Here is a 56,640-nt window from a genome sequence, read left to right on the forward strand (position 1 = left end):
TCGCCTACCCCACCCTGATGGCCGCGGACATTCTGCTGTACCAGACCGACCTGGTGCCCGTGGGAGAAGACCAGCGCCAGCACCTGGAGCTCACCCGCAACCTGGCCCAGCGCTTCAACACCCGGTTTGGCCACACGTTCACTGTCCCCGAGGCGACCATCGTCAAGGAAAGCGCCAAGATCTACGACCTTCAGAACCCCAGCGCCAAGATGTCCAAGACGGGGGAGTCCCCCAACGGAGCCATCCAGCTTCTGGAGGACCCGAAGGTTGCGGCCAAGCGCATCAAGTCGGCAGTGACCGATGCCGGAACCGAGATCCGCTTCGACGCTGACGAAAAGCCGGGCATCTCCAACCTGCTGACCATCTACTCGTCCCTGACGGGCAAAACCATCCCTGAGCTCGAAGCCGAATACCAGGGCAAAATGTACGGCCACCTCAAAGTGGACCTCGCCGAGGTGATGGTTGAGTTCGTTACGCCGCTGCGGAACCGCACCAACGAGCTGATGTCCGATCCTGCGGAACTGGACAGGCTGCTCGCACACGGCGCCGAACGCGCCCGCGAGATCGCCTCGGTCACCCTCGCGCAGGTGTATGAGCGCATGGGCTTCCTCCCGTCCCTCAGCCTCGCCGGAGTCCGTTAGCGCCATGTCGTCCAGCAAAGTCGCGGCAAGGGAAGCTGCCCGTGCCACCCACCGGGTGGCGGGGACTCCCGGCGGTTCCCACGCGGGCCCTGCGGATCACCGTGCTGCGGCAGCCAGCCCCGTGTCCCGTCCGGAAGACATCAGCGTTGGCGTCATCCTGGGGTTCCCGGCCGACATTGCCGAAGAGCTGCAGCGCTGGCGGGCGTCCTTCGGCGATCCCCTGGCGGACGTAGTGCCGGCCCACATCACGCTGGTCACCACCACCACCACGCGGGACTGGGAGGGCACACTGGAGCATGTCCGCGAGGTGGCCCGCCAACAGAGCCCTTTCGAGGTCACCATCGCAGGCACGGGGACGTTCCGGCCCGTTTCCCCGGTGGTCTTCATCAACGTGGAGGACGGGTTCGAGGACTGCGTTGACCTCCACGAAAAACTCCAGCAGGGCCCCCTCCACCGTGAGCTGCCGTTTGCGTACCACCCGCACGTCACCATCGCACACGATGTGGCGCCGGAAAACCTCGATGAGGCCGAAACGGTGCTGAGGAACTACAGGGCCACCTTCCCCGTGGTTAGCATGGGACTTTACGAGCACGATGCCAACGGCATCTGGCAGCTACGGGAAGAGCTGGACTTTGGGACCCAAACTGACAACGACGGCACCAGACCCGCGGATTCCGCCCCGGGCACAGCCGAAGCAGGCGGGACAGCAACCGCTTCCCACTGACCATGCCCACCTGAAGCTGGCCGTCATCCAGAAACGGATGGAATGGAACAGGGCCCGCAGGGCCGGCGGCGGACCCGTGGCCGGCTTAATGGCCATGTCCCAGTGGCTTCTTGCCCGCCTGAACGCGCTCCGCCCCATGCGTGCCTTCCGGCACTACAGCCTCCAGCACGGCCCGCTGATGAGTGCCGGCATCGGGTTCAATATGTTCTTCTCGATCACCGGCCTCCTCGCAACCGGCTTTTCCATCGCCGGGCTGGCCCTGAGGGGACAGCCCGTGCTGCTGGAGACCATTATCGGCAGCGTGGCGCAGAGCGCTCCGGGACTCCTGAAAGTCAACGGCAATGAGGGATTGGTTGATCCCCAGGACCTGCTGAATCCGGACGGACTGGGCTGGACGGCGGCCATCGCGGCAGCCGTAACCGTCTATACGTCGCTGCGGTGGATTGCCAGCCTGAGGGACGGTCTCCGCGGCGTGATGGAACTGCCCCCGTCACTGGTCAACCCCATCCTCCTCAAACTGCGCGACGCCGGAACCCTGCTGCTGCTGGGCGTGGCACTGGTCATCAGTGCCGGCGCGTCCCTCGTCTTCGGCACGGCCGCGGGATGGGTCGCGGACTTCCTCCGGCTCGACGACGCACTGGCCGGCCCGCTGAGCACCTCCATCAAAATCGGCGTACCGCTTGTTTTGAACTGGGTTACCGCGCTCATCATGTTCCGGCTCGCAGCGAATTTGAAGATCTCGCGCCGCGCACTGCTGGAGGGCACCATCCTGGCTGCGCTGGGCACCACGGTCCTGCAGATCTTCAGTACCGAGCTTCTTGCCGGCGCCGGTCGCAACCCCCTCCTGGCACCCTTCGCCATCATCATCGGCCTGTTGATCTGGTTCAACCTGGTGAGCCAGGTGTACCTCGTTTCCGCGGGCTGGTCTGCGGTCCGCGAGGCTGACCACGGAACCTCATCCACCGGCCACGAGAAGGGAACCTGGGGCGCCCGGCAGGTGCAGCCGGGCAAAGTGCCGGTGCAGCCGGGCAAAGTGCCGGCACAGGCGGAGGCCGGCATGCAGAGCCCGGCCCGTGCCGCAGCTGCCCGGCGCAGGGGCAACGGGCGCACGCGGCAGCGCTGATTCCTGCCGCCCCGGTTGCCGCCCTGGCGCCCGGAATTGGTGCCGGAACGCTGGGGCTGCTAGGGCGCAGCCACCAGTCCTTCCCATGCCACAGTCCAGCCTGCGGGAAATCCGGGGGCATTCCGCTCCGGTCCGCCGTCCCAGCCGGCTGCCATCAGGGCGGCAGCGGCCAGCAGCCCGCCGTTGCCGGGGAGGTACACCGGCAGGGAATCTGTCTGGCGGTTGTGTCCGTTGGCCAGCACCGTGTTCTTCCCGGCGCCCAGCAGGAGGGCGTTAACGGCGGCCTCCGGGTCCTCAAGGCGCGCGGCGGTCATGGCCATCACCGGATAGTCCCAACCCCAGGTGCTGTCCCAATCCCAGTCGGCAAGGACGCTGGCGAGCGTTGCCCGCATGGTCTCCTTGTCGATCAGGTCTGTTTCGGGCAGGACGCCCAGTGCGCACAGCATGGAGGGATGGTCCGTCCGGATGGTGAAGGGCTCCACGTCAATGGCCGCGTAGGAGCCGTCCAGTACCCGCGGCTTCACCAGGTGGCCGGCAACCTCCTGCCACGCCTGAACGGGCTCGAGCCCCAACCGGTCCCGCCAGGCCGCGGCAACCCGCAGGGCCCAATGCCAATACGCCAGTTCGAAGGTGGGATTGGTGACGGACGCCCGGATGGAGCCGTAACTCTCCTGCGCGGGAATCAGGGGCGGACCCAGCTCAAAGCCCCGCGGCGTCCGGTGCGCGAAACTTGCCATGAATGCGGCGGACTCGAACACGATCTCCGCAAACTCCTCGAGCACCTCCCGGCTGGGGTTGGCACGGTAGGCAAGTTCCGCCAGGTGGATGGGATGCGGCTGCTGCCAGATCAGGAAGGTGCCGATGGGGCTGGGGCTTTCCCTCCCGTCCGGGCCTACCTGCTTGGGCCAGCGGACGCCGTCGAAACCCTGCGCCCTGGCGGTCTGCCGCGACGGCTCCAGCACGGTGGAGTACCAGCGAAGCGACGGGAGCAGGTGTTCCACCCGGTTCCAGTGGGCGAAGTGGGCGGCGTGCCACCAGTGCATTTCCAGGTGGAAGCGCCCGCGCCAGGAATTGCACACCAGCCCGGTTTCCTGGGGAGGCAGGGACCCGGAGCAGTTGATGGCCGTCAGGTACTGCGACAGGACGATCCTGCGTTCCAGCTCCTTTGCCCGGGGGTCGTCCGTCGCGGCAAGCTCGATGGCACCGCCGGACAGCCAAAAGCCGGGCCAGTACGCCTCCGAGGCAGCTGCCACGCTGCTGCCCGCTGCCGGGCGGGCCGTGCCGGAAAGCACGACGGCGGTCCCGGCTGCCGTGCCGGCGCCCGGCCTGGCGGCCGCCAAGGCAGCACCGGTTGCACCGCGGGGCACGCAGTCCCCCTCCCCGGCGGAGACGAAGGCAACAGCCAGGTCCATCACGCCCTGGCTCCCACTGCTGCCCGGGTTGGGGCTTATCCGGAGACGGTGCTGTCCGGTCTGCAGCACGGTGAGGCCAGGTCCGGTGATCACAACCTGGTAGCGGGAAGCATCCAGCTCACGGTGGGCGGTCCAGGCGGTGGATCCGGCATGCAGGCCGGAGGCGGCCGGGTCCCCGAGCGTGGTGGTATGGGAGTCCGGGCTGGTCCAGTCCGCGGCGTCGTGCCATGCCTCCGAGCCGTAGGGGAAGTCGATGGTGATGGCCAGGCGGCCCTGGAGGCCCGGGGACTCTACACGGATGCCGAGTTCGTCGCGTTCGGGGTGGCACGCCGTCATGACCGTCACCGGGTGGCCGGCCAGGGTGAAGCGGCTCGTGACTGTCCCCGTCCAGAGGTCGAGCGTCTGCTCGGCGTCGTCGACGTCCCCTTCGGAAAGGGCACGGTCTCCTCCCGCATCCACCAGCCTGAAGCCGATCCGTCCCAGATCCAGGCGGTGCGGGTTGGCCCGCAGCCACGTTTCGGCGGGGGACGTGCCGGTTTCGCGGTCATTGACGATGCCGCCCGCCATGTCCACGTAGGGCACCGGTCCACGCGGCGAGTCGTAGAGGACCGTGGAGCCCGAGAGTTCATAGGCCTGGGCGGGCGGTGTGGCGTGCCATCCCCACTGGGCCTGCGTGCCAAGGAGCGTTCCCGGCGGCAGTTCATCCCTGGCTCCCACCGGATAGGAATCCGGAAGCGACTGGAGGCCGGTGAGGTCCATCGTGAAGGCGAACTCACCGTTGCCTACGGACACAGGGCTCCGCGGGTCGAGTGCCTGCTGGCGGACGTTGTGGCTCCGGACGAGTTCCTTCCTGTCAATGGGCCCGCGTGCGGACACCCCGGAGGTCGGGGACGCCGGCTGGTAGGTGCTGTTGGAAATACTCACGGTGCCTGTCTTCCTGGCGTTGACGCTTCGGCAGCATCTTGATACGTTTCACGAAACCGTTTTCTGATGCCAGAAGGAAGCATACCCAATGGAGCGTAGCCTTTTCCGGAAATTCCGTACATCAGTTGCAGCCATTGCCGCGGTAAGCCTGGTGAGCCTCACCGCGGCCTGTTCCAGCACGCCGGCCAACGAGGCGCAGGACGGGCCCGTTGAGATACGTTTCTCCTGGTGGGGCAATGAGGGGCGGGCGCAGCTGACCACCAAGGCCATCGCCGAATTCGAGGCCGCCAACCCGGACATCAAGGTGAAACCCGAGTACGGCGACATCAGCGGCTACTTTGACAAGCTGGCCACCCAGGTGGCCGCCAACGACGCCCCCGACGTCATCACGATGGGCGGCGCCTATCCCGCCGAGTACGCCAACCGCGGCGCACTCCTGGATCTGTCCAAGGTCAGTGGGGCATTGGACCTGTCCGCGATGGATCCGGGAGCGCTGGAAAACGGCCAGGTCCAGGGCACGCAATACGGGGTCTCCACCGGTGCCAACGCCCTCGCCATTGTGGTCAATCCTGCTGTTTTCGCCGCAGCCGGGGTCCCGCTTCCGGATGACAGCACGTGGGACTGGGACGACTTCGCGCAGACCGCCGCGGATATTACGGCCAAGAGCCCCAAGGGGACCTACGGAACAGCCACCGTCCTGACCCACGATTCGCTGGATGCCTTTGCCCGCCAGCGCGGCGAATCGCTCTACACCCAGGACGGCAAGCTGGGCCTGGGGGTGGACACCGTCCAGGACTTCTTCGACTACTCCCTGAAACTGAGCGAATCCGGGGCGGCGCCAAATGCGTCCGAGGCGGTGGAGAAGTTGAACGTCAGCACCGAACAGACCCTCATGGGCATGGGCCAGGCCGGCATGATGCTCACCTGGAGCAACTCGCTCTCCGCGCTCAGCAAGGCCTCCGGCGCCGACCTGAAGCTGCTCAAACTCCCCGGCGAAACACCCACCGCGGGCATCTGGCTCCAGTCATCGCAGTTCTACACCATCTCGGCCCGCAGCAAGCACACCGACGCCGCGGCCAAGCTGGTGGACTTCCTGGTCAACAACGAGTCCGCCGCCAAGATCATCCAGAGCGACCGTGGCGTTCCCAGCAATTCCGGAATGCGCACCGCCATCCAGGACCTGTTGACGCCGCAGGGGAAGGTGGAGGCTGAGTACATCGACCAGATCGGCAAGATGGACTTCGCCCCCACCTACATCGGGCCCACCGGTTCAACCGCAGTCTCCGAGATCACTGCCCGCATGAACACCGACGTCCTCTTCAAGCGGCTCTCGCCTGGTAAGGCTGCAGAGCAGTGGATCAGCGAAAGCAACGCCGCAATCGGCAAGTAGGCACCGGAACCGGGCAGGAGGCGGCAGCAACCAGCCGGGACAGGACAGCTACTGTCCTGCGTCGAGGTACTGGTCCGCCCAGGCGGCGATGATCCGGGCAGCCCGCGCCGCCTGGCCCTTACCTGTGAGGAGATGGTCGCTTCCCTCGAGGGAAACGAAGTTCCTGGGGTGGCGGGCTGTCTGGAAAATGGTGCTGGCATTCTCGATCCCAACGGTGTTGTCCGTGGGGGAGTGGAGCACCATCAGCGGCTTGTGCAGCTGCTTGATGCAATCCGTCAGGTCCGCGTTCTCCAGGTCTTCCACGAAGTGCTTGCGGATCTCCACCCGTTTCCCGCCAAGGTCCACTTCGGCGCTGCCCTCGCTCAGGATCTTGTCCAGGGCTGCGTCGAAGACGTGCGCCACGTGCTTGGGCGAGAAGGGGGCGCCGACGGTAGCGACGGCGTCGAGCTCCGGGATCTCCCGTGCCGCGGCCAGGACGGCCGCGCCGCCGAAGGAATGGCCCACGAGCAGGGAAATCCGCTTCCCCTCCGCGCGCATGAACTCAGCAGCCTTGACGGTGTCCGCCACCTTGTGGCTGAACGATCCCGCGGACCATTCACCGGCGGAGCCGCCCAGGCCCAGGTTGTCGAACCTCAGCATGCCCACGCCGCTGTCCGCCAGCGCCTTGCACATCCGCGAGGCGGACGGGCTGTCCTTGCCGAGCGTGAAGCCGTGCGAAAACACGCCCCAGCCCTTGACCGGCCCTTCCGGGACATCGATGATTCCGGACAGCGTTTCGCCGGTGGAGCCTTCGAAAGTGACTTTTTCGGAGCGGGACACGGCGTCCCCTTTCGTTTGGTACGAATGGCTGTGGGCCCACGCCCGCCGGGTTCCCTGGCCGAGCTTGCGAGGTCAGGGGGCGGGTGGGAAGAAACAACGACGGCGCCGCATCCCCGGAGTGGGGAGGGGCGCCGTCGTCCGCTGGATCCGTGTGGTCAGATCTTGCGGGAGAGGATTGCCTGCTTGACCTCGGCGATGGCCTGGGTCACCTGGATGCCGCGCGGGCATGCTTCGGAGCAGTTGAAGGTGGTGCGGCAGCGCCACACGCCTTCCTTGTCGTTGAGGATCTCAAGGCGCATGTCGCCGGCGTCATCGCGTGAATCGAAGATGAACCGGTGGGCGTTGACGATCGCGGCAGGACCGAAGTACTGACCGTCGGTCCAGAACACCGGGCAGGACGACGTGCACGCGGCGCAGAGGATGCACTTGGTGGTGTCGTCGAAACGCTCACGGTCCTCGGCGGACTGCAGGCGCTCCCGGGTGGGCTCGTGGCCCTTGTTGACCAGGAAGGGCATGACCTCGCGGAACGACTGGAAGAACGGCTCCATGTCCACAATGAGGTCCTTCTCCACCGGCAGGCCCTTGATGGGCTCAACGGTGATGGGCTTGGACGTGTCCAGGTCCTTCAGCAGCGTCTTGCAGGCAAGGCGGTTACGGCCGTTGATGCGCATGGCGTCCGAGCCGCACACGCCGTGGGCGCAGGAGCGGCGGAAGGAGAGGGTGCCGTCCGTTTCCCACTTGACCTTGTGCAGGGCATCCAGGACGCGGTCCGTGCCGTACATGGTCAGGTGGAAGTCGTCCCAGGTGGCTTCCTCGGAAACCTCCGGGTTGTACCGGCGGACGCGCAGGTGCACATCGAACGTGGGGATCTCGCCGCCACCGCCGACGCCGGCAGGCAGTTCGATCTTCGAGGCTGGCTCAGCAAGTTCAGCTGACATCTTAGTACTTCCTCACCATCGGCTCGTAGCGGGTAAAGACGACCGGTTTGGTGGCCAGGCGGATGCCGGCGATTGACTCGGCCGATCCGTCTGCCGGCGCGTGGTCATCCTTGTACGCCATGGAGTGCTTCATGAATTTTTCGTCGTTGCGGTCCGGGAAGTCCTCGCGGAAGTGTCCGCCGCGGGATTCCTCACGGTAGAGGGCTGCAACGGTCATCACCTTGGCCAGTTCCAGCAGGAAGCCGAGCTCAACGGCCTCGAGCAGGTCGAGGTTGAAGCGCTTGCCCTTGTCCTGGACGTTGATCCGCCTGTACCGCTCCTCGAAGGAGGCGATGTCGCGCAGGACCTGGTTCAGGGTTTCCGCCGTGCGGAACACCTGCATGTTGGCGTCCATGGTGTCCTGGAGTTCCTTGCGGATCACGGCCACCTTTTCGTCGCCGGTGCCGTTGCGGGCAATGTCCAGCAGCTCGGTGGTGTAGGCCAGCGGGTTCTCCGGCAGTTCCACGAAGTCGGCGGTCTTGGCGTACTCGGCCGCCGCGATGCCGGCGCGCTTGCCGAACACATTGATGTCCAGCAGTGAGTTGGTGCCCAGGCGGTTGGAGCCGTGCACCGAAACGCAGGCCACCTCGCCGGCGGCATACAGTCCGGGGACCACGGTGTCGTTGTCCTGCAGGACCTCGGTGGTGATGTTGGTGGGGATGCCGCCCATGGCGTAGTGGGCGGTCGGGAACACCGGAACCGGCTCGGTGTAGGGCTCGACGCCGAGATAGGTCCGGGCGAACTCGGTGATGTCCGGCAGCTTGGCGTCGATGTGCGCCGGCTCCAGGTGCGTCAGGTCCAGGAGCACGTAGTCCTTGTTCGGGCCGCAGCCGCGGCCTTCACGGACCTCGTTGGCCATGGACCGGGCAACGATGTCGCGGGGCGCAAGGTCCTTGATGGTGGGGGCATAGCGCTCCATGAAGCGCTCACCCTCCGAGTTGCGGAGGATGGCACCCTCGCCACGGGCGGCTTCGGACAGCAGGATACCCAGGCCGGCGAGGCCTGTCGGGTGGAACTGGAAGAATTCCATGTCCTCCAGGGGGATGCCGCGGCGGAAGGCGATGCCCATGCCGTCACCGGTGAGGGTGTGGGCGTTGGAGGTGGTCTTGAAGACCTTGCCGGCGCCGCCGGAGGCGAAGACCACGGACTTGGCCTGGAAGACGTGCAGTTCACCGGAGGCGAGGTCGTAGGACACGACGCCGGCAACACGCTTCTGCTTGTAGGGCGTGCCGTCCTCGCGGACAGCATCCTCTTCAACCGTGAGCAGGTCCAGGACGTAGTACTCGTTGTAAAACTCGACGTTGTGCTTGACGCAGTTCTGGTACAGGGTCTGCAGGATCATGTGGCCGGTGCGGTCCGCTGCGTAGCAGGCACGGCGCACGGGGGCCTTGCCGTGGTCGCGGGTGTGCCCGCCGAAGCGGCGCTGGTCAATCCGGCCTTCGGGCGTGCGGTTGAACGGCAGGCCCATCTTTTCCAGGTCCAGGACGGCGTCGATGGCTTCCTTCGCCATGACCTCCGCGGCGTCCTGGTCAACCAGGTAGTCACCGCCCTTGACGGTGTCGAACGTGTGCCACTCCCAGTTGTCTTCCTCGACGTTGGCGAGTGCTGCACACATGCCACCCTGCGCGGCACCTGTGTGCGAGCGGGTGGGGTAGAGCTTGGTCAGTACTGCTGTGCGCGCGCGCTGACCGGATTCGATCGCTGCGCGCATGCCAGCGCCACCGGCACCGACGATGACGACGTCGTACTTATGGACCTGCATACCAGACGCTCTTTCTCTCAAAATTCGCTATAAAACAACGGGCGGGCGTTGCCTGCTCCGCAAAACAGGGCCCGCGGAGATTCCCGCGGGCCCGGGGTGGTGCCGGTGCTAGGCAGGGCAGAAGCCGCCAGGCAGGGGCACGCCGTCGACTACGGGGCAGGGATCGAAGGTGAAGATCACCAGGGTGCCCAGGACGATGATGACGACGGTGGCCGAGTAAAGGACCGTCTTCAGCCAGCGGCGGGTTGAGTCCTTTTCGGCGTAGTCGTTGATGATGGTGCGCACGCCGTTGGTTCCATGGAGCATGGCCAGCCACAGCATTGCAAGGTCCCAGAACTGCCAGAACGGGTCGGCCCACTTGCCGGCCACGAAGCCGAAGTCGATGGCGTGGATGCCTTCACCCACCATGAGGTTCACGAAGAGGTGCCCGAAGATGAGCACCACCAGGACCACGCCGGAGAGCCGCATGAAGAGCCATGCGATCATCTCGAAGTTGCCCTTGCTGCCACCGTGGCGGCGGTACTGGGGTGCGATCCGCCCACTGCGTGGGCTTTCGATGGTTGCACTCATGGCTTAGTGACCTCCCAGGGCGAGCGACAGGTGGCGGATGGAGAAGGCGACCATGGTGACCAGCCAGAGGCCCAGGACTGCCCAGAGCATCTGCCGCTGGTACTTGGCACCCTTCTTCCAGAAGTCAACCGCGATGATGCGCAGGCCGTTGAACGCGTGGAAAACAATGGCGGCAACAAGGCCGGTCTCGCCCAGGGCCATAAGGGGGTTCTTGTACGCACCGATCACGGCGGTGTAGGCCTCGGGAGACACACGCACCAAGGAGGTGTCCAAAACGTGGACCAACAAGAAGAAAAAGATCACTACACCGGTAATGCGGTGTCCTACCCAAGACCACATGCCTTCACGGCCGCGGTACAAGGTGCCAGCTGGTTTTGTCGGCACTGATAAACCTCCCTGCAACACAGCGGCGCTGGCATGAGATCCACGCGGGGGGAACGCCTGCTGCGAGAGCACTCGTAGCTCAGGCCTAAATCTAGGCTCCGCTAACAGCTTATTCAATTTAGGAGCTCCTTGGTGACCAGCAGTGGCGCGGATCTTCCAAAATTATGAGACAAAGGACACACTGCCCGCAGGCCGGTCCTCCGTGCGGGACTGCCGGCTGCCGGCATTCGCGCGATTGTGGCGGCGGAAACCGGCTCCGAAGGCGGCGCGCCGGGGTTCCGCTAAAGTAGGCGGTGATGAGTACAGACAAAGTGACAAGCCCGGCATCACCCCTTGACCGCTTCATTGCGGTGATCCCGGCCGGCGGCGTGGGGACCCGCCTCTGGCCCCTGTCACGCGCCGCAGCTCCCAAATTCCTTCACGACCTCACCGGCTCGGGCAGTACACTCCTGCGCGCCACCTATGACCGGTTGCAGCCGCTGGCCGGACGCAGGGTGCTGGTGGTAACCGGAAAGGCCCACAGGGACGCAGTGTGCCGGCAGCTTCCCGAAGTCCAGGATTCGGACCTGGTCCTCGAATCCGAGCCGAAGGACTCCGCGGCCGCGATCGGCCTTGCCGCGGCCATCCTGCACGAACGCGACCCGGACACGATCATGGGTTCGTTCGCTGCCGACCAGGTGATCAGCCCGGACAACCTCTTCCAGCAGGCCGTCCGCGAGGCCATCCACACGGCCGCCGCCGGCAAGATCGTGACCATCGGCATCAAGCCCACCCACCCCTCCACCGGGTTCGGCTACATCCGTTCCGGCCAGGAACTGCACATCGAGGGCGCGCCCAGCGCCCTTGACGTGGTGGAGTTCGTGGAAAAGCCGGACGAGGAAGTCGCCCAACAGTACGTGGACAGCGGCAACTACGTGTGGAACGCCGGGATGTTCGTGGCGCCGGTGGCGCTGCTGCTCAAGCACCTTGAAGCCAATCAGCCCGAACTGTTCCGGGGCCTGCAGGAAATCGCCCAGGCCTGGGACACCCCCGCCCGTGACGAGGTCACCGCCCGGGTGTGGCCCACCCTGCCCAAGATCGCCATCGACTACGCGGTTGCCGAGCCTGCCGCCGAAGCCGGGGACGTCGCCGTCGTGCCCGGATCCTTCCGCTGGGACGACGTCGGGGACTTCGCCTCCGTGGGCCGGCTCAACAGTGCCAAGGAAGTGGATGACGTCACGGTGCTGGGTGAAGGCGCACGCGTCTTCACGGAGAACTCCAGCGGTGTGGTGGTTACGGACACCAAGCGCGTCATTGCCCTGATCGGCATCCAGGACGTCGTCATCGTTGACACGCCGGACGCGCTCCTGGTGACCACCATGGCAAACTCCCAGCGGGTGAAGGCCGCCGTGGACGCCCTCAAGGCCAGCGGAGACACCGACGTCCTTTGATGTAATCCTGCGACCGTGATGGCCGGTAATCAGCTGACCCTCGCTAGAGTGAAACAGTGCGCAACTACACTACCGAAGCCGAGCCCACCGACCTGGTGGCTCCGTGGCTCGAGCCCCTCCTCCCGGAACTGATCGACTTCCGGCGGGACCTGCACGCGCATCCGGAACTGTCCTTCAAGGAGTTCCGCACCACGGACAAACTGGCCGAGCGGCTCGAAGCCGCGGGACTCACGCCCCGCCGCCTGGAGGGAACCGGCCTCACGGTCGACGTGGGGGAGGGGCCCATCGCCACGGCTCTTCGCGGTGACATTGACGCCCTGCCCATCATCGAGGAAACAGGCCTGCCGTTCGCCTCGAAGAACCATGGCGTCACGCACGCCTGCGGCCATGACGTCCACACCACCACCATGCTGGGCATCGCCCTGGTGCTGCACCGGATGCACCAGGAAGAGCCGTTGGGTGCCACCGTCCGCATCATCTTCCAGCCCGCCGAGGAAACCATGCCCGGCGGCGCGCACGCCTGCATCGAGCAGGGGGTGCTGGAGGGCGTTCCGCGGATCCTGGCACTGCACTGCGACCCGCGGATCGAAGTGGGCAAGATCGGTACCCGCATCGGCGCCATCACCTCAGCCTCCGACACCATCCGCATCGAACTGTCGGGGCGCGGCGGACACACCTCCCGCCCGCACCTGACCGAAGAACTGGTGTTCGCGCTGGCGCAGATTGCGGTCAACGTGCCCGCCGTTCTCTCGCGCCGGGTGGATGTCCGCAGCGGGGTCTCCGTGGTGTGGGGCCAGATCTCAGCGGGATCCGCACCCAACGCAATTCCCGGCACCGGCTACATGGCGGGAACCATGCGCTGCCTGGACCGCGACGCCTGGCACGAGGCCGGCGAACTCCTGGACGAGGTGGTCCACCAGGTTGCGGCACCCTACGGCGTGGACGTCCGGCTCGAGCACACCAGGGGAGTCCCCCCGGTGGTCAACTCCGAGCATGAAACAGCCATCATCGAAGCGGCCGCCCGTGCCGAAATCGGTGAAAGCGCCGTGGTCCTGACGCCGCAGTCCATGGGCGGGGAGGACTTCGCGTGGTTCCTCGCCGAACTTCCCGGCGCCATGATGCGGCTGGGCACAAAGACGCCCGGCGGCGAGGAGTACGACCTGCACCGCGGTGACTACATCGTGGACGAGCAGGCTCTAGGCCTGGGGATCCGGGTCCTGACCGCCGCGGCGCTGCGCACCATCCGCCACGGGTAGGCCCGCGCCGCCCGCCGTCGTCGGGCTTTCACCTCACACCAGACTGTTCGCGTCCTTCACCTAAGTTGTGCACAACTTACTTGTGTACTATCGTTTTCTTCATGACCGATGCACCCAGGCTGGACCACCAGGTCTGCTTTGCGCTCTACTCCGCTTCCCGGGCCGCCACCGCGGTGTACCGCCCGGTCCTCGAGGAGCTGGGCCTCACCTATCCCCAATACCTCGTCATGCTGGTGCTGTGGGAAAACGAACCCCGCGGCGTAAAGGAGATCGGCGAAGAGCTCGGCCTGGACTCCGGCACCCTGTCGCCGCTGCTGAAGCGGCTGGAGGCCCTGGGGCTCTGTGAACGCCGCCGGTCGGGCGAGGACGAGCGCCGCGTCGCCATCCACCTCACCCCCGCGGGGCGGGAGCTGAGCGGCAAGGCCGGCGCCATACCGCAGCGGCTCGCCCAGGCCGCGGGGCTTACCGCGGAGGAGCTCGACCAGCTGCGCCACACGCTTGGGCGCCTGACCGCCGCGCTGCACGACGCGCACTGACGGCACCGGCTTCGGAACTTTTCATTCCATCAACAGGACGGATACAACCCGTGAAAACCCTCTACACTGCCGAGGCACTCGCCTCGGGCGAAGGACGCGACGGCACTGCGCGGACCAACGACGGCAAGCTGGATGTCACCCTGTCCAGCCCCGTCGAACTGGGCGGAAGCGGCCAGGGGACCAACCCTGAGCAGCTCTTCGCAGCCGGATACGCCGCCTGCTTCCACTCCGCCCTCCGGCTGGTGGGCCGCAAGGAACAGGCCGACCTGACCGACTCCGCCGTTGCCGCGAAGGTCCACCTGGGCCAGCTGGACGGCGCCGGCTTCGGGCTTGCCGCGGAGCTGGAGATTGCGCTGCCGGCCCTGGACCTGGCCACCGCGGAAGCGCTGGTCGCCAAAGCCCACCAGGTCTGCCCGTACTCCAACGCCACCCGGGGCAACATTTCCGTAGACATCAAAATCCTGGAGTTCGCCGCATGAGCCTCCCATCCGTAACCCGCGAAATCCAGCTGGCCTCCCGGCCCGTGGGCCGTCCCGTTCCGGAGAACTTCCGGCTGGCCGAGTCTCCGCTGCCGGAACTCGGGGACGGCCAGATCCTGGTCCGCAACCTGTTCATCTCGGTGGATCCCTACATGCGCGGCCGCATGAATGACGTGAAGTCCTATTCCGCCCCGTTCGCCCTGGACAAAGCGCTCGACGGCGGCGCGGTGGGCGAGGTGCTGGCGTCCCGTTCCGGACAGCACAAGGAGGGGGACGTCGTCGTGCATTCCCTCGGCTGGCGGGAGTACGCGGTGGTTGAGGGGAACGCGGCCACCAAGGCCGACACCGGGCTGGCACCGGCGCCCGCGTTCCTCGGGGCCCTGGGGATGACCGGACTCACGGCTTATACAGGGCTGCTGAAAGTTGCGGAGTTCGCTCCGGGAGATGCGGTATTCGTCTCCGGTGCGGCAGGAGCCGTGGGCTCGCTGGTGGGCCAGATTGCCAAGGCAATGGGTGCTTCACGCGTTATTGGCTCGGCGGGCTCGCCCGCCAAGGTGGCCCGACTGCTGGAGCTCGGCTTTGATGCCGCCTTCGATTACCACGACGGGCCGGTGCGGGAGCAGCTGGAAAAGGCTGCGGGCCCCGGCGGTATCGACGTGTACTTCGACAACGTGGGAGGGGAGCACCTTGAAGCCGCCCTGGCCGTCCTCAACGTGGGCGGACGCGTGGCCATGTGCGGCGCCATCGCCCAGTACAACTCCACCGAGCCGACCCCGGCGCCCCGCAACCTGATGCTCGCCATCGGCAAGCAGCTGACCCTCAGGGGTTTTCTGGTGGGCGGCCAGCGGCAGCACGCCGCGGAGTTCGCCGGGAAAATGGCGGGCTGGCTGGCCGACGGCACTGTCCGCTACGACGAGACCATCGTTGAGGGCTTGGACAACGCTCCGCAGGCCTTCATGGACCTCCTCGACGGCGCCAACACCGGAAAAATGCTGGTCCGGCTCTAAGGCGGACCGCCCCCGCCCAACCAGGAGGGGTGCCGCATCCCCGCGGCGCCCCTACTCGTTGGTAACAACTTGTAAACAATCTTCGGGATACCCTGCCGCCGTGCTACGGGCACGTGGCGCAGGCCACTAATGTTGGTGCCATCAGTGCGCTCCGGCGCAGTGCTGCGTGCCCTCAGTGAAAACAGAATTTCAGTGCAGAAACGGACACTCATTGAATTCGAGCCGTAGCGCCTCTCTCTTCATCCTGGAGGAAAATTGAAGAACTCACTGCGTGCAAGTTTCAAGCGGGGTTCAATGGCCGGCGTGGCTACCCTCGGTGCTTCGGCGCTTCTGTTGACCGCCTGCGGCGCAGCACCCGAAGCCGGAAGCTCCTCGACGGCCGAAGCCAGCGACTACACCGGCTGCATCGTCTCCGACTCCGGCGGGTTCGATGACCAGTCCTTTAACCAGTCCTCCTATGAGGGGCTGAAGAAGGCCGAGACCGACCTGGGGATCAAGGTCAACCAGGTCGAGTCCAAAACCAACAACGACTTCGAGCCGAACCTGCGCGCCATGGTCAGCGCCGGCTGCGACCTCACCGTCACGGTGGGGTTCCTGCTGGGCGACGCCACCAAAGCCCAGGCCGAGGCCAACCCGGACAGCCACTTCGCGATTGTGGACTTCGGTTACGAAACGCCTATCGCCAACGTCAAGCCGATCATCTACGACACCGCCCAGGCCGCGTTCCTCGCCGGGTACCTTGCAGCCGGCACCACCAAGACCGGCACGGTTGCCACCTTCGGCGGCATCAAGCTTCCCACCGTCACGATCTTCATGGACGGCTACGCGGACGGCGTCAAGTACTACAACGAGCAGAAGGGCAAGGACGTCAAGCTCCTTGGCTGGAACAAGGAAGCCCAGGACGGCAGCTTCACCGGCGACTTCGAGAAGCAGGACGTGGGCAAGCAGCTCACCCAGAACTTCCTGGACCAGGGCGCAGACATTGTCATGCCCGTAGCAGGTCCGGTAGGCAAGGGCGCAGGCTCCGCACTCAAGGAAGCCAAAGCTGCCGGCAAGGACGTCAAGCTGATCTGGGTTGACTCCGACGGCTACCTGACGGCCCCCGACTACAAGGACATCATGCTGTCCTCCGTCATGAAGACGATGGGCGACGCCGTGGAGGCCGTGGTCAAGGATGACAAGGAAGGCAACTTCGACAACACCCCGTACGTTGGCACGCTGGCCAACGACGGCGTCCAGCTGGCACCGTTCCACGACCTCGACTCCCAGGTCCCCGCGGAACTGAAGTCCGAGCTTGAGCAGATCAAGAAGGACATCATCGACGGGAAACTGAAGGTCGAATCCGAGGCAAGCCCGAAGGCCTGATCCCTGCCTGAGCGCCACCCCCGGCCGGTCACCGACTGGCCGGGCGGTGGCGCTTTTTGCTGGCTGCCCCGCACCGGACCGCAGCCCGCGTATACCAGGACTGCACCCACTAGGCTGGTGCTGCAGCCACATATCCCGTCCGGTCGATCACCGGACGCTTCGAGATTGGTCAGAGTTTTGAAACTTGAACTCAGAGGGATCACTAAACGCTTCGGCACCCTGCTTGCCAACGACCACATCGACGTGGTGGTTGAGCCCGGACAGATCCACTGTCTCCTGGGTGAAAACGGGGCTGGCAAATCCACGCTCATGAATGTGCTGTACGGCCTTTACGAACCGTCCGAGGGCGAAATCCTCGTTGACGGCAAGCCCGTCTCCTTCCGCGGCCCCGGTGACGCCATGGAGGCAGGCATCGGCATGGTCCACCAGCACTTCATGCTGGTCCCCGTCTTCACCGTCGCGGAGAACGTGGCGCTCGGCGCGGAGCCCACCAAGGCCGCCGGGTTCCTCAACCTCGACGAGACGCGCCGCCGGATCAAGGAGATCTCCGATCAATACGGCTTCGACGTCGACCCCGATGCCCTGGTGGAGGACCTGCCCGTGGGCGTCCAGCAGCGGGTGGAAATCATCAAGGCGCTGGTCCGCGACGCCCAGGTCCTCATCCTGGACGAACCCACCGCGGTCCTGACACCCCAGGAAACCGACGAACTGCTGGACATCATGCGGCAGCTCAAGTCCGGCGGGACGTCCATCGTGTTCATTTCGCACAAGCTGCGGGAAGTCAAGGCAGTCTCGGACACCATCACCGTGATCCGGCGCGGCAAGGTGGTAGGGACGGCTGACCCGGCTGCTTCCACCACCGAACTGGCGTCCATGATGGTTGGCCGCGCCGTCAGCCTCACCCTGGACAAGGCCCCGGCGCAGCCCAAGGAAAAGACGTTCGAGGTCCGGAACCTTACCGTCATCGCCCCCAATGGCCAGCACGTCGTGGACGGACTCAGCTTTGACATTGCCCGCGGAGAAATCCTTGCGGTAGCCGGCGTCCAGGGCAACGGCCAGACCGAACTGACCGAGGCGATCCTCGGCCTCCAGGAACGCGTCCACGGGTCCATCCTGCTGGACGGGCAGGAACTCCTGGGCCGCAGCGTCAAGGAGGTGCTGAACGCCGGCGTCGGCTTTGTCCCCGAAGACCGCTCCGTTGACGGCCTGATCGGCACCTTCTCCATCGCCGAGAACCTGATCCTGGACCGGTACGATCAGGCGCCCTTCGCCAGGGGCATCAGCATGAGCCCGGCCAGGGTGCTGGAGAATGCCAAGAGCCGGATCGAAGAGTTCGACGTCCGAACCCCGTCGGGTGCACTTGCCGCCGGAACACTGTCCGGCGGCAACCAGCAGAAAGTGGTGATGGCCCGCGAGCTGTCCCGCCCGCTGCGCCTCTTCATTGCCTCCCAGCCCACCCGCGGCGTGGACGTGGGGTCCATCGAATTCCTGCACAAGCGGATTGTTGCCGAACGGGACCAGGGCACGCCGGTGATGATCATCTCCACCGAACTGGACGAGGTCATGGAACTGGCTGACCGGATCGCCGTGCTCTACAAGGGCAAACTCGTGGGCGTGGTCCCGGCAGGCACCAGCCGCGACGTCCTGGGCCTCATGATGGCCGGCATCCCGCCGGAGGAACATGTCCACACCACCCAGGCGGCAGAGGCCGCGGACACCACCACCAGCACCTCCGACGCCGAAGGAGGCGACCATGTCTGAAAAGCAGCCACCCCAACACGCTGAAGGCGAGCCCGCCGGGCGGGCGCAGCAGCCAACCCCCGCGGCGGAGGAAACCGCCGCAATCGTATCCGTTGATACCGCCGGCGGCGCCATGGAACCGTCGGCCGTCCCTGCTACCGCCCAGAGCGGCCAGCTCCCGGGCGGTCCCGACACCCTGCTCCGGAAAATCTTCACCGGCAGCGGCATGGTCTCGGTTCTTGCGGTCCTGCTGGCCCTGATCATCGGCGGGCTGCTCATCGCCAGCACGGACAAGCAGGTGGCCACCACGGCCACGTACTTCTTTGCCCGGCCCACCGATTTCCTGGCGGCCGTCTGGAACGCGGCAACACGGTCCTACATTGCCCTGTTCCAGGGCTCGGTCTTCAACCCCCGGGGGAACGGGCTGGCAGCCCAGTTCGCGCCCTTCATGGAAACCCTCACCATCGCCACGCCACTCATCACGGCCGGCCTGGGCGTTGCCCTGGCATTCCGGGCAGGCCTTTTCAATATCGGCGCGCAGGGCCAGATCATCGTGGCCGGCATCCTGGCCGCCTGGGTTGGGTTCGCGCTCGACCTGCCGATGGGCCTGCACCTGCTCCTGGTCCTGGTGGCGGGGATCATCGGCGGTGCCTTCTGGGGCGGACTGGTGGGTGTTCTCAAGGCCCGGACCGGTGCCCATGAGGTCATCCTGACCATCATGTTCAATTACATCGCACTGTATTTCCTGCGGTACCTCCTGAACACTCCGGCCTTCCAGCGGCCGGGGGAGTCGAACCCCATCTCGCCCATCCTGGATCCCACTGCCGTTTATCCGCAGATCTTCGGCAGCCAGTACCGGCTCCACCTTGGCTTCCTCCTTGCCATAGCTGCCACCGTCCTGGTGTGGTGGCTCCTGAACCGCTCCACGGTGGGCTTCGAGTTCCGTGCCGTGGGGGCAAACCCCAAGGCAGCGCAGACTGCAGGTATCAACGTGTCCCGCTCCACCATCCTGGTCATGGCCCTTGCGGGGGGCCTGGCCGGCATGTCCGGCGTGGCGCAGGTGGCGGGTACGGAGAAGGTCCTTACCGACGGTGTGGCCGCCACCTACGGCTTTGACGCCATCACGGTTGCCCTGCTGGGGCGCTCGTCGCCGTGGGGCACTTTCGCGGCCGGCCTGCTGTTCGGCGCCTTCCGCGCCGGAGCTGTCCAGATGCAGATCCAGACCGGAACCCCCATCGACATTGTCCTGGTGGTCCAGTCCCTGATTGTCCTGTTTATTGCGGCGCCGCCGCTGGTCCGGGCCATCTTTGGCCTGAACCCCCGCCGCCGGAAGCCCGCCCGCCCGGCCAAGTCCCGCGAGGCAGCAACCACCGGAGGTGCAGCATGAGCACGACAGTATCCTCATCCAGGCCCGGCAACCCGCAGCCCGGAAACGCCGGCAAGGATGCTGCCGCCGCCACTGTCTCCGCCAAGCCCGTGGGCTGGAAGACGCCGGTATTCTTGGCCGCCTTCGCGCTGATCTCACTTGTGTTCTTCGGGCTGCTCGCACCCAACCAGACTGCAAGCTTCGGGATCTCCACGGGCAGCGACTTCTTCCAGCTGCCGGCCATCCAGGTGAACGCCTTCGCCGGCGGCCTGGTGCTGTCCATCCTCCTGCTGGGACTGGCGGCCTACGCCATCTACCTCAAGACCAGGGACAAGCCCGTCCCGGGCTGGCTCACCGTGGCGTTCATCGTCCTGTTCGTGGCCGCGTTCCTCATCTGGGTGGTGGGCGGCGCCCGGACGCCCAGCATCTCCCTGGCCGGGCTCATCGCCGGCTCCGTTACCCTGGCCGTTCCGCTGGTGTTCGGATCACTGTCCGGCGTCCTGTGCGAACGGGTGGGCGTTGTGAACATCGCCATCGAGGGCCAGCTGCTGGGCGGAGCGTTCACCGCCGCGATCATAGCCAGCATGACGCAGAACCCCTTTATCGGGCTGCTGGCCGCAGCCGTGGCCGGTGCCGCGGTCTCCATGGTGCTGGCACTGTTCAGCATCAAGTACCTGGTCAACCAGATCATCGTCGGCGTGGTCCTGAACGTGTTGGTCTCCGGTGTGACAGGCTTCCTGTTCAGCACCGTGATGCAGGCCAACAAGGCCCAGTTCAACTCCCCGCCAGGGCTGGACATCATCGAGATTCCCGTCCTGTCCAGCATCCCGGTCATCGGTCCCATCCTGTTCCGCCAGTCCCTGGTTGGCTACCTGATGTACATCGCCGTCCTGGTGGTCTGGGTAGGCCTCTTCAAGACCCGGTGGGGACTCCGCGTGCGGGCTGTCGGCGAGCACCCGCAGGCCGCGGACACCCTGGGCATCAACGTGAACGCCACCCGGTTCTGGAACGTCACCCTGGGCGGGGCAGTGGCCGGCATCGGCGGGTCCTTCTTCACCCTGGTGGCCATCGACAGCTTCACCAAGGAGATCTCCGGCGGCCGCGGCTTTATTGCCCTGGCGGCCCTGATCTTCGGCCGGTGGAACCCGATCGGGGCCTTCTTCGCCGCGCTGCTGTTCGGATTCGCGGACAACCTGCAGAGCATCGTCACCATCATCGGCACACCGGTTCCCAGCCAGTTCATGGCCATGCTCCCATACCTGGTAACGGTCCTGGCGGTGGCGGGGCTGGTGGGCAAGTCCAGGGGACCCGCGGCCAGCGGCATTCCGTATGTCAAGGGCTGACGGCGTGGACGTGCCCGCAGGCGTGGGCGGTGCCGCAGATGTCGGCGCGGCCCGGCCGGTTGACTGGGAGGCCCTGAAGGCGGCCGCCGTCGCGGCGATGCGCCACGCCTACGTCCCCTATTCGAAGTTCCCGGTGGGCGCCGCGGCCCTTACCGGCGACGGCCGCCTGGTCAGCGGCTGCAACGTGGAGAACGCCAGCTACGGCCTCACCCTGTGCGCCGAGTGCGCGCTGGTGGGCAACCTGCACATGACCGGCGGCGGACTGCTCCGGGCGTTCTACTGCGTGGACGGGGACGGCAACATCCTGATGCCCTGCGGACGCTGCCGCCAGTTGCTGTACGAGTTCCGCGCTCCGGACATGGAGCTCATGACCACCCAAGGCATCAAGACGATGGACCAGGTGTTGCCCGACGCCTTTGGTCCCCAACACCTGGAGGAAACACCGTGACTGACAAGGGGGCACAGACCCACGCAGTGGACAACCTTGCCGAACCGTTCGACGCCGTCGACATCATCCGCGTAAAGCGGGACAAAGGTGTCCTCAGTCCGGAGCAGATCGACTGGACCATCGACGCCTATACCCGCGGTGCGATCGCCGACGAGCAGATGGCCGCCCTGAACATGGCCATCCTGCTCAACGGCATGAACCGCACGGAGATTGCCCGCTGGACGGCGGCGATGATCGCCTCCGGCGAGCGGATGGACTTCTCCAGCCTGCGCAGGCCCGACGGCGGCCTGAAGTACACGTCGGACAAGCACTCAACGGGCGGTGTGGGGGACAAGATCACCCTGCCGCTCGCGCCCCTGGTGGCGGTCTTCGGGGTGGCTGTTCCGCAGCTCTCTGGCCGGGGGCTTGGCCACACCGGGGGCACGCTGGACAAGCTCGAGTCCATCCCGGGGTGGCGTGCGTCCCTCAGCAATGACGAGATCCTGGCGCAGCTCCAGGACGTGGGCGCCGTCATCTGCGCCGCCGGGGCCGGCCTGGCGCCCGCTGACAAGAAGCTCTACGCGCTGCGGGATGTCACCGGCACGGTGGAGGCCATCCCCCTGATCGCCTCGTCCATCATGAGCAAGAAAATCGCCGAAGGGACCGGCTCGCTGGTCCTCGACGTCAAGGTGGGCAGCGGCGCGTTCATGAAGGATGAAGCCAGGGCGCGCGAGCTTGCCGAGACCATGGTGGCCCTTGGCAAGGACGCGGGCGTGAACACCGTGGCGTTGCTCACCAACATGGACACCCCGCTGGGACTGACGGCGGGCAACGCCATCGAGGTTGAGGAATCCCTGGAGGTGCTGGCCGGCGGCGGTCCTGGCGACGTCGTGGAGCTGACCGTGCGACTGGCTGAGGAGATGCTCGCCTGTGCGGGAGTTACCGACGCCGATCCCGCCGCCGCGCTCAAGGACGGCCGTGCCATGGACGTCTGGAACCGGATGATCGAAGCGCAGGGCGGGAACCCGAAGGCCAAGCTGCCCGCCGCCCGCGAGTCCGAAGTGGTGTACGCCCCGGCGGACGGGGTGCTCGTGGAACTGGACGCCCTCGCCGTCGGTGTCGCAGCCTGGCGCCTCGGAGCCGGGCGTGCCCGGAAGGAGGACGCAGTCCAGGCAGGCGCGGGAGTCCGGATGCACGCCAAGCCCGGGGCCCTGGTCCGGGCGGGGGAGCCGCTGATGACCCTGCTGACGGACACCCCGGACCGGTTTGCGCGGGCCAAGGAAGCGCTGGAACATGCAGTCGTCATTGCACCGGAGGGATCCAGGCCGGCACAGCGGTTGATCATCGACCGAATAGCATAGGGATCCATGCAGGCCATCAATGACTTCATCCTTGCCGCCGCCGGACAGCCGTGGGTGCTGTTCGTCGTCCTTGCGTGCTGCATCATTGACGGCTTCTTTCCACCCATTCCCAGCGAATCGGTGGTGGTGGGCCTGTCCGCAGTCGCCGCCACCGCCGACGTTCCAAACCCCTGGCTGCTGATGCTGGTGGCCGCCCTTGGTGCCTTCTCGGGTGACAACATCGCGTACCTGATTGGCCGCCGGGTGGGTACCCGGCGCTGGGCGTGGATGCGCGGGCCAAGGATGCAGAGCGCCTTCCGGTGGGCCGGCAGGGAACTGCGCAAGCGGCCGGCGTCGCTGATCCTGGTGGCGCGGTTTGTCCCGATCGGCAGGGTGGCGGTCAACCTCACCGCCGGCGTAACGCACTACCCGCACCTGCGCTTCGTGGGGCTGACCATCCTTTCGGCAACCCTCTGGGCCGGGTACTCGGTGGGAATCGGGCTGTTCTTCGGCCAATGGTTCGAGGACAACCACCTGCTGGGGGCGGTCATCGCCATTGTGTGCGCGGTGGCGCTGGGGATCGTCGTTGACCTGGTCATCAACCGCGTCCGGCGGCGGCCGCCAATGGTGGAGCGGATGAAGGAACCCGAAGCGTAGGTGAAGCGTTGTTCCAGCAGGCAGGGGCGTAGCGAAGGCGCCCTGGCCATGGGACACTAGAAACGATTTCCGCCTGGCTGGGCCACTGACGGCCACGCCAAATTGCATAGGAGCAAGACCCGCGTGGAGTTTATTAATGAGGCCGTGCTCCATGCAGCGGGTCAGTGGTGGATCTACCCGCTCCTGCTCATGTTCTTCTTCGTTGACGGCTTCGCCATGGTGGTTCCCAGCGAAACCCTGATCGTGGCCCTGGCGGCCTTTTCCCGGCACAGCGGTGAACCGAACCTCTGGATCCTGGGCTTCACCGCCCTGGTTGGAGCCATCGCCGGGGACAACATGGCCTTCATGCTCGGCAGGCGCATCGGCCTGAAACGGTGGAAATGGATGCGGCGCCCCAAAGTGCAGAAGGCCTTCAGCTGGGCCCGCTACGAGCTGGACAAGCGCGGCGCCGTGCTGATCTTCACCGCCCGTTACATTCCCTGGGGCCGGGTTGCCGTCAACTACGTGGCAGGCAGCACGGGATTCCCGCACCGCCGCTTCTTCCTGCTCGACGCTTTCGCCTGCGTCACCTGGGTGGGCTACTCCATCGGCATCGGGCTCCTGGCCAGTTCATTTCCATGGCTGCACCACAATCCGCTCCTCAGCGCCGGCATCGCGGTGGTCTTCGCCATCGTGCTGGGCGTCCTCCTGGACCATGTGCTCCGGCTCTGGCACAAGCACCTCGCCCGGAACGACGCGCAGGAGGTCGACGGGTGGCTCGACGGCGGCCCCGCCGGCGCCCGCAGCCCAGGGAACGGCGGCGCGGCGCACTTTGCTTCCGCGGCCGGGGACGGCGAACCGGCAGCCAAGTAGCGGCTGGCTTTGGGCTCCTGCCCACCCTAATGTGGGAACGTGACTGAGCCCATTGTTGACGCTGCCCCTGCCATCGATTTCGACCTGAAGAACCTGCCCAAGGTCTCCCTCCACGACCACCTGGACGGAGGACTGCGCCCGGCCACCATCATCGAGCTGGCGGAAGCCGTGGGGCACACGCTGCCTTCCACCGATCCCGTTGCGCTGGGCGAGTGGTTCCGGGAATCCGCCAACTCCGGTTCACTGGTCCGCTACCTCGAAACCTTTGACCACACCGTCGCCGTCATGCAGACCCACGAGGGCCTGTACCGCGTGGCGAAGGAGTTCGTTGAGGACCTCGCTGACGACGGCGTGGTGTACGGCGAGGTGAGGTGGGCGCCCGAGCAGCACCTCCAGAAGGGCCTCTCACTGGATGAGGCCGTCGAGGCCGTGCAGGAAGGCCTGGAAGCCGGCGTCGAGGCCGTGGGGGAGAGCGGACGCGAAATCCAGGTGGGCCAGCTCATCACCGCCATGCGCCACGCGGACCGTGGCCAGGAGATCGCCGAACTTGCCGTCCGCCACCGCAACAAGGGTGCCGTAGGGTTCGACATCGCCGGAGCCGAGGACGGCTTCCTTCCCTCCCGCTTCCGCGACGCCTTCACCTACCTTGCACAGCACAACTTCCCCGCCACGGTCCACGCCGGCGAGGCCGCCGGGCTGGAGAGCATCCAGTCCGCGCTGGTAGACGGCCGCGCCCTCCGCCTGGGCCACGGCGTCCGGATCGCCGAGGACATCATGGTGGAGTTCGAGGACGACGCCGAGGACACCGTTGGCCTGGTCACCCTGGGCGACCTCTCCAGCTGGATCCGGGACCGCGGCATCGCCCTGGAAATCTGCCCGTCCTCCAACCTGCAGACCGGGGCGATTGCCGGCTTCGGCGAGGGCATCGAGAGCCACCCCCTGGACATGCTCTACCAGCTCGGCTTCAACGTCACCATCAACACCGACAACCGGCTGATGAGCGGGGTTACGTTGACGGACGAGTTCGACCTTCTGGTGGAAACCTTCGACTATGACCTCGACGACCTGCTGGAGCTGACCCTCAACGCCGCCGAGGCCTCCTTCCTTCCGCTTGAGGAAAAGGAAGCCCTGGTGGAGTACATCAACGACGCCTACGCCAACCTTGGCTAGCCAGCCGGACGCGGGCAGCATCCCGGCAGGGGAGGTGCAGGAGCTTCTCTATGTGATTGCTGCCCTGCGGGAGCACTGCCCCTGGATGGGGGCGCTCACCCACGCATCCCTCGTGGAGTACCTCCTCGAAGAGGCCTTTGAAGTGGCCGAAACGATCGAGGCCGCCGCGCCCGCCGGAGTGCGGGAAGCGGCCGGGCCGGTGGATGTACAGGGAATCGACGACGACGAGCTGCTGGGTGAGCTGGGCGACGTCCTGCTGCAGGTGGTGCTGCACGCACGGCTCGCCGAGGAACGTGGAGCTTTCACGTTCGACGACGTCGCACGCGGCCTGAGTGCCAAAATGGTCCGCCGGAACCCCCATGTCTTCCGCCGGGACGGCTCACTGCAGGACACCTTTCCCGCAACGGTCCAGGAGATCGTGCAGAAGTGGGACGCCGTGAAGCGGGCCGAACGGCCTGGACGGCGGGACCCTTTCGCGGGGATTCCCCAGGCGCTCCCGGCGCTCGCCCGGGCACAGAAATCCATCGACCGGGCAGCACGGGCCGGAGAAGCCCTGCCGCCTGAGGCTCCCATCCCCGGCACGGAAGAAGAACTCGGGGAGCTGCTGCTCGCCGTCGTGCATTCCGCCCGGACCAGCGGATTCGATGCGGAGCGTGCCCTGCGCGGCGCCGTCCGGCGCTACCAGCAGCGCGTCCCCCAGCAGCACCACCAGGGATAGCCGCGCCATCATGACGTCCGGGCGCTGGATAGGTTTCCGTAACCCGGACCACTCTCGACTACGCTGGTCTGTGACGAGTACGTCGAGTCTTTCTGTTAGATCCCCCCGTTAATCGCCCATAAGGAGCAAATTCATGGCGCTTATCGATGCCATCCACGCCCGCGAGATCCTCGATTCCCGTGGCAACCCGACCGTAGAAGTTGAGGTCCTGCTCTCCGACGGCCAGATCGGCCGCGCAGCAGTTCCCTCCGGTGCTTCCACCGGCGAGCACGAGGCCGTTGAACTGCGCGACGGCGACAAGGGCCGTTACCTCGGCAAGGGTGTCCAGAAGGCCGTTGACGCGATCATCGACCAGATCGCTCCGGCCCTGACCGGGTTCGACGCCACCGACCAGCGCAGCATCGACCAGGCCATGCTGGACCTGGACGGCACCCCGAACAAGGGCAAATTGGGCGCCAACGCCATCCTGGGCGTGTCCCTGGCCGTGGCCAACGCAGCCGCCGCCTCCGCCGACCTGCCGCTGTACAAGTACCTCGGCGGCCCGAACGCCCACGTCCTGCCCGTCCCGCTGATGAACATCCTCAACGGTGGCAGCCACGCCGATTCCGACGTCGACATCCAGGAATTCATGGTTGTCCCGCTGGGTGCCGAGACCTTCTCCGAGGGCCTCCGCTGGGGCGTTGAGGTCTACCACGCCCTCAAGTCCGTCCTCAAGGAAAAGGGCCTGGCCACCGGCTTGGGCGACGAAGGCGGCTTCGCGCCGAACCTGCCGTCCAACCGTGCGGCACTGGACCTGATCCAGGAAGCCATCAAGAACGCCGGCTACACCCCGGGCAAGGACATTGCCCTGGCCCTGGACGTTGCCTCCTCCGAGTTCTTCACCGACGGCGCCTACCAGTTCGAAGGCAAGTCCCTGACGTCGGCCGAGATGAGCGCCTACTACGCCGAGCTCGTGGCCGATTACCCGCTGGTGTCCATCGAGGACCCGCTGGACGAGAACGACTGGGACGGCTGGAAGACCCTCACCGATTCCATCGGCGACAAGGTCCAGCTCGTTGGCGATGACCTGTTCGTCACCAACCCCTCCATCCTGCAGCGCGGCATCGATACCAAGACCGCCAACTCGCTGCTGGTCAAGGTCAACCAGATCGGCTCGTTGACCGAGACGCTGGACGCCGTCAGCCTGGCCCAGCGTGCCGGCTACACCACCATCACCTCGCACCGCTCCGGCGAAACCGAGGACACCACCATCGCCGACATTTCGGTGGCCACCAACGCCGGCCAGATCAAGACCGGCGCTCCGGCCCGCTCCGAGCGCGTCGCCAAGTACAACCAGCTGCTGCGCATCGAAGAGGAACTCGACGACGCCGCACGCTACGCCGGCCGCGCTGCCTTCCCGCGTTTCAAGGGCTAGTAGCCGCGTAAAACAATCAGCGGTGGCTATGGTTGAAGGACCATAGCCACCGTTGCTGTTTCAGCAGCACGTGTCATAGCAGTACGTGTTCCAGCCCCGATAGTGGCGGCCCAGGCAGGCTGCGTGTTTCAGGAGTGTCATGGCTACCCGCCGTCCCAAAGTCCCCAAGGTTGCCCCAGCCCGTTCCGCACAGGAAGCTTCCGACGGCGCGGACGTCATCCGCGCAGACTTCGGCCCGGGCAAGGACTCCGGCTCCGCGGGGACACCACGGGAATCCGCCGGTGCGCCGTCAGCCGCATCACCGGCAGGACGCCGGGAACCGCACGGCCGCAAGGACGCCGGGCAGGCAGCCCGCCGCAAGGGGAGCAGCGCCACCCCAGGCACGGCACCACGTGACGGCACAAAAGACGCAGACGAAGCACCGGAAGACCAGCAGCCCGTTCCGGCCAAGGCGTTCTCCGGACGAATGCTCGCGCTGGCCGTGGTGATGGTTGCCATCACCATCATGCTCGCGCCCACAGTCAAGATCTTCTTCGACAAGAAGGCTGAGATCGACGCGCTGAACGCCGACATCGCCGCCCGCCAGGCCGAGGGCGACGCCCTCCGGCAGCAGGTTTCGCGCTGGCAGGACCCCAACTACGTGAAACAGCAGGCACGCGACCGCATTAACATGGTTATGCCGGGAGAAACCGGCTACTGGGTTTTCGGCAGCGACCTGCCGGCCGGAGAGACCAGCAGCCAGCCCGGTGCAGCAGCACAAGACCCCGCCGATCTGCCGTGGGTGGATTCCCTGTGGGAGTCCATCACGCGCGCGGCTACAGACTGAACCGCAACAGGAAGGACGGCCCGCCACAGTGGAACACAACACGGCAGCCGCCCGGGACGAATCCCGCCAGCCATCAGCACACGACCTTGAAGTACTGAGCCGCCAGCTGGGACGGCCGGTCCGTGACGTGGTGGAGATTCCTGCACGCTGCATCTGCGGCAATCCGCTGGTGGCCGCCACCGCTCCGCGCCTCAGTAACGGGACACCGTTCCCCACTACTTTCTACCTGACCCATCCGGTCATCACCTCAGCGGTTTCGCGGCTTGAGGCCGCGGGCGTCATGAACGAGATGAATGACCAGCTGGCGGCCGATGAGGACTTGTCTGCGGCCTACCGCTCGGCACACGACGCCTACCTGGCAGCCCGCAATGCCATCGGCGAACGGTCCGGGATCGGGGCGGTCCCCGAGATCGACGGCATATCTGCCGGGGGCATGCCCACCCGCGTCAAATGCCTGCATGTCCTGGTGGGCCATTCGCTGGCCGCCGGCCCGGGGGTAAACCCCCTGGGCGATGAAGGCCTGGACCGGATCAAGGAATGGTGGACCGCCGACAGGTGCTACTGCGAGGGAGCCTGGGACACCGCCGGTGAAGCCCCTTCGCGGGACCTCAGCCGCCATGGACCGCAGGGACTGCCGGACATCGTCGGCCGGCCCGCCCCCGTCCGGAAATCCGCAGCCACCGCGGAGGCCCCGGAATGACGCGCGTTGCAGCCATCGACTGCGGCACCAACTCCATCCGCCTCCTGATCGCAGACATCGAACGCAGCAATGGAGCCACCGCACTCCAGGATGTGGTGCGCGAGATGCGCGTGGTCCGGCTGGGCCAGGGAGTGGACGCCACGGGGGAGCTCGCGCCGGAGGCCCTCGAACGCACCTTCGCCGCCACCGCTGACTATGCGCAGCTGATCCGGGACCATGGAGCTGAGAAGGTGCGCTTCGTGGCAACGTCGGCCAGCCGGGATGCACGGAACCGGGACGATTTCGTGGACGGAATCCGGAACCTGCTCGGCGTGGAACCTGAAGTGATTTCAGGCGACGAGGAAGCAGCACTGTCCTTCGCCGGCGCCAGCAGCGTCCTCCCCATCCTGGATGGCCAGGAAGTGCTGGTGGTGGACCTGGGCGGCGGCAGCACCGAATTCGTGCTGGGCACGGCCAGCGGGGTCACGGCGGCTAAGTCCGTGGACATCGGATGCGTCCGGCTGACCGAACGGCACCTCCGGGACGATCCGCCCACCGCCCAGCAGATAGCAGCGGCGGAAGCCGACGTGGACGCAGCCATCGCCCGCGCCCGCCAGGACGTTCCGCTGGAACGCGCCACCGCCGTCGTCGGTGTTGCCGGTTCCATCACCACCATCACCGCGCATGCGCTCGGACTGGCCGAATACTTGCCCGAAGCGATCCATGGCGCCGAACTGCCCCTGGACACCGTTCGTGCCGCCTCCACCGGCCTCCTGGAAATGCCCAGGGACCGGCGCGCCGCCCTACCCTACATGCACCCCGGCCGGGTGGACGTCATCGGCGCCGGCGGGCTCGTGTGGCGGCGCATCCTTGAACAACTGGGCGAGCTCACCGGCGGCCGCATCACCACGGCCACCGCCAGCGAGCACGACATCCTCGACGGCATCGCCCTGAGCATCGGCTGACCGGATGCACCCCGCCATTTCACGCACCGCCCGCCTGCCCCGCGCCGCAGCCTCAGCTCTGCTGGTGCTGGTCCTTGCGGCGTCCTGTCTGGGCTTTGGCCTCTGCTCCGCCCCCGCCGCGCAGGCGGATGAGTGGCGGGACAAGCAGTACTGGCTTGCCGAGTCCGGCATCACCAAGGCCTGGGAGGTTTCCAAGGGCGCGGGCGTCAAGGTGGCCGTCATCGACAGCGGTGTGGACGCGGAGCACCCGGACCTGAAAGGCGCAGTGGCCGGGGGCTATGACGCGTCCGGTTCGGGCCGGCCGGACGGGCAACAGGGAGTGGGCATCAAGCCGGAACACGGCACCCTCGTGGCCACCATGCTGGCAGGACGCGGCCACCAGCCGGCCAGCCCCAGCCCGAGTCCCAGCGCCAGCCCCACGGCCGCCCCCGCCAACCCGGCGCCCGATGGCATCGTGGGTGTTGCCCCGGAAGCCCAGATCCTCTCCGTGTCCACCTGGCTGGGCTCAACCAACCCCTCGGGCAAGAGCGACCAGGACCAGATCCCCGAAGCCGTCCGCTGGGCCGTGGACAACGGCGCCAGGGTCATCAACATCTCCCTGGGCAGCACCACTCCGCAGTGGCCGCAGAGCTGGGATGCGGCGTTCCTGTACGCGGAGCAGAAGGATGTGGTCATCGTTGCTGCCGCCGGAAACCGGGTGGGCGGCAATATCCAGGTGGGGGCTCCGGCCACCATCCCCGGCGTCCTCACCGTTGCCGGGCTGGACCGCCAAGGTGCGGCAAGCGTCGACGCGTCCTCCCAGGGCATCAGCATCGGCGTGGCTGCGCCGGCAGAGAACCTGCTCGGCGGCCTTCCCGGCGGTGGCTACGCCGAATGGGCAGGCACCTCCGGCAGCACTCCGATTGTCGCGGGCGTGGCTGCGCTCATCCGCTCCAAGTGGCCGTCCATGAGCGCGGAGCAGGTCATCAACCGCATTGTCTCAACGGCCAAGGATGCCGGCGCCCCCGGCAAGGACCCGCTGTACGGCTTTGGCGTGCTGAACGCCGAGGCAGCCCTGAAAGACACGGTCCCGGAGGCTGCCGGCAACCCGCTGGGTTCCATCGCCGAATGGATCCGGGTGCACCGCAGGGGGAACCTCGCCACTCCCGCCCCGCTGCCCACCACGGACGTCCCCAGCGCTGTTCCCACGCTGCCGGAAGCAACGGTGCCGGCAGCGGAGCCGCCGTCCCAGCGCGACAGCGCCATTGGCGCCTCCGTGGTCATCGGTTTTGGTGTGCTCTTCGTCGCCATCGTCGGGGCGGCAGCAGTCCAGCTGCGGCGGGCCGCCAGGAACCCTGCGCTGCCCGGGGAGGACGCAGATACCGGTGCCACAGAGGCGGTGGAAACCGGCCCCAAAACCTAGGCTGCGGGCGTCCCAGCCAGTTAGTGAAGATTTTCACAAACTGTTGTATCCTTAGACCCATGGCAACCACCCCAGAGCTCCAGGACCGTCCCAGGGTACTCGTCGTCGGCGGCGGGTACGTCGGCCTGTACGTAGCACTCAAACTGCAGAAGAAGATCGCGAACGCCGGTGGCATCGTCACCCTCGTGGATCCACTGCCCTACATGACGTACCAGCCCTTCCTCCCCGAGGTAGCAGGCGGCAACATCGAGGCCCGCCACGCCGTGGTATCCCACCGCCAGCACCTCAAGCAGACCGAACTGATCCAGGGCCGCGTCACCTCGATCGACCACGCCAACCGCACGGCCGTTGTGGCCCCCGCTGACGGCGGCGCACACTTCGAGGTTCCCTACTTCGACGTCGTGATGGCTGCAGGTGCCATCACCCGCACCTTCCCCATCAAGGGACTTGCGGACAAGGGCATCGGCCTGAAGACCATCGAGGAAGCCGTTGCGCTGCGCAACAAGGTCCTCGAGCGCATCGAGGTCGCCTCCACCATGACCGACCCGGCTGCCCGTGCACGGGCCCTGACCTTCGTGGTGGTGGGCGGCGGCTTCGCCGGCATCGAGTGCATCACCGAAATGGAAGACCTTGCCCGGGCCGCCGTCCGGAACAACCCGCGCATCAAGCAGGAGGAAGTCCGCTTCGTCCTGGTCGAGGCCATGGGCCGGATCATGCCGGAAGTCACCGCAAAGCAGGCGGAATGGGTTGTGGAGCACCTCCGCAGCCGCGGCATTGAGGTCCTCCTCAACACGTCCCTGGACAACGCCGAGGGCAGCCTGAAGCTCATCAACCTTCCGGACAAGACCCCCGCGCAGGAGTTCGAAACGGACACCCTCGTGTGGACCGCTGGCGTGCAGGCCAACCCCATGGTCCGCTCCACCGACTTCCCGCTGGAGCCCCGCGGCCGCGTCCGCGTCCTGCCGGACCTCCGGGTTGCCGGCGACGAAGGCATCATCGACAACGCCTGGGCAGCCGGCGACGTCGCCGCGGTTCCCGACCTGACCGGCAAGGGCCTCCCGGACGGCACCTGCGTCCCCAACGCCCAGCACGCGCTCCGCCAGGCCAAGCGCCTCGCCAAGAACCTGTGGGCTTCCCGCTGGGACAAGCCGCTGAAGGATTACAAGCACAAGAACCTGGGCGCAGTGGCCGGCTTCGGCCAGTGGAAGGGCGTTGCCAACATCAACCTGGTGGGCAGCATCGGCCTCAAGGGTGCACTCGCCTGGCTGGCACACCGCGGCTACCACGGCATGGCGATGCCCACCTTCGAGCGCAAGTTCCGCGTGATCTTCAACTGGATCATCAGCTTCTTCACCGGCCGCGACACTACGCAGCTGATGGACCTGGACAACCCGCGCGGCGCGTTCGTCGCAGCAGCCACCCCGGCCCCCAAGCCGGCTGCCGCTCCGGTGCCGGCCCCCGCGGGCAGTGGTTCCGGTTCCTCGGCGGTCTCCCCGGCCGCTGCCGAGGCCAAGGAAACGGTCTCGGCGAAGGCCAAGTAAAGGGCTGTACGCCCCTGCGCTGTAATTTACGACGGCGGCTGTCCCCTGTGCGGGGCAGCCGCCGTTGGCATCCCCGGACGTTTGCGTCTCAACCAGGTGCATCCCGCCGCGGCGCTGCCCGCCAGCGCCGGTTGCGGCCTCCTAGACTGGCACCATGACTGGCGAGAAGAACCTTGAGGCGCTGCTGGCAGCGATGCATCCGGTGCAGCGCGGCGGCGAATACGTCTATGCCATGTGGCCGGAGGGAAGGCCCCTGGTGCCGGGCATCGAGGCAGCGGTCCTCGAAGCTGAGGGCCTGACGGTGGTGCTGCCCCGGGCAGTGGCTGACAGGGAAGGCCTTGGCTACGACTTCGTGGGCGCCTGGATCACCCTGGAGGTCCACTCCGCGCTGGAGGCGGTAGGCCTGACGGCCGCTGTCAGCAGGGCGCTTGCCGAGGCCAGGATCAGCTGCAACGTGCTGGCCGGCTTCCACCACGACCATCTGCTGGTTCCGGTCGCTGACGCGCCACGGGCCCTGGAGGTACTGGCCGGGCTGTCCGCAGGCAGCAGGCAGGTGCCACGGCCCGAGCTGCTGGTGCGCAGCGAGGGGCCCGAGGACCGCGCGGCCATCCTGGCCCTGACGGCCGAGGCCTTCGCGGTCTCCCCGGCCACCGGCCTGAAGGCGGAGGGCGAACCTGTGGAGGTGAGAGTACTTCGAGGCCTCTTCGAGTCCAAGGAGTACCTGCCCGAATTCAGCCTGGTGGCGGTCCTGGACGGCGAAGTGGTGGGCCACGTCATCAGTACCCGTGGCTGGGTGGGCGACCATGGGCTGCTGGGCCTGGGTCCCCTCGGAGTCACGCCCAGGCACCAGCGGCACGGTCTCGGGTCGGCGCTCATGAAGGAGACCATCCATCGGGCAAACGCGGCGGGGGAGAGCGGCATTGCCCTCCTTGGCAGCCCCGAGTACTACTCGCGTTTTGGTTTTGTGCCTGCCACTTCGCTGGGGGTACTGCCGCCTGACGAGGCGTGGGGCGACTACTTCCAGCTGCTGCCCCTGGCGCTCTGGCCCGGCGGCGTCCACGGCACCTTCCGGTATGCCGAACCCTTCGCGCTCGCCTGACGGGATACCATTGACCGGGCGCCCCAGTAGCCCAATTGGCAGAGGCAGCGGACTTAAAATCCGCGTGTTGTGGGTTCGAGTCCCACCTGGGGTACGCAGCAGCTTAAGCAAGGCCAGGAACGTAAGCCGTCCGCACAGCGGGCGGCTTCTTCCATTTAATTCCACATATGCAACTACTGTTATAAGGATGTGACCTCAGTCACTTATCTTCGGCTCCGATTTGCATTAGCTTGAAGCTAAATCAGGAACACCTGATTTTTCGTGTCAAAGGCCGTTCGCACCTTTAGATCGAGGAGCTCGTAAATGACTTTATTCCCCCAGGCGGGAACCCGTGTTGCCAAGCTGACAGCGCTTGGCATCGGCGTCGCCTTTATGGCAACGGCTTGCGGCGGTTCGTCCACACCCACGGCAACCGAATCCTCTGCCACCGCAGAAGCGGCAGGAATTGCCTGCCCCGCAACCGAGGGCAGTGGAGGCGCTGCCGCCAGCCAGCCTGCGGAGACCCCCTCGGTGCCGCCGTCAACCGGCTCTACTGAAACCCCGCTACGGATTGGTTCGCTCCTTCCCACCACCGGTTCGCTGGCGTTCCTCGGCCCGCCCGAAATCGCCGGCGTCAACCTTGGCATCGACGAAGTCAACAAGGCAGGCGGCGTCCTGGGCAAGCCGGTCGAAGTGATCCACCGCGACTCCGGTGACACCAAGACGGACATCGCCACCCAGTCCACGTCCGCGTTGCTGGGCCAGGGCGTCAGCGCCATCATCGGTGCGGCGTCCTCAGGTGTGTCCAAGACGGTCATCAACCAGATCACCGGCGCCGGCGTCATCCAGTTCTCGCCCGCCAACACCTCCCCGGACTTCACCACCTGGGATGACAAGGGCCTGTACTGGCGTACGGCACCCTCCGACGTCCTGCAGGGCAAGGTGCTCGGCAACTACATGGCCACCTGCGGCGCGCAGACCGTGGGCATGATCGTCCTGAATGACGCGTACGGCACGGGCCTGGCATCCAACATCAAGTCGGCCTTCGAGGCGGCAGGCGGCCAGGTTGTGGCGGAGGAACTCTTCAACGAGGGCGACACCCAGTTCAGCAGCCAGGTGGACAAGATCATTGCGGCCAAGCCGGATGCCATTGCCCTGATCACCTTTGACCAGGCCAAGAGCATTGTCCCGCTGATGACCGGCAAGGGCGTCAAGGCCACCCAGATGTTCCTGGTGGACGGCAACACTTCCGACTACAGCAAGGACTTCCAGCCGGGCACCCTGAAGGGCGCACGGGGCACCATCCCGGGCACGTTCGCCCAGGAGGACTTCAAGAAGAAGCTGCTGGCCATCGACCCGGCCCTCAAGGACTACAGCTACGCCGGCGAGTCCTACGACGCCGTGAACCTCATCGCGCTGGCCGCAGAGGCAGCACAGAGCACCAAGGGCGTGGACATCGCGGCCAAGCTCAAGGAAGTCTCTGAGGGCGGTGAGAAGTGCACGTCCTACGCTGCCTGCGTCACGCTGATCAGGGAAGGCAAGGATGCGGACTACGACGGCCAGTCCGGCCCCGTGACCTTCTCCGAGGCCGGTGACCCGACCGAGGCTTACATCGGCATCTACGAGTACCAGGATGACAACAAGTACACCGCTGTGAAGGAAGAGTTCGGCAAGCTGTAAGCGCCGTACCTGAAACACAAGGAAGCCCCCGTCCAGCCGGACGGGGGCTTCCTTGTGTTTGCCCTGGCCTTACTCGACGGTGTCCGCCAAGGTACCCAGGTAAAGCTGGATGACCTTGGGGTCCTTCATCAGCTCACGGCCCGTGCCGGTGTACGCGTCCCGTCCCTGGTCCAGGACGTAGGCCCGGTCACAGATTTGCAGGCAGCGCCGGGCGTTCTGCTCCACCATGATCACGGAGACGCCCGCACGGTTGATCTCGTGGACGCGCAGGAAGGTCTCATCCTGCTTGACGGGGGAGAGGCCTGCGGACGGCTCGTCGAGGAGCAGCACGGCAGGATCCATCATGAGAGCCCGGCCCATGGCCACCATCTGGCGCTCGCCGCCGGAGAGCGAGCCGGCGCGCTGCGCGCGCCGCTTGCCCAGCTCCGGGAACAGGCCGGCTACGAAGTCGAACCGTTCGGCAAAATCCTTGGGCCGCTGGAACATGCCCATCTGCAGGTTTTCCTCGATGGTCAGCGTGGCGAACACGTTGTTCGTCTGGGGGACAAACCCCACACCCCGGGACACCAGCTTGTTCGCTTTCAGTCCGGTGATGTCCTGGCCGCGGACCACCACCGTCCCGGAATGGACTTTGACCAAACCGAACATTGCCTTCAGGAGGGTCGACTTACCGGCACCGTTGGGGCCGATAATGCCGATCAGCTCGCCCTTGCGGGCTTCGATGCTGCAGCCATTGAGGATGTTCACTCCCGGCAGGTAGCCCGCCACGAGATCGGTAACCTTGACCACCGAGTCACCGTCGGTAACTGGATGTGCGGCCGCTGCCGCGCTGGTGCTGCTCATTGCCCGTCCTTCTCTGTGCTGCCTGTGTCCGTACTCCCATGGCGGCCGTGCGGGCTCCCGGCCTGATGCCGCCCCGTGCCCCGGCGATCCGGTTCCGCCTCTCCCGCCACAACGTCCAGCGAGATGATTCCGGCGTTCTCGGTTCCCACAATCGATTCCTCGTCCGCCACGAGTTCGGCAGCGAGCTCCTTCAGGCCATCGGAGTCTCCCAGGTCGACGTCGTGGTGGGCGCCGAGGTAGGCGTCGATGACCGCAGGGTTCTTCATGACCTCGCCCGGCGGGCCTTCCGCCACCACCTTGCCTTCAGCCATCACCACCACCCAGTCGGCTATATGCCGGACCATGTGCATGTCGTGCTCGACGAACAGCACCGTCATGCCCTCGGCCTTAAGGTTCTTGATGTGGTCCAGGAGGGACTGGGTCAACGCGGGGTTGACGCCTGCCATGGGTTCATCCAGCATGACCAGTTTGGGCCGGACCATCAGGGACCGGGCCATCTCCAGGAGCTTGCGCTGGCCTCCCGAGAGGGACGCCGCATAGTCGTCCTTTTTGGCGTCGAGCTTGAACTTTTCCAGCAGGACGTTGGCCTCGTCGGTGATCTGTTTTTCCCGGCCGCCCCACATGCCCTTGAAGAGCGCCTTGGACAGCCGCTCGCCAGGCTGGTTTGCAGCGCCGAGGCGCATGTTTTCCATGACGGTCAGCTTGCCCATGACCTTGGTGAGCTGGAAGGTGCGCACCATACCCATCCGCGCCACCTTGTAGGGGGACACGCCTGCGAGGCTCTTGCCTTCGAACTGCCACTTGCCCGTGTTGGGTGTGTCAAAACCGGTCAGCAGGTTGAAGAGGGTGGTCTTCCCCGCGCCGTTGGGACCGATCAGTGCCGTGATTTTGTGCCGGGGGATCTCGAGGTACTCCACGTCGACGGCGTTGATGCCGCCGAAGCTGCGCGTCACGTTCTCCGCCACGACGATAGGGTCGCGCTTCTTGCAGCCGGGTGCTGCCTCGCCGGCTGCTATGGGCCGGGTGTCGGTCATGTAGTCCACGCCGGCCTCGCCGGAGGTTGCAGGTTCTTCGCTGTGCATGCTCATGCGAACGCCAGCTCCTTCTTGTTTCCAAAGACGCCCTGGGGCCTGAAGATCATCAGCAGCATCAGGGCGACGCCAACCAGGATGTAGCGCAGCTGCCCGGCCTGGACCGTGTTCAGCCACGTGATGGCTCCTGACTCGATCAGGCCGTACAGGATGCCCTGAGTCAGGGACAGGACAACCCAGAAGATCATGGCGCCGATGACCGGACCAAGCACGGTGCCCAGGCCGCCCAGCAGGAGGCAGGTATACAGGAAGAACGTCAGTTCCGTACCGTAGTTGGCCGGCTGCACCGCTCCACGCGGAAGCGTGAAGATCATCCCGGCGAGCGCTCCGAGGACGCCGCCGATAATAAGGGCCTGCATCTTGTAGGCGTAGACGTTCTTGCCCAGGGACCGGACGGCGTTCTCATCCTCCCGGATACCTTTGAGGACACGCCCCCAAGGGCTGCGCATCAGCAGCCATACCAGGGTGCAGCAGAGGGCGACCAGCGCCCACCCCACCACGCGGATGAAGAAATCGCGGTTGTTCATGCCGAAGTAGGAGCCTTCGGGGAAGGGGTTCATGCTGTAGAACCCGCCCTCGAAGGCTGCCAGGCCGTTTGCCGAACCCGTCACGGCTGTGAGCTGGTTGGTGGTCACGATATAGCGGACAATCTCCGCGGCGGCGATGGTCACGATGGCCAGGTAGTCCGCGCGGAGCCGCAGGGTGGGTATGCCCAGCAGCAGGGCGAACACGGCAGAGGCGAGGATGGCGATCAGCAGCCCCACGAAGAAGGGGACCCCGAAGGTGAGGGTGGAGATGGCGAAGCCGTAGGCCCCCACCGCCATGAAGCCGGCCTGCCCGAAGTTCAGCAGGCCGGAGTAGCCGAAGTGCACGGCGAGGCCGAGCGCGGCCAGGGCGTAGGCCGCCGTGGTCGGGCTGAAAATTTCACTGGCAGCGCTGGAAAGAATGAATCCAAAGTCCATGGCTGTCTCCTAACCCACGCGCTCGCGCCGGCCCAGGATTCCCTGGGGCCGAAACAGAAGGACAACGATCATGATGAAGAGGGCGCCCACGTACTTCAGGTCCGCGGCGAGGCCGAACACGGTGGTCAGCTCCACGAAGATGCCCACGATGATGGAACCGATCAGGGCGCCAAAGACTGTGCCGAGGCCGCCCAGGGTGACGCCGGCGAAGATGAGCAGCAGGATGGCGGAGCCCATGTCGAACGTTACGCCGGGCCGGTAGTAGGCCCACAGGATGCCGCCGAGGGAGGCCAGCATGCCGCCCGTGATCCACACGATCCGGATGACGGAGTCGACGTCGATGCCAGAGGCCGCCGCCAAGGCGGGGTTGTCGGCTACGGCGCGCGTGGCTTTGCCCAGCCTCGTCTTGAGCAGCACGATGCCGATCAGGGCGATCACCACGGCGCTGATGCCCAGGGACCAGAGGTTGTTGGGCGAGATGGAGACAGGTCCCAGCTGGATTTCGGGGCTCTGTGCGTAGGGAAGCTGCTGGGTGGCGCCGCCGAAGTAGAACTGGATGACGTAACGGACTGCCAGTGCCAGGCCGATGCTGACGATCATCATGGGTACCAGCCCCGTGCCGCGGCGCCGCAGCGGCCGCCACAGCCCTCTGTCCTGGGCGTAGCCGAAGAGGCCGCCGCCCAGCAGGGCCAGCAGGATTGCGAGCCAGAAGGGAAGGCCCAGGGCGTTGAAGGCGAACACCAGCACCGCGCCCAGCGTCACCATCTCGCCGTGGGCGAAGTTGGTGAGCCCGGTGGTGCCGAAGATCAGGGACAGACCCACCGAGGCCAACGCAAGGAGGAGGCCGAAGCTCAGGCCGGCGACGAGCCGGTTGAGCAGGTTTTGCCCGAAGTCCTGCTGCTGCACCACGATGCCCTTGCCGAATGCGAAGATGACCGAGAGGTTCGAGGTCTGGCTGAACGTGACGTCGCGGGGGTTTTCCTGGCCCTCAGCCAAGGCAATGCCCTCAGGCAGGGTGGACTCGTCCAGCTCCACGGTGTAGGTGCCCTGTTCGGGCACCCCGATGTTCCAGGCTCCGTTCGCGGAGGACGTGGCCGTGCCGGTGAAGTCATCCTTCGTGGCCGTGATTGTCACGCCCGCCAGGGGTGCCCGGGTGTCATCACGAAGGAATCCGCTGATGTTGTTTTGGAAGGTCTGATTCGACGGGGATGGTGTCGGAGACGGCGAAGTGGCCTGGGAAGCCGGTGCTGCCACGAGGAGGATTGCAAGGATGGAAGCGCTGATGGCTCCCAGTAATCTCAGCAACCCTCGCCGTGCGCCGGCCGGCGGGCCTTGGGGTGTACTTCTCAAAATGGTAAACCTCCACTTGGGGGCGGTCTCGGCTGCGCCATTGCAGCCGCTGCGAACGGATGCAGGGGTAGGGTGGTGCCATCGGGCCGGCACCCGCCACATATGTGAGTTCCGTCACCCTGCTTGGCTTATGCTACAGCGCGGAAGTACCGGTAAATGCCGAGGTCCAGGCGCCGATGGTAGCGATCGGATAACAACTCCGTGCTCCTGTTTCCGGCGGGGAACTATTGAGGGTGCATTTACGTGAGAATTGGTAGCGTAAACCTTAAGGTTCACAACACATCCCATATGGAGGAATCCCGCAATGGCACTTGGCGGCAACCCGATCTTCAACGGAAAGAGCTTCCGTGGAGCCACCCAGGCACCGCCTGTTCCGCAGGCTCCCTACGGACACCAGCCCTACGGCCAGCAGCCGTATGGCCAGGCACCCTACGGCCAGGCCCCGTATGGCCAGCAGGGCTACGGCCAGCCGCAGAACATGACCGACGAGCAGCTGCGGCAGATGTACAACCAGCCCGCTGCAGGCCCCGCTGACACCGGCCGGATGACGTACGACGACGTCATCATCAAGACCGCCGCCTGCCTGGGCGTGCTGCTCGTCGGCGCCGGCGTCACAATGTTTGTTGGCCTGGGCCTCGCCTCCATGCTGATGATCGTCGGGGCGCTGGGCGGCTTTGTCCTCGCGCTCGTGAACACCTTCAAGAAGCAGCCTTCGCCCGCGCTGATCCTTGCCTACGCAGGCCTCGAAGGTCTCTTCCTCGGTGGCCTCACACGCGTCCTGGACACCATGTACCCGGGTGTCGGGCTCCAGGCCGTCATTGGCACGCTGTCCGTCTTCACCGTGACGCTGCTCCTGTTCAAGAGCGGCAAGGTGCGCGCCACCCCCAAGGCCATGAAGTTCTTCATGATCGCTTTGGCCGGCTACGCGCTGTTCTCCGTCGTGAACCTCGTCATGATGCTGACCGGCCTGACCTCGGAACCGTTCGGGCTGCGCAGCGGCATCATCGGCGTTGTCATCGGCATCCTTGCAATCGGCCTGGCCGCATTCTCCCTGGTCATGGACTTCACCAGCATTGAAGCGGGCGTCCAGAGCGGCGCCCCGCAGCGCTTCTCCTGGACGGCAGCGTTCGGCCTGACGGTGACGCTGGTATGGCTCTACGTGGAAATCATCCGCCTGCTGGCCATCCTGCGCGGCGAAGACTGACACCCGGGCCGGCGCCCGACGTCGGACCTTTTTAACAGCTATGGGCCCCACCTCACGGTGGGGCCCATAGCTGTTAAAACCGCAGCCCGGGAGCGCGCTACGCGATCCGGCGGGCTCCCGCCGCCGGGGTCACCGTGAAGATGTCCGGTGCCTTGTACCCGGCATCTGCGAATGACTTGGCGACGGCGTCACGCACCGCCTGCTCCAGTCCCACCGGCGTCAGCGCGATGGCCGCACCACCAAAACCGCCGCCTGTCATGCGGGCGCCGATGGCGCCGCCGGCGCGCGCAGTGTCGACCGCCAGGTCCAGCTCGGGGCAGGAAATCTCGAAGTCGTCGCGCATGGACACGTGGCTGGCGTCCAGAAGGGAACCAATGGCGGCCGGTCCCGCGGTTGCCAGGAGCTCCACGGTCTGGAGCACACGGTCGTTCTCAGTCACCACGTGCCGTACGCGCCGGAAGGTGACTTCATCCAGCAGGCCGCTGGCTTCCTCCAGGTCACCCACCTGAACGTCCCGAAGCGCTTTGACCCCAAGCACCTCGGCGCCCAGCTCGCAGGACGCCCGCCGGGACGCGTAGCCGCCGTCGGCATGTGAATGCGAGACCTTGGTGTCAATCACCAGCATCACCAGATCCGCCGGCCGGGTCTCGAACGGAACCAGGCGGGCGTTCTGGTCCCGGCAGTCCAGGAAGACCGCGTGGCCTTCCGCGCCGCGGAGCGAAGCGGACTGGTCCATAATGCCCGTGGGGGCGCCAACAAACTCGTTCTCCGCCCGTTGCGTGGCCAGCACCATCTCCTCGGCGTCGAGCCCGGCGCCGGTCAGCTCGTTCAGTGCCGAGATGACCGCACACTCAATGGCGTGGGATGACGAGAGTCCGGCTCCGAGGGGAACGTTTGAGTCGAGCAGGAGGTCCACGCCCGGAACCTCGATACCGCGCTGTTTCAGCGCCCACATCACGCCGAGGGGGTATTTGGTCCAGCCTTTGGCGGAGCCCGGGCGGAGGGACTCCACCGTGGTGCTCACGACGCCCTGGTCCCCATAGGTGGAGAGCAGCCGTACCGAGGCATCGGGGCGGACCCGGACGGCCACCCGGGCGGTCCGGTCGATGGCGAAAGGCAGGACGAAACCCTCGTTGTAGTCCGTGTGCTCGCCAATGAGGTTGACCCGTCCCGGCGCCTGCCAGATGCCGTCCGGAGCGCCGCCGAACTCCTTCGCGAACCGGGCGGCCAGGTCCTCGGTACCTGCCGGTGCACGGGTGGCCAGGGGGTCGGGTGCGGCGTTCACGCGGGGGCTCCTTCGGGTGTGGCCGCCAGGGCGGCAGGGCGTGCGGCGGGGGACGGAAGGGTGACTTCCCGGAGGCGCTCCGCCACGCTCTCCGGGGTTGTGTCGTTGATGAAAGCGCCCATGGCTGCCTCCGATCCTGCCAGGTACTTGAGCTTATCTGCTGCCCGCCGCGGGGACGTCAGCTGGAGGTGAAGGTATCCGGAGGGACGCAGGACCGGGTCCAGGGGAGCCTGGTGCCAGGCCGAGATATAGGGCGTGGGCGTGGGGTAGAGGGCGTCAACCCGCTGGAGAAGGTTGAGGTAGACGGACGCAAGCTCATCCTTCTCCTCGCCGTTCAGCGCTGCCAGGTCCGGGACCTGGCGGTGAGGCACCAGGTGGATTTCCAGCGGCCAGCGGGCAGCAAAGGGAACATAGGCGCTGAAGTTTTCGCCTTCCAGGACCATCCTGCTGCCGTCTTCCCGTTCGGCGCGCAACAGGGACCCGGTCAGCGTTTCCCGGCCCTCGTGGGCGTCATGGAACTTGCGGGCCGCGGCCCCCAGGACTCCCGCGCGGGGCGTGACATAGGGGTAGGCGTAAATCTGACCGTGGGGGTGGTGGAGCGTCACGCCGATGTCGGCGCCGCGGTTCTCAAACGGGAAGACCTGCTTGATTCCGGGGAGGGCGCTCAAAGCCTCCGTGCGGTGCGCCCAGGCCTCGATGACCGTGCGCGCACGCTCTTCCCCCAGTTCGCTGAAGGAGCCGGTATGGGACGGGGTGAACGCCACTACCTCGCACCGGCCGTAGGCGGGTCCCTTCGTACCCCATGATGTTTCCTCCGGAATCGGGCCCAGCGCAGGCCCCAGCGACGGGAACCGGTTCTCGAACACCACCACGTCGTAGTCCGACGCAGGAATCTCGGATGGATTGCCGGCGGTGGTGGGGCATATCGGGCACTGGTCCGCCGGGGGAAGGTGGGTGCGGGTCTGGCGGTGCGCGGCCACGGCAACCCACTCGTTAGTCAGCGCATCGTAGCGGACCTCGCCGGGCTCACCCCTCGGGGGAAGGCCCCGCTGGTCAGTGGTGAGTTCGGCGGCGCGGGATTTGGGCGCTGCAGCGTCGTCGAAATAGATCAGCTCCCGGCCATCGGAGAGTCTGGTGCTCGTGATACCTGTCATAGAGAGAGTGTGGCATATTCGATCAAAAAAGAATAGTTAACAACAAAAACTCACAGAGTGATGCTGCGTGCCCGGGCCGCCGCGGGGTACGGTATTGCTCATGACATCACGCTCACCCCAGGAATCCGCGCCGGCACTGCAGGGCTACGCCACCGGCAGGCAGTATGAACTCCGCCGCGGCGACGCCTCGGCCGTGGTGACGGAGCTCGCCGCGGGCCTCCGTTCCTTCAGCAGGGGAGGCACCCTCCTGACGGAGACCTACGGCGACGACGAGATTGCCCCCGGAGCCGCCGGCATCACGCTGGCGCCGTGGGCCAACCGCGTGGAGGACGGAATCTGGTTCCTGAACGGCAAAAAACAGCAGCTGGATATCACCGAGGTTGCCAGGAACAACGCCAGCCACGGACTGCTCCGCAATTCCGCCTACGCGCTGGTGGACGAGTCCGAGCACTCCGTGACGCTGGAGGCAACCATCTTCCCGCAGCACGGGTATCCCTTCCTGGCCCGGCACCGGGTGCAATACGGGATCGACGGCGACCTTGGGCTGGTGGTCCGCCAGACCCTGCTGAACGACGCCAAGGAGCCCGCACCATTCGTCCTGGGCGCCCATCCCTACCTGAGGCTGGGCGATGTTCCCATCGAAGAGCTGGTCTTGACGGTAGCGGCCGAGACACGCCTGGTGGCCGATGACCGCCTTATTCCGCGCAGCTCCGCCCCGGTGCAGGGAGATTCGGACTTCAGGACAGGGCTTAACATCGCTGCGCTGGACGTGGACGTCGCGTTGACGGACCTGCGGTACGAGGAAGGCAAGGCCCGCCACACACTGGCGGCGCCGGACGGCAGGCAGGTAAGCCTGTGGCAGGACGAAACCTGTCGCTATGTCCACGTCTTTGTCAGCACCCAGTACCCGGGCCGCAGCCGGGCCGTGGCCGTGGAGCCCATGACCGGGCCGGCCAACGCCTTCAACTCCGGTGACGGCCTGCGCTGGCTAAGCCCCGGCGGTTCCTTCACCATCGAGTGGGGCATTGACTACACCCCGGGGGCGGCCGGGTAGCGGTTTCCGAATAAGACTCCGCTGGGGAAGTATTAGGCTATGACGCCAGCAGAGGATGCCGTTACCTCCACCAGCCCTACCCCAGGTCCGCACCGGCCTGACTCCAGCCAGCCTGTCCGGGTCCTCGCAGACCGTGAACTGGACCGGGACATACCCTACGGCGTGCGTATCGCAGCCTCGTGGGCCTGGCGCGTGGGGCTGATCCTCCTGGTGGGAGGTGCGCTCGTCTGGCTGCTGAGCCGGATCAGCTTCCTCATTATTCCCGTCATGGTGGCCGCCCTCCTGGCCGGACTCCTGAGCCCGGTGGTGCGGTGGCTCAAGCGATACCGGGTGCCTGCCGGAGCTGCTGTCGCCATCACCGTCGTGGGCTTCATCAGCCTGATCGGAGGGTCGCTGGCCCTGGTGGGACGGCAACTGGTTTCGGGCTTCGGCGAACTCTGGTCTGAGGCGCTGGCAGGAGTCAAGCAGATCCAGGACTGGCTTTCCGACGGGCCGCTGCACCTGACCGCCGCCCAGATGGACCAGTACCTGCAGGAGGCAACCACTGCGCTGCAGGACAACACCAGCAGTATCGTCAGCGGGGCGCTGTCCTTCGGCAGCACGGCCGGGCACTTTGCCGCCGGGCTCATCCTGGCGCTGTTTATCCTGATTTTCTTCCTGCTGGAAGGGGACCGGATCTGGACGTTCCTGGTCCGGCTGCTTCCCAGGAAGGCCAGGGCGGCAGCGTTCGGCGCCGGGCGCAAGGGCTGGACATCCATGGTCAGCTACGCGCGCATCCAGATGTTCGTGGCCTTCGTGGACGCGGTGGGAATCGGCGCGGGCGCCGCCATTATCGGGGTGCCCCTGGCGCTGCCGCTGAGCGTGCTCGTCTTCATCGGTTCGTTCATCCCGATCGTCGGCGCCCTGGTGACGGGGGCCATCGCGGTCCTGCTGGCACTGGTGGCGAACGGCCCCATCAACGCCCTGATCATGCTGGGCATCGTGCTCCTCGTCCAGCAGTTGGAGAGCCACATCCTGCAGCCGCTGATCATGGGCAAGGCCGTCGCCCTGCATCCGGTGGCAGTGATCCTTTCGGTAGCGGCAGGATCCTACCTGGCAGGCATCCCCGGTGCCCTGTTCTCGGTGCCCATCCTCGCCGTCGCAAATTCCTCCATTCGCTACATTGCCGCCAGAACGTGGGAACATGAACAGGTGCCGGCTTTAGCCGGAGGAGCCTTGGCGGGCGCCGGGCCGGACAACACCATCCGGGACGTCCGGCCGCCGGCGGCACTCAAACGCGGCAAGGGCGCCGCCGCCGGCACCACAGCAGAACTACCTGACGCCCCGCCCACTGCGGAACCGGGCGCAGGGGCCGAATCCAGAGGAGAATAGTCCGTGAACATCCTTGAAACCCTTCCCGTCACGCTGGACGATGTCCTGGAGGCGCAGAAGCTGCTCGACGGGATTATCGCGCGTACACCGGTGGAATCGTCCCGCGCCCTCGGAAAGATGGCCGGCGGGGATGTCTACTTCAAGTGCGAAAACCTCCAGCGGGCCGGATCCTTCAAGGTGCGCGGCGCCTACGTCCGCATGGCGAAGCTTTCCCCCGAGGAGAAAAAGCGCGGCGTGGTGGCAGCCTCCGCAGGCAACCACGCCCAGGGTGTGGCCGTGGCCGCCAAGAGCCTGGGCATCAAAGCCCGCATCTACATGCCGCTGGGCGTCGCGCTGCCCAAGCTGGCAGCCACCCGCAGCCACGGTGCGGAGGTCATCCTGCACGGCCACAACGTTGACGAGGCGCTCGCCGAAGCCCAGCGGTACAGCAACGAGACCGGAACCGTCTTTGTGCACCCCTTCGACAACGTGGACGTCGTGGCAGGCCAGGGAACCCTGGGGCTGGAGATCCTTGAACAGGTACCCACGGTGGACACCATCCTCATGGGCGTGGGAGGCGGCGGGCTCCTGGCAGGGGTCGCCGTCGCCATCAAAGCCCGGGCCAAGGAGCTGGGGCGGGAGATCCGCATCATCGGGGTCCAGGCGGAGAATGCTGCTGCCTACCCGCCGTCACTGGCGGCGGACGCGCTGGTGCCGCTGAAGAAGGTGTCCACCATGGCGGACGGCATCGCCGTCGGCCGGCCCGGGCAGCTCCCGTTCAGCATCATCCGCGAACTCGTGGATGACGTTGTGACGGTCAGCGAAGACTCGCTGGCACGTGCCCTGATCTTCCTGCTGGAGCGGGCCAAGATGGTGGTGGAACCGGCCGGCGCCGTTGGCGTGGCGGCACTGATGGACGGCAAGATCGAAAACCCGGGCACCACGGTGGTGGTCCTCTCCGGCGGCAACATCGACCCCATGCTGATGCTCAAGGTCATCCAGCGGGGCCTTTCCGCGGCCGGACGCTACATGACGGTCCGCATGATGCTCGATGACCGGCCCGGTTCACTGGCCACCATTGCCAGGATCATCGCCGAGAACGATGCCAACGTCACCGGCCTGGACCATACCCGGGTGGGCGGCTCCATCAGCATGGGCGACGTGTCCATCACCGTGAACCTGGAAACCAAGGGCCACCAGCACGGCGAACAGGTCCTCAGCGCCCTGCGCGCCGAAGGCTTCCAGCCCATCGTGGTGCACTAGGACAAGCCATGGCCGGACTGACGGGAAACGGGAGCGTCGGGCAGCGCAGGACCGTGGCCGCCCGGGCCAAGGGCGGCCTGCTGGTGCTGGGCACCTTCGTTGTTCTCCTCTTTGTCATCGAGCTGTTCAACATGGTGATGCTGCGCTCGCTCAACGCGACGTTCGGGCTCCGGCCCAGGAGCGCTGACGGGCTGCTGGACATCTTCACTTTCCCGCTCCTGCACGCGAACCTGAACCATCTGCTGTCCAACAGCCTGCCGCTGATCATCTTTGGGTTTCTGGTGTTCCTTTCGGGCCTCAGGGTGTTCCTGACCGCCCTGGCCTTCAGCTGGCTGGGGTCCGGGCTTACGGTCTGGCTGATCGGCGACGGCGGCGTCACGGTGGGTGCCTCGGGCCTGGTTTTCGGGCTGTTTTCGTTCCTGCTGGTCCGCGGTTTCATCAACCGGAGCTGGCGCCAGATCCTCCTGGCGGTGGTCCTCTTCATGGGCTACGGGAGCATCCTGCTGGGTGTCCTGCCCATCGCTGCCGGCTACATTTCCTGGCAGGCCCATCTGGGCGGCGCGGCCGGGGGAGTGGTGGCCGCCCTGCTGCTGCGGCGCCGCAGCCGCGCCCCCGGCCCTGCGCTGTAGGTATCCGGACCTTAACGTAAAGCGCTGGCCGCCCCTTTCCGGGGCGGCCAGCGCTTTAGGTGTGCTGCTGCGGGCTGGAAGCAATCAGGCGGCGTACGGCTTGGCGGAGAGGATCTCCACCTTGATGTCCTTGCCGTTGGGCGCCGCGTAGCTGAGCGTGTCGCCTTCCTTGTGGCCAAGAATGGCCGCACCCAGCGGCGACTTCTCGCTGAAGACGTCCAGGTCCGAGTCGCCGGCAATTTCACGGGAACCGAGGAGGAAGGTCTCTTCGTCGCCGGCGATCCTGGCCACGACGATCATGCCGGGCTCCACGATTCCGTCGTCTGCCGGAGCCTCGCCCACGTGGGCGTCGCGGAGCAGTGCCGTGAGCTGGCGGATGCGGGCCTCGATCTTGCCCTGCTCCTCCTTGGCTGCGTGGTAGCCACCGTTCTCCTTGAGGTCGCCCTCCTGCCGGGCTGCTTCAATCTTCTGGACGATCTCTGCCCGGCCAGCGCCGGAAAGGTGGTCCAGCTCTGCCTTCAGGCGGTCAAAAGCTTCCTGGGTGAGCCAGGCTGCAGCTGCGCTGTTGGTGGTAGACACGGACTTCTCCTCTGGTGGTCCTACATGCAAAAGACCCCGCCACGGTGGCCACTTGTGGAACAGTAACCAGCTCAGCGGGGTAAAGGTATTGCTCCATTGTAGTCAATCCCTTGGACTTAACCCAACAGGGAAGCGGCGCACGTCACAGGGCCCGGCCTGTTTCCAGGCCCGCGCTTCCGGTACTACGTGCCAGCCGCCCAGCAGCTGTCCACCACGCCGGATACCGGCAGTGATTCCGTGCGCACGGCCACGCGCTGGGCAACCGTGCGGCCGCCGTCGGCTGTTTCCGTGGCCTCTGCTGGGGGAATGTCCACAACCTTCCATCCCACCACCGCAAACTTGGAATCCAGTGCCTTGACCGCGCACTTGACGGCGGTTCCGGGCTCGCGGGTGACCTGGAAGTCCACCTCCGCCAGCGTGGCGTCCGTGGTGCTGTAGCCAATGTCCTTGAACGTCACGTCGGACAGGGACTGGGACGTGGACACCCACGCCAGGAATCCGATTCCTGCGGCCAGCGCCGCCCCGCCAATGACGCGTTTGGCTTTCGGCGTAAGCGTGCGCTTTTTAGCCCCATAGCGATTGGCTAGGCTAGTGTCTGCGGGCGCGGGTTGGGCCGGCTGGTCCGGGGAAGTCACCTCACCAGTTTAGTGCCCTTTCCGGGGGCAGATTGTCAGCAGCCCCGCCAGGCGTCCGCCCGTTCAAGCCATCCGATCAGCAGCCACAGGCAGCAGAGAATAAGGAGCCGTCCTTCGATGACAGCGTCCAGCACCACCCCGGCGCCGCTACGGCTGCTCGCAGTCCATGCCCATCCGGACGACGAGTCCAGCAAGGGCGCTGCGACGATGGCCAAGTATGCGGCCGCCGGCGTCGACGTCATGGTGGCCACGTGCACCGACGGCTCCAGGGGGGACATCCAGAACCCGGCTGTGGAGGGGGAACCGCACCCCAAACGGGATATGGCCGGCGCCAGGCGCCTGGAGATGGAGCGGGCGGCGGCCATCCTTGGCGTCAGCCAGCGGTGGCTGGGGTTCGTGGACTCCGGCCTGCCCGAAGGTGATCCGCTTCCTCCCCTTCCCGCGGGATCATTCGCCACCCTGCCCCTGCAACGCGCTGCGGCGCCGCTGGTGCGGCTGGTCCGGTCCTTCAAGCCGCACGTCATCCTCAGCTATGACGAAAACGGCGGATACCCCCACCCGGACCACATCATGGCGCACCGCGTTGCCGTGGAGGCCTTCGAATCCGCCGGTGACAGTTCGCGCTATCCGGACGCCGGCGAGCCGTGGGAACCCAGCAAGCTTTACTACGACAGGGCCTTCAGCCCGGAGCGCTTCAGGGCGCTCCATTTCGCCCTGGAGGAAGCCGGGCTCCAGTCCCCGTACGCCGAGCGGCTCGCCGCCTGGCTCGAAGCGGACGCGGAGGGCCACACGCCGCCGCCCGCCACGCATCCCACCACCACGCAGGTGGACTGCGGCGACTTCTTCGAAGTGCGCGACGACGCGCTGCGGGCCCACCGCACCCAGGTGGACCCCCTGGGGTTCTTTTTTGCCGTGTCCCCGGAGATGCAGCGCCGGGCCTGGCCGTGGGAAGACTACTCCCTCATCCGCTCCCGGGTTCCTTCCGAACTCCCGGAGCGGGATCTGTTCGCAGGGCTAAGATAGAAACAGCCGGCAATTTCTATGTCGCGTAGAAGTTAGGGCGGGGCTACCGCCGTCCCTTCCGCGATCCCTGCCATCCGCTCCACAGAAGGTATAAAACCGTGCATCACCTGCTCCTCAGCTTGGCCACCACCCCGACGCCCCTGCCGACGCCCACGCTGCGGGAGGGGATATCCGAGGACCAGGTGACGCCCGGCCTGCTGGGCTTCATCATGACGGCGTTCTTCGTGGTTGCCACCGCACTGCTGATCGTGGACATGGTGCGGCGCATCCGGCGCGTGCGTTACCGGGCGCAGGTGGAGGAGGACCGCATGGCTGCCGCTGCTGCGGCGGACGTTGAGGCGGCTGAGGCTGCTGATGCGGGGGCGCCTGGCCAGCAGGCCCGCGGCGGCGCCGTCCAGGGAACGGCCGACGGCGGAACGGACACCGCGCAGGGCGACCAGCGGCACTGACGCATTGACGACGTCCGAAAGGCGCGGCCGGGCCGGTTGCGCCGGCGCCAATTGCCGCCGCGCCGGCTGAGGACAGCCGGAGAGTGCGGTCCTGTCAGCTGAGGACGGCTGTGGCGATGGCTACGAAATGCGTGGCGAAAGCCACCACGGTCAGGGCATGGAACAGCTCGTGGAACCCGAAGTGGTGGTAGCTGAAATTCGGTTTTTTGAGGGCATAGAAGATTGCACCCGTGATGTACAGGATGCCGCCCACGCAGATCAGGACCGCTGCCAGAACGCTTGCCTGGAAGAATTGCGGCAGATAAAACAGCGCGCCGCAGCCCAGGGCGATGTAGATGGGTACGTAAAGCCAGCGGGGGGCGTCCGTCCACAGCAGCCGGAACAGTACCCCGAGGATGGCCCCGGACCAGATGACCCACAACAGCAGGACCGCCTGGGGCCTTTCCAGGAGGGTCCAGGCCAGTGGGGTGTAGCTGCCGGCGATCACCAGCATGATGTTGGTGTGGTCCAGCCGTTTCAGGACGATCTTGACCCCGGGTGACCAGTTGCCACGGTGGTAGACGGCGCTGACGCCAAAAAGCAGGACGCCCGTGGCGGCGTAGATGGCGGACGTGATTTTGCGGTCCGCTGTCGGGGCAAGGACCACCAGGATGATCCCTGCCGCGAGGGCAAGCGGGGCTGTGACGGTGTGGATCCAGCCTCTCCACTTCGGCTTGATCATCAGGAGTTCGGCAAGCCGGACCGCGGCGTCGTCCATGGAGTTGGTTGTGGCGCCATTTTCCGGGCCGGCACTGTCCTTCGGCTGCGGCGTCCGGGGGGCCTCCGGGGTGTCGCTGTTCATGGTCCCAGAATAACTTACGGAGCGGTAAGTTACCGAAGAGTAGGTTCTTGGTGAGCTGTGTTCCGGGCCCCCGGACTTGCGGACGGTAGCCTAGGATGTGCAAGTACGTACAGCGAGGAAGTCAGGTGAGTGGACGCGTGGAGTTGCCTGGGTTCCTCTATGGCTTCTATGAGCGCAGGCTGCTGAAGGACCTGCCCCGCGACCGCATTCCCCGCCACATCGGAGTGATGGTGGACGGCAACCGCCGCTGGGCCAAGCAGTTCAACGCCCCCACCAGCCAGGGCCACCAGGCCGGCGCCGACAAGATCCACGAGTTCCTGGGCTGGTGCCAGGAACTGGGGGTCAAAGTGGTCACCCTGTATATGCTCTCCACGGACAACATGAACAGGTCCAGTGAGGAACTGGACCTGCTGATGGGCATCATCGCCAACACCCTGGACCGGCTGGATGAGGACGCCAATATCTCCGTCCACGCGATGGGTGCTCCGGAACTTCTTCCTGACTACCTGGCCGAGCGCCTCAACAAGCTGACGGCGCGCACCCCGGTGCGGGAGAAGATCCATGTCAACGTGGCGGTGGGGTACGGCGGCCGCCGGGAAATCGTGGACGCGGTGCGCGAGCTCCTCCATGACGCCGTGGCCAAGGGCAAGGACATCGGCAGGCTCGCGGACGAGCTCTGCGTGGATGACATTTCCCGCTTCCTCTACACCCGCGGCCAGCCGGACCCGGACCTGGTGATCCGGACCTCGGGGGAGCAGCGCCTGTCCGGTTTCCTGATGTGGCAGAGCGCCTACAGCGAGTTCTACTTCTGCGAGGCACTGTGGCCCGCGTTCCGGAAAGTGGACTTCCTGCGGGCCCTCCGTGACTACGCGGGAAGGCAGCGCCGCTTCGGCTCCTGACAACTCCGGTTCATCACAAGTTCACACCACTGCAACAGGAATCGCCGCGTAATGGTTGCGGAAATTACCTGGGGTGGATTTACGTTATATCCATCAGCTGGCAAAACCGCCGGCTGATCGGGGAGGCCAGTACATGGAGCGAAACATCGCACCGGTTGTATGGGAGGCCGGACCCGGCCTCCTGGCCGAGCCGCCTCACCAATAACAATTCCGGGCTGGTGCCCGGGGCTGGAGTCGATGTGGCTACTTCTGAACAACTGCCCGAGGCCGTTATGGACCAGGGACAGAAAGCTACCTCTCGCGCCACGCGAGCCACCTCACAAACCGGTTCAGCAGCGGATGCTGCGGCCGGTTTTGCTGTCTCCGGAAGGGAAGCCGCCATTAACACCTTCGTCATCGACACCTCCGTCCTGCTGTCAGACCCCCGCGCCCTGCTGCGGTTTGCGGAACACGAGGTCATCGTTCCGGTCGTGGTGATCACCGAACTGGAATCCAAACGGCACGACCCCGAGCTTGGCTATTTCGCCCGGAAAGCGCTGCGGCTCCTCGACGACCTCCGGGTCAAACACGGCGGACTGAACCAGCCCATTCCCATCGGGGACGACGGCGGCTCCCTCATGGTGGAGCTCAACCACATCTCCTCCGAGGTGCTGCCGCTGGGCTTCCGGAGCGGGGACAACGACAGCCGCATCCTCGCCGTCGCCAAGAACCTCGCCAACGAGGGCAGGAACGTCACCGTGGTGTCCAAGGACCTGCCCATGCGGGTCAAGGCCTCGGCCATGGGGCTCACCGCCGACGAGTACCGCAACGAACTGGTGAAGGACTCCGGCTGGACCGGTGTGGCCGAAGTCGAAGCCAACGAGCAGGAGATCTCAACCCTCTACGGCCACGAGCCGGTGTTTATCCCGGCGGCAGCGGAGATGCCGGTCAACACCGGCCTGGTCCTGCTGTCCAACCGTGGGTCCGCCCTGGGCCGGGTGGGCCCGGACAAGCAGGTCCGCCTGGTCAAAGGCGACCGCGACGTGTTCGGCCTGCATGGGCGCTCCGCCGAGCAGCGGCTGGCCATCGACATGCTGATGGATCCCGCCGTCGGCATCGTGTCCATCGGAGGCCGGGCCGGCACCGGCAAGTCGGCCCTGGCACTGTGCGCCGGCCTGGAAGCCGTCCTGGAACGGCGCGAGCACCGCAAGGTCATCGTGTTCCGGCCCCTCTACGCCGTGGGCGGCCAGGAACTCGGCTACCTGCCCGGCTCCGAGTCCGAGAAAATGAATCCCTGGGCGCAGGCGGTCTTCGACACGCTCGGTGCCTTGGTCAGCCAGGAAGTGGTGGAGGAGGTGATGGACCGCGGCATGCTCGAGGTCATGCCCCTCACCCACATTCGCGGACGATCCCTCCATGATGCCTTCGTGATCGTTGACGAGGCCCAGTCGCTCGAAAAAAACGTCCTGCTGACCGTGATGAGCAGGATCGGACAAAACTCAAAGATCGTTCTCACCCATGACGTCGCCCAGCGTGACAACCTGCGCGTCGGCCGCCACGACGGGATCGCCGCCGTCGTCGAAACCCTGAAAGGACACCCGCTCTTCGGCCACATCACCCTCACCCGCTCCGAAAGGTCTCCGATCGCAGCGCTGGTGACCGAACTCCTCGAAGGCTAGGCGGGGGTGCCCGGGTGCCCCTTTCTGTGCGTGCTGGCTCCTCCGTCGCCTTTGACGCACGCTGCCGGAAGGCGCACCCGGGCACCAAGTCCCGGCACTAGCTGATGTTCAGGAAGTTCGCTGCAGCCTCGTGGCCCCCTACCTTGAGGGTCCAATCGGGGCGTTTGAAGGAGTCCGGCGTGAGGCGGACGTGCTGGACCGTTTCCACCTTGGTGCCCCAGGCCTTTCGGGTGGTTCCGTTCAGCTCGTAGCCGAGGGAGCGGGAGACGCCCAGGGAGGCCGCGTTCCAGTCCGCGGCTTCGGACTCGGCGACTTCTGCGCCCAGCCAGTCGAACGCGTAAAGCGCGACGGCGGCGCGCATCTCCTTGCCAAGGCCGCGGCCCTGCGCGGACTGCTTGAGCCAGGACCCTGTACTGACCGTTTTGAGGGTGGCGAAGTCCTTGGCTCCGACGTCCTGGCAGCCGATGAACTCACTGTTATGCCAAATGCTCAGGAGAAGCGTCCAGGATTCCGGCGTGCACTCGGCGCGGCAGCGCCAGTACCAGCGGGCCATGTTCGGTCCAAGGTCTTCGGCCGGAAGTTCAGTCCATGGAGTGCTGAACGGATTCCTGCCCGGCTCGTGGATACCCGTGCGCGCTGCTGCAACCGCCGCCGGAATCTCATGGTCCTGGATGGGGCGCAGCTCCAGCCGGGGCGTGGCCAGGGTGAGACCGAAGAGCGGCCACACAGCGTTCAGTGAAGTCATCCGGGAAGCCTAGCCGATGGGCGCCGGTTCGGCCTGTCACAGTCAGGCGGGAACGTCCCAGCTGATGTGGCGGCGGACGTCGGTGAGGTTCATGGACTCGGCCAGGAAAAGGTCGTCCAGCATGTATTCGTCCACGGCAATAATCCGCAGCCAGTGGCCGTACTGGTCCGTTTCAGGCTCCAGTGAGCGGCTGGACACACAGACGCCGGTGCCCAGGTCCACCCTGATCCTGGAGCGGCCCGGCATGCACAGGGGAGCGGCGGGATCTGCCGGATGGTAGGCGGCGGTCGGGGCCACCACCGCCTCGAGCGCCGGCCGGCCTTCATGCTCAACACGGCGGACATCCTGGACCTCCACGGGGTTGCTCCCGGGAAACTCGAGGGGCACGGGGGCGTTGCCGGCAAGCTCCACCGGATCCAGCGCCGCAGAGAAGCGTCCGTTGCCGAAGCCGGGCTCCCCGTAGGCCGCCTCCGGGCGCCGCCGCACCAGGCCGAGGTCGTCATAAACGGGCGTCACCAGGTGGGGCGGCAGGAGCCAGGATTTCCGGGTGGAGCTGATGTAGAGCCCGTCCCGGGAATCGTTGATCCCCGTGGTGCTGTGGAGGACCAGTCCCTCCGGGCTTTCCAGGCGCAGGGCTCCGGGGCGCCGCAGCCAGGCGCGGACCAGGGGAGCCGCAGGGCTGGGAGCTTCCGCGAAGGGTTCATTCCAGTATTCGAAGCGCAGCGACTGCCATTTCCAGGGAGAGGACCGGCACAGGTTGCGGAACATGGCTGCAAGGTCCGCGGGGGCAGCTCCACTGTCCGGATCCGGCCGGTGCCGGAAGTCCCACGTCGCCATATCCACAGTTTACGCGCGGGCTGTGCGTTGGCGGGTGGAAATCCAGTAGCATCCGAGGGTGATCCATCGACTGGGCGAACTATGGCAGCACACTCCGCCGGCCTTCTGGCTGGTGCTTGCCGCGTGCGCCTATTTCGCGGTGATGGCCGTCCGGCTCACGGTGATCGACGTTCGGCACCATCTGCTGCCGAACAGGATCGTTTTTCCGTCCTATGCCGTGGCCGGCGTCCTGCTCCTGGCGGCGGCAGCCTTCGCCGCTGCGGGCTCCGGCCAGGGTTCTGCTGGTCCTGTCGCAGGCCTTGGGTTCCAGCCGGTGCTCCGGGTGGTGGCCGGGGCGGCCATCCTGTGGCTCTTCTACTTCATCCTCCGGCTGGTGTACCCGCCGGGTATGGGCTTCGGGGACGTTAAACTCGCCGGGGTCCTGGGGATGTACCTCGGCTACCTCGGGTGGGGTCATCTGTTTGCGGGCACGTTCCTGGCCTTCCTTCTGGGTGGCCTCTGGTCCGTCGCACTCCTGGCGGCCCGCAGGGGAACGCTTAAATCGTCCATCCCCTTCGGTCCGTTCATGCTCGCCGGAGCCGCAGCGGCGATGCTGCTTCCGGCCTGACCTTCAGCAGCCAGGATGAGGGAGTCCAGGCAGCCGACGCGGAGAAACAACTCGATAGGCTGGCTCAATGCCTGCGCCTGACTATGTCCTGAAGCTTCGCAAGAAAATCGGCAATGATCCCCTGTGGGTCCCGGGGGGTGCGGGGCGTGGTGGTGGACGCCGCGGGCCGCGTGCTGCTGGCCCAA

54 protein-coding genes, 1 tRNA gene and 1 pseudogene (2 of these 56 running past the window's edge) are annotated in these 56,640 nt (G+C 66.1%); 39 read left to right on the plus strand and 17 right to left on the minus strand.

Features of this window, described 5'->3' with window-relative positions:
* The 3 genes from trpS to AC4BCK_RS06025 all read left to right on the plus strand — a co-directional run.
* On the plus strand, window positions 1–641 hold the 3' portion of the coding sequence (gene trpS, locus AC4BCK_RS06015) for a tryptophan--tRNA ligase (protein WP_251422354.1). 403 nt of this gene lie to the left of the window's left edge; only the last 641 of its 1,044 coding nucleotides appear in the window; the start codon falls outside the window, past its left edge; it ends in the stop codon at window positions 639–641.
* 4 nt (window positions 642–645) lie between these two features.
* The gene (locus tag AC4BCK_RS06020; RefSeq protein ID WP_377086291.1) at window positions 646–1,365 is read left to right on the plus strand and encodes a 2'-5' RNA ligase family protein; all 720 of its coding nucleotides are present in this window, start codon (window positions 646–648) and stop codon (window positions 1,363–1,365) included.
* A 94-nt stretch (window positions 1,366–1,459) separates the two neighbouring features.
* Window positions 1,460–2,488 carry a YihY/virulence factor BrkB family protein gene (locus AC4BCK_RS06025; RefSeq protein ID WP_490566742.1) on the plus strand — a complete coding sequence of 343 codons (1,029 nt, stop codon included), beginning with the start codon at window positions 1,460–1,462 and terminating at the stop codon, window positions 2,486–2,488.
* 59 nt (window positions 2,489–2,547) lie between these two features.
* Here the strand turns inward: AC4BCK_RS06025 and AC4BCK_RS06030 are convergent, their stop codons facing one another.
* Entirely contained in the window at window positions 2,548–4,824 is a 2,277-nt protein-coding gene (locus tag AC4BCK_RS06030; RefSeq protein WP_490566743.1) for a hypothetical protein, read from the minus strand.
* Between the two features lie 88 nt (window positions 4,825–4,912).
* On the opposite strand from AC4BCK_RS06030, the gene AC4BCK_RS06035 reads away from it, so the two are divergent.
* Window positions 4,913–6,214: an ABC transporter substrate-binding protein gene (locus AC4BCK_RS06035; protein WP_490566744.1), complete on the plus strand. Its 1,302-nt coding sequence runs from the start codon at window positions 4,913–4,915 to the stop codon at window positions 6,212–6,214.
* A 48-nt stretch (window positions 6,215–6,262) separates the two neighbouring features.
* On the opposite strand, the gene AC4BCK_RS06040 is transcribed toward AC4BCK_RS06035, so the two are convergent.
* The 5 genes from AC4BCK_RS06040 to sdhC all read right to left on the minus strand — a co-directional run bounded on the left by AC4BCK_RS06040 (window position 6,263) and on the right by sdhC (window position 10,681).
* Window positions 6,263–7,033 (minus strand): alpha/beta hydrolase family protein, encoded by a 771-nt coding sequence (locus tag AC4BCK_RS06040; protein WP_174175458.1) that lies wholly within the window; start codon window positions 7,031–7,033, stop codon window positions 6,263–6,265.
* Window positions 7,034–7,188: 155 nt separating this feature from the next.
* Window positions 7,189–7,971 carry a succinate dehydrogenase iron-sulfur subunit gene (locus AC4BCK_RS06045; RefSeq protein ID WP_066274343.1) on the minus strand — a complete coding sequence of 261 codons (783 nt, stop codon included), beginning with the start codon at window positions 7,969–7,971 and terminating at the stop codon, window positions 7,189–7,191.
* 1 nt (window position 7,972) lies between these two features.
* Window positions 7,973–9,772, minus strand: a complete 1,800-nt coding sequence (gene sdhA / locus AC4BCK_RS06050) for a succinate dehydrogenase flavoprotein subunit (RefSeq protein WP_174175460.1) — start codon at window positions 9,770–9,772, stop codon at window positions 7,973–7,975.
* Window positions 9,773–9,880: 108 nt separating this feature from the next.
* On the minus strand, window positions 9,881–10,342 hold the full coding sequence (locus AC4BCK_RS06055) for a succinate dehydrogenase hydrophobic membrane anchor subunit (RefSeq protein ID WP_174175462.1): 462 nt from the start codon (window positions 10,340–10,342) through the stop codon (window positions 9,881–9,883).
* A 3-nt stretch (window positions 10,343–10,345) separates the two neighbouring features.
* Window positions 10,346–10,681, minus strand: coding sequence for a succinate dehydrogenase, cytochrome b556 subunit (gene sdhC / locus AC4BCK_RS06060; protein ID WP_013600284.1), 336 nt, complete (start codon window positions 10,679–10,681; stop codon window positions 10,346–10,348).
* A 341-nt stretch (window positions 10,682–11,022) separates the two neighbouring features.
* On the opposite strand from sdhC, the gene AC4BCK_RS06065 reads away from it, so the two are divergent.
* The 24 genes from AC4BCK_RS06065 to AC4BCK_RS06180 all read left to right on the plus strand — a co-directional run bounded on the left by AC4BCK_RS06065 (window position 11,023) and on the right by AC4BCK_RS06180 (window position 35,997).
* On the plus strand, window positions 11,023–12,156 hold the full coding sequence (locus AC4BCK_RS06065; RefSeq protein WP_174175464.1) for a mannose-1-phosphate guanylyltransferase: 1,134 nt from the start codon (window positions 11,023–11,025) through the stop codon (window positions 12,154–12,156).
* Between the two features lie 56 nt (window positions 12,157–12,212).
* On the plus strand, window positions 12,213–13,412 hold the full coding sequence (locus AC4BCK_RS06070; RefSeq protein WP_174175466.1) for an amidohydrolase: 1,200 nt from the start codon (window positions 12,213–12,215) through the stop codon (window positions 13,410–13,412).
* Window positions 13,413–13,513: 101 nt separating this feature from the next.
* Window positions 13,514–13,948 (plus strand): MarR family winged helix-turn-helix transcriptional regulator, encoded by a 435-nt coding sequence (locus AC4BCK_RS06075; protein WP_066274351.1) that lies wholly within the window; start codon window positions 13,514–13,516, stop codon window positions 13,946–13,948.
* A gap of 50 nt (window positions 13,949–13,998) precedes the next feature.
* A complete protein-coding gene (locus AC4BCK_RS06080; RefSeq protein WP_174175468.1) occupies window positions 13,999–14,427 on the plus strand; it encodes an organic hydroperoxide resistance protein in 429 nt (142 codons plus the stop codon).
* The gene (locus tag AC4BCK_RS06085; protein WP_174175470.1) at window positions 14,424–15,434 is read left to right on the plus strand and encodes an NADP-dependent oxidoreductase; all 1,011 of its coding nucleotides are present in this window, start codon (window positions 14,424–14,426) and stop codon (window positions 15,432–15,434) included. The genes AC4BCK_RS06080 and AC4BCK_RS06085 overlap by 4 nt, the downstream gene beginning before the upstream one ends.
* Before the next feature lie 255 nt (window positions 15,435–15,689).
* Window positions 15,690–16,799, plus strand: a complete 1,110-nt coding sequence (locus AC4BCK_RS06090; RefSeq protein ID WP_425515550.1) for a BMP family lipoprotein — start codon at window positions 15,690–15,692, stop codon at window positions 16,797–16,799.
* A 177-nt stretch (window positions 16,800–16,976) separates the two neighbouring features.
* Window positions 16,977–18,560: an ABC transporter ATP-binding protein gene (locus AC4BCK_RS06095; RefSeq protein ID WP_364272883.1), complete on the plus strand. Its 1,584-nt coding sequence runs from the start codon at window positions 16,977–16,979 to the stop codon at window positions 18,558–18,560.
* On the plus strand, window positions 18,553–19,926 hold the full coding sequence (locus AC4BCK_RS06100) for an ABC transporter permease (protein WP_174175474.1): 1,374 nt from the start codon (window positions 18,553–18,555) through the stop codon (window positions 19,924–19,926). The genes AC4BCK_RS06095 and AC4BCK_RS06100 overlap by 8 nt, the downstream gene beginning before the upstream one ends.
* On the plus strand, window positions 19,923–21,248 hold the full coding sequence (locus AC4BCK_RS06105) for an ABC transporter permease (RefSeq protein WP_363938056.1): 1,326 nt from the start codon (window positions 19,923–19,925) through the stop codon (window positions 21,246–21,248). The genes AC4BCK_RS06100 and AC4BCK_RS06105 overlap by 4 nt, the downstream gene beginning before the upstream one ends.
* A gap of 97 nt (window positions 21,249–21,345) precedes the next feature.
* Window positions 21,346–21,696 carry a cytidine deaminase gene (locus tag AC4BCK_RS06110; RefSeq protein WP_246255938.1) on the plus strand — a complete coding sequence of 117 codons (351 nt, stop codon included), beginning with the start codon at window positions 21,346–21,348 and terminating at the stop codon, window positions 21,694–21,696.
* The gene (locus AC4BCK_RS06115) at window positions 21,693–23,036 is read left to right on the plus strand and encodes a thymidine phosphorylase (protein ID WP_364272880.1); all 1,344 of its coding nucleotides are present in this window, start codon (window positions 21,693–21,695) and stop codon (window positions 23,034–23,036) included. The genes AC4BCK_RS06110 and AC4BCK_RS06115 overlap by 4 nt, the downstream gene beginning before the upstream one ends.
* A gap of 6 nt (window positions 23,037–23,042) precedes the next feature.
* Entirely contained in the window at window positions 23,043–23,672 is a 630-nt protein-coding gene (locus AC4BCK_RS06120; RefSeq protein ID WP_174175478.1) for a DedA family protein, read from the plus strand.
* A gap of 123 nt (window positions 23,673–23,795) precedes the next feature.
* Window positions 23,796–24,524 carry a DedA family protein gene (locus AC4BCK_RS06125; RefSeq protein WP_174175480.1) on the plus strand — a complete coding sequence of 243 codons (729 nt, stop codon included), beginning with the start codon at window positions 23,796–23,798 and terminating at the stop codon, window positions 24,522–24,524.
* A gap of 39 nt (window positions 24,525–24,563) precedes the next feature.
* Window positions 24,564–25,694, plus strand: coding sequence for an adenosine deaminase (locus AC4BCK_RS06130; protein ID WP_174175482.1), 1,131 nt, complete (start codon window positions 24,564–24,566; stop codon window positions 25,692–25,694).
* Window positions 25,687–26,412: a MazG nucleotide pyrophosphohydrolase domain-containing protein gene (locus AC4BCK_RS06135; RefSeq protein WP_377086270.1), complete on the plus strand. Its 726-nt coding sequence runs from the start codon at window positions 25,687–25,689 to the stop codon at window positions 26,410–26,412. Before AC4BCK_RS06130 ends, AC4BCK_RS06135 begins: the two co-directional genes overlap by 8 nt.
* A 133-nt stretch (window positions 26,413–26,545) precedes the next feature.
* The gene (gene eno / locus AC4BCK_RS06140) at window positions 26,546–27,826 is read left to right on the plus strand and encodes a phosphopyruvate hydratase (RefSeq protein ID WP_104185398.1); all 1,281 of its coding nucleotides are present in this window, start codon (window positions 26,546–26,548) and stop codon (window positions 27,824–27,826) included.
* 139 nt (window positions 27,827–27,965) lie between these two features.
* Entirely contained in the window at window positions 27,966–28,652 is a 687-nt protein-coding gene (locus AC4BCK_RS06145) for an FtsB family cell division protein (protein WP_251422378.1), read from the plus strand.
* Between the two features lie 28 nt (window positions 28,653–28,680).
* Entirely contained in the window at window positions 28,681–29,352 is a 672-nt protein-coding gene (locus tag AC4BCK_RS06150) for a DUF501 domain-containing protein (protein WP_174175487.1), read from the plus strand.
* Window positions 29,349–30,296 (plus strand): Ppx/GppA phosphatase family protein, encoded by a 948-nt coding sequence (locus tag AC4BCK_RS06155; RefSeq protein WP_363938049.1) that lies wholly within the window; start codon window positions 29,349–29,351, stop codon window positions 30,294–30,296. Before AC4BCK_RS06150 ends, AC4BCK_RS06155 begins: the two co-directional genes overlap by 4 nt.
* 4 nt (window positions 30,297–30,300) lie before the next feature.
* A complete protein-coding gene (locus AC4BCK_RS06160) occupies window positions 30,301–31,698 on the plus strand; it encodes a S8 family serine peptidase (RefSeq protein WP_174175491.1) in 1,398 nt (465 codons plus the stop codon).
* A 59-nt stretch (window positions 31,699–31,757) separates the two neighbouring features.
* Complete coding sequence (locus AC4BCK_RS06165) at window positions 31,758–33,239, plus strand: NAD(P)/FAD-dependent oxidoreductase (protein WP_400511412.1); 1,482 nt, start codon at window positions 31,758–31,760, stop codon at window positions 33,237–33,239.
* Between the two features lie 154 nt (window positions 33,240–33,393).
* Window positions 33,394–34,338 carry an N-acetyltransferase gene (locus tag AC4BCK_RS06170; RefSeq protein WP_490566745.1) on the plus strand — a complete coding sequence of 315 codons (945 nt, stop codon included), beginning with the start codon at window positions 33,394–33,396 and terminating at the stop codon, window positions 34,336–34,338.
* Window positions 34,339–34,358: 20 nt separating this feature from the next.
* Window positions 34,359–34,432: transfer RNA gene (locus tag AC4BCK_RS06175), tRNA-Leu, on the plus strand.
* 209 nt (window positions 34,433–34,641) lie between these two features.
* Window positions 34,642–35,997, plus strand: coding sequence for an ABC transporter substrate-binding protein (locus AC4BCK_RS06180; protein WP_174175497.1), 1,356 nt, complete (start codon window positions 34,642–34,644; stop codon window positions 35,995–35,997).
* A gap of 69 nt (window positions 35,998–36,066) precedes the next feature.
* Here AC4BCK_RS06180 and AC4BCK_RS06185 read toward each other — a convergent pair whose 3' ends face one another.
* Genes AC4BCK_RS06185 through AC4BCK_RS06200 form a run of 4 tightly spaced genes read right to left on the minus strand, consistent with a single transcriptional unit; the run spans window position 36,067 to window position 40,243 of the window.
* Complete coding sequence (locus AC4BCK_RS06185; RefSeq protein WP_174175500.1) at window positions 36,067–36,840, minus strand: ABC transporter ATP-binding protein; 774 nt, start codon at window positions 36,838–36,840, stop codon at window positions 36,067–36,069.
* The gene (locus AC4BCK_RS06190) at window positions 36,837–37,928 is read right to left on the minus strand and encodes an ABC transporter ATP-binding protein (RefSeq protein WP_490566746.1); all 1,092 of its coding nucleotides are present in this window, start codon (window positions 37,926–37,928) and stop codon (window positions 36,837–36,839) included. The genes AC4BCK_RS06185 and AC4BCK_RS06190 overlap by 4 nt, the downstream gene beginning before the upstream one ends.
* Entirely contained in the window at window positions 37,925–38,893 is a 969-nt protein-coding gene (locus AC4BCK_RS06195) for a branched-chain amino acid ABC transporter permease (RefSeq protein WP_174175504.1), read from the minus strand. Before AC4BCK_RS06195 ends, AC4BCK_RS06190 begins: the two co-directional genes overlap by 4 nt.
* A gap of 9 nt (window positions 38,894–38,902) precedes the next feature.
* Window positions 38,903–40,243 carry a branched-chain amino acid ABC transporter permease gene (locus tag AC4BCK_RS06200; protein WP_490566747.1) on the minus strand — a complete coding sequence of 447 codons (1,341 nt, stop codon included), beginning with the start codon at window positions 40,241–40,243 and terminating at the stop codon, window positions 38,903–38,905.
* A gap of 304 nt (window positions 40,244–40,547) precedes the next feature.
* Between AC4BCK_RS06200 and AC4BCK_RS06205 the strand changes: the two genes are divergently transcribed.
* The gene (locus tag AC4BCK_RS06205) at window positions 40,548–41,447 is read left to right on the plus strand and encodes a Bax inhibitor-1/YccA family protein (protein WP_174175506.1); all 900 of its coding nucleotides are present in this window, start codon (window positions 40,548–40,550) and stop codon (window positions 41,445–41,447) included.
* Window positions 41,448–41,544: 97 nt separating this feature from the next.
* On the opposite strand, the gene galK is transcribed toward AC4BCK_RS06205, so the two are convergent.
* Window positions 41,545–42,732 (minus strand): galactokinase, encoded by a 1,188-nt coding sequence (galK, locus tag AC4BCK_RS06210; protein ID WP_490566748.1) that lies wholly within the window; start codon window positions 42,730–42,732, stop codon window positions 41,545–41,547.
* Window positions 42,729–43,886, minus strand: coding sequence for a galactose-1-phosphate uridylyltransferase (gene galT, locus AC4BCK_RS06215; protein ID WP_377086264.1), 1,158 nt, complete (start codon window positions 43,884–43,886; stop codon window positions 42,729–42,731). The genes galK and galT overlap by 4 nt, the downstream gene beginning before the upstream one ends.
* Before the next feature lie 100 nt (window positions 43,887–43,986).
* Here galT and AC4BCK_RS06220 point away from each other — a divergent pair, with 100 nt between their 5' ends.
* The 4 genes from AC4BCK_RS06220 to AC4BCK_RS06235 are packed head-to-tail and all read left to right on the plus strand — an operon-like array spanning window position 43,987 to window position 48,182.
* Complete coding sequence (locus AC4BCK_RS06220; protein WP_364318526.1) at window positions 43,987–44,940, plus strand: aldose 1-epimerase family protein; 954 nt, start codon at window positions 43,987–43,989, stop codon at window positions 44,938–44,940.
* A gap of 39 nt (window positions 44,941–44,979) precedes the next feature.
* A complete protein-coding gene (locus AC4BCK_RS06225; protein WP_174175514.1) occupies window positions 44,980–46,311 on the plus strand; it encodes an AI-2E family transporter in 1,332 nt (443 codons plus the stop codon).
* 3 nt (window positions 46,312–46,314) lie between these two features.
* Entirely contained in the window at window positions 46,315–47,553 is a 1,239-nt protein-coding gene (gene ilvA / locus AC4BCK_RS06230) for a threonine ammonia-lyase (protein ID WP_104185384.1), read from the plus strand.
* Between the two features lie 8 nt (window positions 47,554–47,561).
* Entirely contained in the window at window positions 47,562–48,182 is a 621-nt protein-coding gene (locus AC4BCK_RS06235; protein WP_174175516.1) for a rhomboid family intramembrane serine protease, read from the plus strand.
* 84 nt (window positions 48,183–48,266) lie between these two features.
* Here the strand turns inward: AC4BCK_RS06235 and greA are convergent, their stop codons facing one another.
* Both greA and AC4BCK_RS06245 read right to left on the minus strand, forming a co-directional pair.
* Complete coding sequence (gene greA / locus AC4BCK_RS06240; RefSeq protein ID WP_174175518.1) at window positions 48,267–48,761, minus strand: transcription elongation factor GreA; 495 nt, start codon at window positions 48,759–48,761, stop codon at window positions 48,267–48,269.
* Between the two features lie 182 nt (window positions 48,762–48,943).
* On the minus strand, window positions 48,944–49,396 hold the full coding sequence (locus AC4BCK_RS06245) for a DUF4307 domain-containing protein (RefSeq protein WP_174175520.1): 453 nt from the start codon (window positions 49,394–49,396) through the stop codon (window positions 48,944–48,946).
* A gap of 117 nt (window positions 49,397–49,513) precedes the next feature.
* Between AC4BCK_RS06245 and mca the strand changes: the two genes are divergently transcribed.
* Window positions 49,514–50,419 (plus strand): mycothiol conjugate amidase Mca, encoded by a 906-nt coding sequence (gene mca, locus AC4BCK_RS06250; RefSeq protein WP_174175522.1) that lies wholly within the window; start codon window positions 49,514–49,516, stop codon window positions 50,417–50,419.
* 98 nt (window positions 50,420–50,517) lie between these two features.
* Window positions 50,518–50,868 carry a hypothetical protein gene (locus AC4BCK_RS06255; RefSeq protein ID WP_174175524.1) on the plus strand — a complete coding sequence of 117 codons (351 nt, stop codon included), beginning with the start codon at window positions 50,518–50,520 and terminating at the stop codon, window positions 50,866–50,868.
* A 94-nt stretch (window positions 50,869–50,962) separates the two neighbouring features.
* Here the strand turns inward: AC4BCK_RS06255 and trhA are convergent, their stop codons facing one another.
* Window positions 50,963–51,625 (minus strand): PAQR family membrane homeostasis protein TrhA, encoded by a 663-nt coding sequence (gene trhA, locus AC4BCK_RS06260; RefSeq protein ID WP_174175688.1) that lies wholly within the window; start codon window positions 51,623–51,625, stop codon window positions 50,963–50,965.
* A gap of 221 nt (window positions 51,626–51,846) precedes the next feature.
* Between trhA and AC4BCK_RS06265 the strand changes: the two genes are divergently transcribed.
* Window positions 51,847–52,608, plus strand: a complete 762-nt coding sequence (locus tag AC4BCK_RS06265) for an isoprenyl transferase (RefSeq protein ID WP_251422533.1) — start codon at window positions 51,847–51,849, stop codon at window positions 52,606–52,608.
* A 239-nt stretch (window positions 52,609–52,847) separates the two neighbouring features.
* Entirely contained in the window at window positions 52,848–54,266 is a 1,419-nt protein-coding gene (gene phoH2, locus AC4BCK_RS06270; protein ID WP_174175528.1) for an RNA 5'-3' helicase PhoH2, read from the plus strand.
* A gap of 97 nt (window positions 54,267–54,363) precedes the next feature.
* Here phoH2 and AC4BCK_RS06275 read toward each other — a convergent pair whose 3' ends face one another.
* Window positions 54,364–55,011, minus strand: a complete 648-nt coding sequence (locus tag AC4BCK_RS06275) for a GNAT family N-acetyltransferase (RefSeq protein ID WP_490566749.1) — start codon at window positions 55,009–55,011, stop codon at window positions 54,364–54,366.
* Window positions 55,012–55,053: 42 nt separating this feature from the next.
* Window positions 55,054–55,848 (minus strand): hypothetical protein, encoded by a 795-nt coding sequence (locus tag AC4BCK_RS06280; protein WP_251422409.1) that lies wholly within the window; start codon window positions 55,846–55,848, stop codon window positions 55,054–55,056.
* A 58-nt stretch (window positions 55,849–55,906) separates the two neighbouring features.
* On the opposite strand from AC4BCK_RS06280, the gene AC4BCK_RS06285 reads away from it, so the two are divergent.
* Together AC4BCK_RS06285 and AC4BCK_RS06290 are read left to right on the plus strand one after the other, a co-directional pair.
* The gene (locus AC4BCK_RS06285) at window positions 55,907–56,455 is read left to right on the plus strand and encodes a prepilin peptidase (protein ID WP_363938021.1); all 549 of its coding nucleotides are present in this window, start codon (window positions 55,907–55,909) and stop codon (window positions 56,453–56,455) included.
* Window positions 56,456–56,522: 67 nt separating this feature from the next.
* A pseudogene (locus AC4BCK_RS06290) lies at window positions 56,523–56,640 on the plus strand (NUDIX hydrolase) (it continues 354 nt past the right edge of the window).

Source organism: Pseudarthrobacter sp. As-47 (assembly GCF_058215595.1).

Bases quoted from the DNA above. Each gene is read 5' to 3' on its own strand.
- AC4BCK_RS06110 (WP_246255938.1), top strand. From the start codon at position 21,346: ATGCGCCACGCCTACGTCCCCTATTCGAAGTTCCCGGTGGGCGCCGCG.
- AC4BCK_RS06235 (WP_174175516.1), top strand. From the start codon at position 47,562: ATGGCCGGACTGACGGGAAACGGGAGCGTCGGGCAGCGCAGGACCGTG.
- AC4BCK_RS06100 (WP_174175474.1), top strand. From the start codon at position 18,553: ATGTCTGAAAAGCAGCCACCCCAACACGCTGAAGGCGAGCCCGCCGGG.
- AC4BCK_RS06025 (WP_490566742.1), top strand. From the start codon at position 1,460: ATGTCCCAGTGGCTTCTTGCCCGCCTGAACGCGCTCCGCCCCATGCGT.
- AC4BCK_RS06185 (WP_174175500.1), bottom strand. From the start codon at position 36,840: ATGAGCAGCACCAGCGCGGCAGCGGCCGCACATCCAGTTACCGACGGT.
- AC4BCK_RS06045 (WP_066274343.1), bottom strand. From the start codon at position 7,971: ATGTCAGCTGAACTTGCTGAGCCAGCCTCGAAGATCGAACTGCCTGCC.
- AC4BCK_RS06155 (WP_363938049.1), top strand. From the start codon at position 29,349: ATGACGCGCGTTGCAGCCATCGACTGCGGCACCAACTCCATCCGCCTC.
- AC4BCK_RS06170 (WP_490566745.1), top strand. From the start codon at position 33,394: ATGACTGGCGAGAAGAACCTTGAGGCGCTGCTGGCAGCGATGCATCCG.
- trhA (WP_174175688.1), bottom strand. From the start codon at position 51,625: ATGGACGACGCCGCGGTCCGGCTTGCCGAACTCCTGATGATCAAGCCG.
- AC4BCK_RS06180 (WP_174175497.1), top strand. From the start codon at position 34,642: ATGACTTTATTCCCCCAGGCGGGAACCCGTGTTGCCAAGCTGACAGCG.
- AC4BCK_RS06280 (WP_251422409.1), bottom strand. From the start codon at position 55,848: ATGGCGACGTGGGACTTCCGGCACCGGCCGGATCCGGACAGTGGAGCT.
- AC4BCK_RS06105 (WP_363938056.1), top strand. From the start codon at position 19,923: ATGAGCACGACAGTATCCTCATCCAGGCCCGGCAACCCGCAGCCCGGA.
- AC4BCK_RS06020 (WP_377086291.1), top strand. From the start codon at position 646: ATGTCGTCCAGCAAAGTCGCGGCAAGGGAAGCTGCCCGTGCCACCCAC.
- AC4BCK_RS06220 (WP_364318526.1), top strand. From the start codon at position 43,987: ATGACATCACGCTCACCCCAGGAATCCGCGCCGGCACTGCAGGGCTAC.
- eno (WP_104185398.1), top strand. From the start codon at position 26,546: ATGGCGCTTATCGATGCCATCCACGCCCGCGAGATCCTCGATTCCCGT.
- AC4BCK_RS06075 (WP_066274351.1), top strand. From the start codon at position 13,514: ATGACCGATGCACCCAGGCTGGACCACCAGGTCTGCTTTGCGCTCTAC.
- AC4BCK_RS06225 (WP_174175514.1), top strand. From the start codon at position 44,980: ATGACGCCAGCAGAGGATGCCGTTACCTCCACCAGCCCTACCCCAGGT.
- AC4BCK_RS06275 (WP_490566749.1), bottom strand. From the start codon at position 55,011: ATGACTTCACTGAACGCTGTGTGGCCGCTCTTCGGTCTCACCCTGGCC.
- AC4BCK_RS06160 (WP_174175491.1), top strand. From the start codon at position 30,301: ATGCACCCCGCCATTTCACGCACCGCCCGCCTGCCCCGCGCCGCAGCC.
- AC4BCK_RS06205 (WP_174175506.1), top strand. From the start codon at position 40,548: ATGGCACTTGGCGGCAACCCGATCTTCAACGGAAAGAGCTTCCGTGGA.
- AC4BCK_RS06065 (WP_174175464.1), top strand. From the start codon at position 11,023: ATGAGTACAGACAAAGTGACAAGCCCGGCATCACCCCTTGACCGCTTC.
- galT (WP_377086264.1), bottom strand. From the start codon at position 43,886: ATGACAGGTATCACGAGCACCAGACTCTCCGATGGCCGGGAGCTGATC.
- AC4BCK_RS06035 (WP_490566744.1), top strand. From the start codon at position 4,913: ATGGAGCGTAGCCTTTTCCGGAAATTCCGTACATCAGTTGCAGCCATT.
- sdhC (WP_013600284.1), bottom strand. From the start codon at position 10,681: ATGTGGTCTTGGGTAGGACACCGCATTACCGGTGTAGTGATCTTTTTC.
- AC4BCK_RS06120 (WP_174175478.1), top strand. From the start codon at position 23,043: ATGCAGGCCATCAATGACTTCATCCTTGCCGCCGCCGGACAGCCGTGG.
- AC4BCK_RS06055 (WP_174175462.1), bottom strand. From the start codon at position 10,342: ATGAGTGCAACCATCGAAAGCCCACGCAGTGGGCGGATCGCACCCCAG.
- AC4BCK_RS06190 (WP_490566746.1), bottom strand. From the start codon at position 37,928: ATGAGCATGCACAGCGAAGAACCTGCAACCTCCGGCGAGGCCGGCGTG.
- AC4BCK_RS06165 (WP_400511412.1), top strand. From the start codon at position 31,758: ATGGCAACCACCCCAGAGCTCCAGGACCGTCCCAGGGTACTCGTCGTC.
- AC4BCK_RS06195 (WP_174175504.1), bottom strand. From the start codon at position 38,893: ATGGACTTTGGATTCATTCTTTCCAGCGCTGCCAGTGAAATTTTCAGC.
- AC4BCK_RS06085 (WP_174175470.1), top strand. From the start codon at position 14,424: ATGAGCCTCCCATCCGTAACCCGCGAAATCCAGCTGGCCTCCCGGCCC.
- mca (WP_174175522.1), top strand. From the start codon at position 49,514: ATGACAGCGTCCAGCACCACCCCGGCGCCGCTACGGCTGCTCGCAGTC.
- AC4BCK_RS06145 (WP_251422378.1), top strand. From the start codon at position 27,966: ATGGCTACCCGCCGTCCCAAAGTCCCCAAGGTTGCCCCAGCCCGTTCC.
- sdhA (WP_174175460.1), bottom strand. From the start codon at position 9,772: ATGCAGGTCCATAAGTACGACGTCGTCATCGTCGGTGCCGGTGGCGCT.